The organism is Metabacillus schmidteae (assembly GCF_903166545.1).
GTDB lineage: Bacteria > Bacillota > Bacilli > Bacillales > Bacillaceae > Metabacillus > Metabacillus schmidteae.
Genome location: NZ_CAESCH010000001.1, coordinates 427501 through 485171, shown reverse-complemented (window position 1 = coordinate 485171; position 57671 = coordinate 427501). Strand labels below are relative to the sequence as shown.

Annotated in this window: 69 protein-coding genes, 2 rRNA genes and 2 other annotated features (2 of these 73 only partly in view); of the genes, 1 reads left to right on the top strand and 70 read right to left on the bottom strand. The window is 38.5% G+C overall.

The annotated features are described in order from the left end of the window. Positions 1-150, top strand: the 3' end of a protein-coding gene (locus HWV59_RS02360; RefSeq protein WP_328824168.1) for a site-specific integrase. It extends 333 nt beyond the left edge of the window; the window shows 150 of its 483 coding nt (coding positions 334-483); its start codon lies off the left edge, out of view; the stop codon is at positions 148-150. A 100-nt stretch (positions 151-250) separates the two neighbouring features. Here the strand turns inward: HWV59_RS02360 and rpsI are convergent, their stop codons facing one another. The 70 genes from rpsI to HWV59_RS02010 all read right to left on the bottom strand — a co-directional run. Next, positions 251-643: a 30S ribosomal protein S9 gene (gene rpsI / locus HWV59_RS02355; protein ID WP_078433120.1), complete on the bottom strand. Its 393-nt coding sequence runs from the start codon at positions 641-643 to the stop codon at positions 251-253. A 21-nt stretch (positions 644-664) separates the two neighbouring features. Further along, the gene (rplM, locus tag HWV59_RS02350; protein WP_078433119.1) at positions 665-1102 is read right to left on the bottom strand and encodes a 50S ribosomal protein L13; all 438 of its coding nucleotides are present in this window, start codon (positions 1100-1102) and stop codon (positions 665-667) included. A gap of 153 nt (positions 1103-1255) precedes the next feature. Beyond that, positions 1256-1996, bottom strand: coding sequence for a tRNA pseudouridine(38-40) synthase TruA (truA, locus tag HWV59_RS02345; protein WP_102232761.1), 741 nt, complete (start codon positions 1994-1996; stop codon positions 1256-1258). Between the two features lie 10 nt (positions 1997-2006). Further along, a complete protein-coding gene (locus HWV59_RS02340) occupies positions 2007-2804 on the bottom strand; it encodes an energy-coupling factor transporter transmembrane component T family protein (protein ID WP_102232762.1) in 798 nt (265 codons plus the stop codon). Continuing rightward, on the bottom strand, positions 2801-3667 hold the full coding sequence (locus HWV59_RS02335; RefSeq protein ID WP_102232763.1) for an energy-coupling factor ABC transporter ATP-binding protein: 867 nt from the start codon (positions 3665-3667) through the stop codon (positions 2801-2803). Before HWV59_RS02335 ends, HWV59_RS02340 begins: the two co-directional genes overlap by 4 nt. Continuing rightward, positions 3643-4482, bottom strand: coding sequence for an energy-coupling factor ABC transporter ATP-binding protein (locus tag HWV59_RS02330; RefSeq protein WP_102232764.1), 840 nt, complete (start codon positions 4480-4482; stop codon positions 3643-3645). The genes HWV59_RS02335 and HWV59_RS02330 overlap by 25 nt, the downstream gene beginning before the upstream one ends. A 368-nt stretch (positions 4483-4850) precedes the next feature. Beyond that, positions 4851-5246, bottom strand: a complete 396-nt coding sequence (gene rplQ, locus HWV59_RS02325) for a 50S ribosomal protein L17 (protein WP_026561245.1) — start codon at positions 5244-5246, stop codon at positions 4851-4853. Positions 5247-5357: 111 nt separating this feature from the next. Further along, positions 5358-6302: a DNA-directed RNA polymerase subunit alpha gene (locus HWV59_RS02320; protein ID WP_098798304.1), complete on the bottom strand. Its 945-nt coding sequence runs from the start codon at positions 6300-6302 to the stop codon at positions 5358-5360. Positions 6303-6483: 181 nt separating this feature from the next. Next, positions 6484-6873 (bottom strand): 30S ribosomal protein S11, encoded by a 390-nt coding sequence (rpsK, locus tag HWV59_RS02315; protein ID WP_102232765.1) that lies wholly within the window; start codon positions 6871-6873, stop codon positions 6484-6486. Between the two features lie 22 nt (positions 6874-6895). After that, complete coding sequence (gene rpsM / locus HWV59_RS02310) at positions 6896-7261, bottom strand: 30S ribosomal protein S13 (RefSeq protein ID WP_026561242.1); 366 nt, start codon at positions 7259-7261, stop codon at positions 6896-6898. 22 nt (positions 7262-7283) lie between these two features. Continuing rightward, complete coding sequence (gene rpmJ / locus HWV59_RS02305; protein WP_003156543.1) at positions 7284-7397, bottom strand: 50S ribosomal protein L36; 114 nt, start codon at positions 7395-7397, stop codon at positions 7284-7286. A gap of 36 nt (positions 7398-7433) precedes the next feature. After that, positions 7434-7652 (bottom strand): translation initiation factor IF-1, encoded by a 219-nt coding sequence (gene infA / locus HWV59_RS02300; RefSeq protein ID WP_003348578.1) that lies wholly within the window; start codon positions 7650-7652, stop codon positions 7434-7436. Positions 7653-7941: 289 nt separating this feature from the next. Beyond that, entirely contained in the window at positions 7942-8688 is a 747-nt protein-coding gene (gene map, locus HWV59_RS02295; protein ID WP_102232766.1) for a type I methionyl aminopeptidase, read from the bottom strand. Then, complete coding sequence (locus HWV59_RS02290; RefSeq protein ID WP_102232767.1) at positions 8685-9338, bottom strand: adenylate kinase; 654 nt, start codon at positions 9336-9338, stop codon at positions 8685-8687. Before HWV59_RS02290 ends, map begins: the two co-directional genes overlap by 4 nt. A 58-nt stretch (positions 9339-9396) precedes the next feature. After that, positions 9397-10689, bottom strand: coding sequence for a preprotein translocase subunit SecY (secY, locus tag HWV59_RS02285; RefSeq protein WP_102232768.1), 1293 nt, complete (start codon positions 10687-10689; stop codon positions 9397-9399). Continuing rightward, a complete protein-coding gene (gene rplO / locus HWV59_RS02280) occupies positions 10689-11129 on the bottom strand; it encodes a 50S ribosomal protein L15 (RefSeq protein WP_102232769.1) in 441 nt (146 codons plus the stop codon). The genes secY and rplO overlap by 1 nt, the downstream gene beginning before the upstream one ends. 31 nt (positions 11130-11160) lie before the next feature. Continuing rightward, positions 11161-11343 carry a 50S ribosomal protein L30 gene (rpmD, locus tag HWV59_RS02275; RefSeq protein WP_026561237.1) on the bottom strand — a complete coding sequence of 61 codons (183 nt, stop codon included), beginning with the start codon at positions 11341-11343 and terminating at the stop codon, positions 11161-11163. A gap of 13 nt (positions 11344-11356) precedes the next feature. Further along, complete coding sequence (rpsE, locus tag HWV59_RS02270) at positions 11357-11857, bottom strand: 30S ribosomal protein S5 (protein ID WP_102232770.1); 501 nt, start codon at positions 11855-11857, stop codon at positions 11357-11359. 23 nt (positions 11858-11880) lie between these two features. Continuing rightward, a complete protein-coding gene (rplR, locus tag HWV59_RS02265; RefSeq protein WP_026561235.1) occupies positions 11881-12243 on the bottom strand; it encodes a 50S ribosomal protein L18 in 363 nt (120 codons plus the stop codon). A gap of 33 nt (positions 12244-12276) precedes the next feature. Beyond that, a complete protein-coding gene (gene rplF, locus HWV59_RS02260; RefSeq protein ID WP_102232771.1) occupies positions 12277-12816 on the bottom strand; it encodes a 50S ribosomal protein L6 in 540 nt (179 codons plus the stop codon). Between the two features lie 30 nt (positions 12817-12846). Then, positions 12847-13245, bottom strand: a complete 399-nt coding sequence (gene rpsH / locus HWV59_RS02255; protein ID WP_026561233.1) for a 30S ribosomal protein S8 — start codon at positions 13243-13245, stop codon at positions 12847-12849. Between the two features lie 31 nt (positions 13246-13276). After that, complete coding sequence (rpsN, locus tag HWV59_RS02250; protein ID WP_010285078.1) at positions 13277-13462, bottom strand: 30S ribosomal protein S14; 186 nt, start codon at positions 13460-13462, stop codon at positions 13277-13279. 24 nt (positions 13463-13486) lie between these two features. Next, positions 13487-14026, bottom strand: a complete 540-nt coding sequence (gene rplE, locus HWV59_RS02245) for a 50S ribosomal protein L5 (RefSeq protein WP_026561232.1) — start codon at positions 14024-14026, stop codon at positions 13487-13489. Positions 14027-14050: 24 nt separating this feature from the next. After that, positions 14051-14362: a 50S ribosomal protein L24 gene (gene rplX, locus HWV59_RS02240; protein ID WP_078433106.1), complete on the bottom strand. Its 312-nt coding sequence runs from the start codon at positions 14360-14362 to the stop codon at positions 14051-14053. 37 nt (positions 14363-14399) lie between these two features. Further along, positions 14400-14768: a 50S ribosomal protein L14 gene (rplN, locus tag HWV59_RS02235; RefSeq protein WP_026561230.1), complete on the bottom strand. Its 369-nt coding sequence runs from the start codon at positions 14766-14768 to the stop codon at positions 14400-14402. A gap of 39 nt (positions 14769-14807) precedes the next feature. Further along, positions 14808-15071 (bottom strand): 30S ribosomal protein S17, encoded by a 264-nt coding sequence (rpsQ, locus tag HWV59_RS02230; protein ID WP_026561229.1) that lies wholly within the window; start codon positions 15069-15071, stop codon positions 14808-14810. A gap of 20 nt (positions 15072-15091) precedes the next feature. After that, entirely contained in the window at positions 15092-15295 is a 204-nt protein-coding gene (rpmC, locus tag HWV59_RS02225; RefSeq protein ID WP_078433105.1) for a 50S ribosomal protein L29, read from the bottom strand. Then, positions 15285-15719 (bottom strand): 50S ribosomal protein L16, encoded by a 435-nt coding sequence (gene rplP / locus HWV59_RS02220; protein ID WP_026561227.1) that lies wholly within the window; start codon positions 15717-15719, stop codon positions 15285-15287. The genes rpmC and rplP overlap by 11 nt, the downstream gene beginning before the upstream one ends. A gap of 2 nt (positions 15720-15721) precedes the next feature. Continuing rightward, on the bottom strand, positions 15722-16378 hold the full coding sequence (gene rpsC, locus HWV59_RS02215) for a 30S ribosomal protein S3 (RefSeq protein ID WP_078433104.1): 657 nt from the start codon (positions 16376-16378) through the stop codon (positions 15722-15724). A 3-nt stretch (positions 16379-16381) separates the two neighbouring features. After that, positions 16382-16726, bottom strand: coding sequence for a 50S ribosomal protein L22 (gene rplV / locus HWV59_RS02210; RefSeq protein ID WP_072581456.1), 345 nt, complete (start codon positions 16724-16726; stop codon positions 16382-16384). A 17-nt stretch (positions 16727-16743) separates the two neighbouring features. Further along, positions 16744-17022: a 30S ribosomal protein S19 gene (gene rpsS / locus HWV59_RS02205; protein WP_098798321.1), complete on the bottom strand. Its 279-nt coding sequence runs from the start codon at positions 17020-17022 to the stop codon at positions 16744-16746. A 57-nt stretch (positions 17023-17079) separates the two neighbouring features. Next, positions 17080-17910 carry a 50S ribosomal protein L2 gene (gene rplB / locus HWV59_RS02200; protein ID WP_102232772.1) on the bottom strand — a complete coding sequence of 277 codons (831 nt, stop codon included), beginning with the start codon at positions 17908-17910 and terminating at the stop codon, positions 17080-17082. Between the two features lie 28 nt (positions 17911-17938). Then, positions 17939-18226: a 50S ribosomal protein L23 gene (gene rplW, locus HWV59_RS02195; RefSeq protein WP_102232773.1), complete on the bottom strand. Its 288-nt coding sequence runs from the start codon at positions 18224-18226 to the stop codon at positions 17939-17941. Next, positions 18226-18849, bottom strand: a complete 624-nt coding sequence (rplD, locus tag HWV59_RS02190; RefSeq protein ID WP_102232774.1) for a 50S ribosomal protein L4 — start codon at positions 18847-18849, stop codon at positions 18226-18228. Before rplD ends, rplW begins: the two co-directional genes overlap by 1 nt. A 27-nt stretch (positions 18850-18876) precedes the next feature. Next, positions 18877-19506, bottom strand: a complete 630-nt coding sequence (gene rplC / locus HWV59_RS02185) for a 50S ribosomal protein L3 (protein ID WP_102232775.1) — start codon at positions 19504-19506, stop codon at positions 18877-18879. 42 nt (positions 19507-19548) lie between these two features. After that, positions 19549-19857 (bottom strand): 30S ribosomal protein S10, encoded by a 309-nt coding sequence (gene rpsJ / locus HWV59_RS02180; RefSeq protein WP_026561219.1) that lies wholly within the window; start codon positions 19855-19857, stop codon positions 19549-19551. Between the two features lie 485 nt (positions 19858-20342). Next, complete coding sequence (gene tuf / locus HWV59_RS02175) at positions 20343-21533, bottom strand: elongation factor Tu (RefSeq protein WP_102232776.1); 1191 nt, start codon at positions 21531-21533, stop codon at positions 20343-20345. A 114-nt stretch (positions 21534-21647) separates the two neighbouring features. Next, positions 21648-23726 carry an elongation factor G gene (fusA, locus tag HWV59_RS02170; RefSeq protein WP_102232777.1) on the bottom strand — a complete coding sequence of 693 codons (2079 nt, stop codon included), beginning with the start codon at positions 23724-23726 and terminating at the stop codon, positions 21648-21650. A 53-nt stretch (positions 23727-23779) separates the two neighbouring features. Further along, positions 23780-24250, bottom strand: a complete 471-nt coding sequence (gene rpsG / locus HWV59_RS02165; protein WP_026561216.1) for a 30S ribosomal protein S7 — start codon at positions 24248-24250, stop codon at positions 23780-23782. A gap of 46 nt (positions 24251-24296) precedes the next feature. Next, the gene (gene rpsL, locus HWV59_RS02160; RefSeq protein ID WP_026561215.1) at positions 24297-24719 is read right to left on the bottom strand and encodes a 30S ribosomal protein S12; all 423 of its coding nucleotides are present in this window, start codon (positions 24717-24719) and stop codon (positions 24297-24299) included. A gap of 101 nt (positions 24720-24820) precedes the next feature. After that, a complete protein-coding gene (locus tag HWV59_RS02155; protein ID WP_102232778.1) occupies positions 24821-25069 on the bottom strand; it encodes a 50S ribosomal protein L7ae-like protein in 249 nt (82 codons plus the stop codon). Positions 25070-25243: 174 nt separating this feature from the next. Then, positions 25244-28843: a DNA-directed RNA polymerase subunit beta' gene (gene rpoC / locus HWV59_RS02150; RefSeq protein WP_102232779.1), complete on the bottom strand. Its 3600-nt coding sequence runs from the start codon at positions 28841-28843 to the stop codon at positions 25244-25246. A 174-nt stretch (positions 28844-29017) separates the two neighbouring features. Beyond that, positions 29018-32596 (bottom strand): DNA-directed RNA polymerase subunit beta, encoded by a 3579-nt coding sequence (gene rpoB, locus HWV59_RS02145; protein ID WP_102232780.1) that lies wholly within the window; start codon positions 32594-32596, stop codon positions 29018-29020. A 356-nt stretch (positions 32597-32952) separates the two neighbouring features. Further along, entirely contained in the window at positions 32953-33555 is a 603-nt protein-coding gene (locus HWV59_RS02140; protein ID WP_102232781.1) for a class I SAM-dependent methyltransferase, read from the bottom strand. Between the two features lie 119 nt (positions 33556-33674). Further along, a complete protein-coding gene (gene rplL, locus HWV59_RS02135; RefSeq protein WP_078433096.1) occupies positions 33675-34034 on the bottom strand; it encodes a 50S ribosomal protein L7/L12 in 360 nt (119 codons plus the stop codon). Positions 34035-34098: 64 nt separating this feature from the next. After that, complete coding sequence (gene rplJ, locus HWV59_RS02130; protein ID WP_102232782.1) at positions 34099-34599, bottom strand: 50S ribosomal protein L10; 501 nt, start codon at positions 34597-34599, stop codon at positions 34099-34101. A gap of 45 nt (positions 34600-34644) precedes the next feature. Then, positions 34645-34785 (bottom strand) — a sequence feature (ribosomal protein L10 leader region). 49 nt (positions 34786-34834) lie between these two features. Then, positions 34835-35533: a 50S ribosomal protein L1 gene (gene rplA, locus HWV59_RS02125; RefSeq protein ID WP_102232783.1), complete on the bottom strand. Its 699-nt coding sequence runs from the start codon at positions 35531-35533 to the stop codon at positions 34835-34837. 112 nt (positions 35534-35645) lie between these two features. After that, positions 35646-36071: a 50S ribosomal protein L11 gene (gene rplK, locus HWV59_RS02120; RefSeq protein WP_142385668.1), complete on the bottom strand. Its 426-nt coding sequence runs from the start codon at positions 36069-36071 to the stop codon at positions 35646-35648. 226 nt (positions 36072-36297) lie between these two features. Next, positions 36298-36831 (bottom strand): transcription termination/antitermination protein NusG, encoded by a 534-nt coding sequence (gene nusG / locus HWV59_RS02115; RefSeq protein WP_102232785.1) that lies wholly within the window; start codon positions 36829-36831, stop codon positions 36298-36300. Between the two features lie 299 nt (positions 36832-37130). Continuing rightward, positions 37131-37313 carry a preprotein translocase subunit SecE gene (gene secE, locus HWV59_RS02110; RefSeq protein ID WP_102232786.1) on the bottom strand — a complete coding sequence of 61 codons (183 nt, stop codon included), beginning with the start codon at positions 37311-37313 and terminating at the stop codon, positions 37131-37133. 53 nt (positions 37314-37366) lie between these two features. Next, complete coding sequence (gene rpmG / locus HWV59_RS02105) at positions 37367-37516, bottom strand: 50S ribosomal protein L33 (RefSeq protein ID WP_102232787.1); 150 nt, start codon at positions 37514-37516, stop codon at positions 37367-37369. 91 nt (positions 37517-37607) lie between these two features. Continuing rightward, entirely contained in the window at positions 37608-38264 is a 657-nt protein-coding gene (gene sigH / locus HWV59_RS02100; protein ID WP_102232788.1) for an RNA polymerase sporulation sigma factor SigH, read from the bottom strand. Between the two features lie 167 nt (positions 38265-38431). Beyond that, complete coding sequence (locus HWV59_RS02095) at positions 38432-38941, bottom strand: NYN domain-containing protein (protein WP_102232789.1); 510 nt, start codon at positions 38939-38941, stop codon at positions 38432-38434. A 7-nt stretch (positions 38942-38948) separates the two neighbouring features. After that, positions 38949-39692, bottom strand: coding sequence for a 23S rRNA (guanosine(2251)-2'-O)-methyltransferase RlmB (gene rlmB, locus HWV59_RS02090; RefSeq protein ID WP_102232790.1), 744 nt, complete (start codon positions 39690-39692; stop codon positions 38949-38951). Continuing rightward, complete coding sequence (locus HWV59_RS02085) at positions 39689-40114, bottom strand: Mini-ribonuclease 3 (protein WP_102232791.1); 426 nt, start codon at positions 40112-40114, stop codon at positions 39689-39691. The genes rlmB and HWV59_RS02085 overlap by 4 nt, the downstream gene beginning before the upstream one ends. Before the next feature lie 424 nt (positions 40115-40538). Next, complete coding sequence (gene cysS / locus HWV59_RS02080; protein WP_102232792.1) at positions 40539-41936, bottom strand: cysteine--tRNA ligase; 1398 nt, start codon at positions 41934-41936, stop codon at positions 40539-40541. Then, on the bottom strand, positions 41887-42573 hold the full coding sequence (gene cysE, locus HWV59_RS02075; protein WP_102232804.1) for a serine O-acetyltransferase: 687 nt from the start codon (positions 42571-42573) through the stop codon (positions 41887-41889). The genes cysS and cysE overlap by 50 nt, the downstream gene beginning before the upstream one ends. Positions 42574-42656: 83 nt before the next feature. Continuing rightward, positions 42657-42895, bottom strand: a binding site (T-box leader). A gap of 38 nt (positions 42896-42933) precedes the next feature. Next, entirely contained in the window at positions 42934-44391 is a 1458-nt protein-coding gene (gene gltX / locus HWV59_RS02070; protein WP_102232793.1) for a glutamate--tRNA ligase, read from the bottom strand. A 152-nt stretch (positions 44392-44543) separates the two neighbouring features. Next, a complete protein-coding gene (ispF, locus tag HWV59_RS02065; protein WP_102232794.1) occupies positions 44544-45023 on the bottom strand; it encodes a 2-C-methyl-D-erythritol 2,4-cyclodiphosphate synthase in 480 nt (159 codons plus the stop codon). Further along, the gene (ispD, locus tag HWV59_RS02060) at positions 45017-45709 is read right to left on the bottom strand and encodes a 2-C-methyl-D-erythritol 4-phosphate cytidylyltransferase (RefSeq protein WP_102232795.1); all 693 of its coding nucleotides are present in this window, start codon (positions 45707-45709) and stop codon (positions 45017-45019) included. Before ispD ends, ispF begins: the two co-directional genes overlap by 7 nt. 232 nt (positions 45710-45941) lie before the next feature. Next, a complete protein-coding gene (locus tag HWV59_RS02055; RefSeq protein WP_102232796.1) occupies positions 45942-47039 on the bottom strand; it encodes a PIN/TRAM domain-containing protein in 1098 nt (365 codons plus the stop codon). A 188-nt stretch (positions 47040-47227) separates the two neighbouring features. Next, the gene (gene disA / locus HWV59_RS02050; protein WP_102232797.1) at positions 47228-48307 is read right to left on the bottom strand and encodes a DNA integrity scanning diadenylate cyclase DisA; all 1080 of its coding nucleotides are present in this window, start codon (positions 48305-48307) and stop codon (positions 47228-47230) included. Next, on the bottom strand, positions 48308-49684 hold the full coding sequence (gene radA / locus HWV59_RS02045) for a DNA repair protein RadA (protein WP_102232798.1): 1377 nt from the start codon (positions 49682-49684) through the stop codon (positions 48308-48310). Positions 49685-49882: 198 nt separating this feature from the next. Next, on the bottom strand, positions 49883-52330 hold the full coding sequence (gene clpC / locus HWV59_RS02040) for an ATP-dependent protease ATP-binding subunit ClpC (protein WP_102232799.1): 2448 nt from the start codon (positions 52328-52330) through the stop codon (positions 49883-49885). Further along, positions 52327-53424 (bottom strand): protein arginine kinase, encoded by a 1098-nt coding sequence (locus tag HWV59_RS02035; protein ID WP_102232800.1) that lies wholly within the window; start codon positions 53422-53424, stop codon positions 52327-52329. The genes clpC and HWV59_RS02035 overlap by 4 nt, the downstream gene beginning before the upstream one ends. Positions 53425-53426: 2 nt before the next feature. Further along, complete coding sequence (locus HWV59_RS02030; RefSeq protein WP_175637991.1) at positions 53427-53978, bottom strand: UvrB/UvrC motif-containing protein; 552 nt, start codon at positions 53976-53978, stop codon at positions 53427-53429. A gap of 15 nt (positions 53979-53993) precedes the next feature. Continuing rightward, positions 53994-54455, bottom strand: coding sequence for a CtsR family transcriptional regulator (locus HWV59_RS02025; RefSeq protein WP_102232802.1), 462 nt, complete (start codon positions 54453-54455; stop codon positions 53994-53996). A gap of 125 nt (positions 54456-54580) precedes the next feature. Then, positions 54581-55273 (bottom strand): MgtC/SapB family protein, encoded by a 693-nt coding sequence (locus tag HWV59_RS02020; RefSeq protein WP_175637990.1) that lies wholly within the window; start codon positions 55271-55273, stop codon positions 54581-54583. 928 nt (positions 55274-56201) lie between these two features. Then, a 5S ribosomal RNA gene (gene rrf / locus HWV59_RS02015) occupies positions 56202-56317 on the bottom strand. A gap of 77 nt (positions 56318-56394) precedes the next feature. After that, positions 56395-57671, bottom strand: a 23S ribosomal RNA gene (locus HWV59_RS02010) (it continues 1652 nt past the right edge of the window).

Here is a 57671-nt window from a genome sequence, read left to right as displayed (position 1 = left end):
TTGTTGTTTGCAGCCGGTGCTTCCATTAAAGATGTACAAACCCAGCTCGGTCATACGGATATTAAAACCACTATGGATATTTATACTCATGTGACCGATGAAGCGAAGGAAAAAACAGCGGAGAAGTTCCAGAAGTACATGAGATTTTAGCTCGGGGTATTCAAAGGGTATTCACTTCCATCTTCGGCCATGAAAAAACCCTCCTTGCTCCATATGGGCAAAGAGGGTAAACATTGATATACCAAGTATATTAACGTTTTGAGAACTGAGGTGCACGACGAGCGCCTTTAAGACCGTATTTTTTACGTTCTTTCATACGAGCGTCACGTGTTAATAGACCAGCACGCTTAAGTGATGCACGGTATTCTGGATCTGCTTCTAATAAAGCACGAGAGATACCATGACGGATAGCGCCTGCTTGACCTGCATATCCACCACCTGAAACATTTACAAGTACATCATAGCTACCTGCAGTTTCAGTTAAGTTTAATGGTTGTTTAATATCTTCGATAAGTGCTGCTGATGGGATATATTCTTTAATATCACGACTATTTACAACAATACGACCTTCGCCTGGAACTAAACGTACACGTGCTACTGAGCTTTTACGACGGCCTGTACCGTAATATTGAACCTGTGCCAAATTAATAACCTCCTCTTATAATTATCCGCGAAGTTCGTAAACTTCTGGTTGTTGTGCTTGGTGTGGATGTTCGCTACCAGCATATACATGTAATTTTTTAGCCATTTGACGACCTAAAGAACCTTTTGGAAGCATACCTTTGATTGCTAATTCAAGCATTTTCTCAGGGTAGTTCGTGCGCATTTCTAATGCAGTTCTTGATTTTAATCCGCCAGGGAATTGGCTATGACGGTAATAAATTTTATCAGTTAATTTTTTACCAGTTAATTCAATTTTCTCAGCGTTGATTAGAATTACATGATCTCCAGTGTCAACGTGTGGTGTGTAAGTTGGTTTGTGCTTACCACGTAGAATAGATGCAACTTCACTTGCAAGGCGACCTAAAGTTTTGCCTTCAGCATCTACTACGTACCATTTACGTTCGATATTTGCAGCGTTTGCCATAAACGTTGTACGCATATGTGTTTTCCTCCTAATGATTAAAATAAAGATGGTTCCTATTCTATTTCATAACACGATAAGTTTCCGGGGCTTATTCGTGGGGTTGAAATACATACCATTAGATATGATATACCCTATGGGACCTAATGTCAAGAGAATGTTACACCTGGTTTAGTTGTCATAATAAACTTTCCATAAATATAATCCATGTCCAGGTGCTGTTTTACCGCTTAAGCTTCTATCTTTACCTTCAAGTATTGCAGGTATTTGATCAGGTGTTTTTTTTCCTTGCCCTATTTCTAATAATGTTCCCATTAAAATTCGAACCATATTATACAGGAAACCATTACCTGTAAAACAAAAAATAAGATCTGTTTCCTCTTCTATTATGTCTATTGAATAAATGGTTCTAACTTTATCTACCACCTCGGTTTTTGCTACACAAAAACTAGTAAAATCATGTGTACCACAAAGGTGATGACAGGCTTTTCTCATCATTTCCACATCTAATTTGTACGGAAAATGATAAGAATAGTCTCTTTTAAACACATCGGGCATTTTTTGCGTTGATAGTTTATAACGGTATTCTTTCTTTCTTACATCATATCGTGAATGAAAGTGATCTGCTACATACTCAGCCTCTAAAATAACGATATCATTTGGTAATAGGCTATTTAGGGCATATGGCCACTTTTCAGGAGGAATCATTAGGTTGGTGTCAAAGTGAATAACCTGACCTACAGCATGTACATACGCATCCGTTCTGCCAGATGCATGTATTTTGATTGGTTGGCCCTTATGAAGCTTTGTAAGAACCGCTTCAATTTCACTTTGCACTGTTCTTTTATTCGGTTGTACCTGATAGCCGCTAAAACGTGTACCATCGTAAGATACAATACATTTAACCCTCATTTTCCTACTCCTACGTACGCAAATATAGTAATGCAAGCCCTAGTATGGCTAGTAATACAAGATATGCTGTGTCTGTGAGACTCCAGTGTAATTGTCGAAGCTTTGTTCTACCTTCCCCACCTCTATATCCTCGCGCCTCCATCGCTGTAGCGAGCTCTTCTGCACGTTTAAACGCACTAATAAAAAGTGGGACAAGCAATGGTACGATTGCCTTAAATCTGTCCTTTATAGGACCTCCTGTAAAGTCTACGCCCCTAGCCATTTGTGCCTTTAGGATTTTATCTGTCTCTTCCATTAAAGTTGGAATAAATCTTAATGAAATGGACATCATTAAAGCAAGCTCATGTACTGGTAATCTAACTTTTTTTAGAGGACCTAATAAACTCTCCATCCCATCCGTAATTTCAATAGGTGTAGTAGTTAACGTTAGAATCGTCGTAATTAAAATAAGAAAGAGAAAACGAAGAGATATATAAATTCCTTGGAACAATCCCTCTTCATAAATTTTCAAAAATCCCAGATCCAGTAAAACACTTCCTTCCTTTGTGACAAAAAGATGAAGAAAGAAAGTAAAGAGAATAATCCACAAAACAGGTTTAAGCCCTTTAATTAAAAATCGAACCGGTAACTTTGTCATAAATACGATAGCTAATGTGTAAATACCTAATAATAAATACGTAAAAAGATTATTAGCTAAAAAGACGATAAAAACAAAAGCAAAAATCATCAATAATTTTGCCCGTGGATCCATTCGATGAACAGGAGAGTCACCTGGTACATACTTCCCAATTATCATACTATTCATCATAGATGGCCCACCTCTTTCATAAGAGCTCTTATTTGTTCAACAGCCTCATCGAGAGTAAGGGGGATTTCATCAAAAGCTAACCCTTTATTCTTTAACTTTTGTTGGAATTTCACTGTCTCAGGTAAATCCAGGCCAAAAGATGCAAGTTTATCTCCTTGGCTAAAGATCTCTCTAGGGGTACCCTTCATAGCAATTGTACCTTTATGCATCACAATCATTTCATCAGCATATTTAGCAGCATCCTCCATACTATGTGTAACAAGTATGATAGTGAGGTTTCTCTCTTCTTTGAGACGGTAAAATAAATCCATCATCTCTTTGCGGCCTTTTGGATCTAATCCTGCTGTCGGCTCATCCAATACAAGCACTTCAGGACCCATTGCTAATACTCCAGCAATAGCTACTCTTCTCATTTGGCCACCACTTAAGTCAAAAGGTGATTTCTGAAGTATTGATTCTGGTAAACCAACAAGTTGTAAAGACTCTCTGGCTCTTTCAAATGCATTCTTCTCATTGACCCCAAAGTTCATTGGTCCAAACGCAATATCCTTCTCAACTGTTTCTTCAAATAGCTGATGTTCCGGAAATTGAAAGACAATTCCTACTAGTCTTCTCACTTCTTTTAAATTCCTTTGTTTTTTACCTGCCTCAATAACGTGGTCTCCAAGTTGAATAGATCCTTCTGTTGGCTTTAACAAACCATTTAAATGTTGAAGTATTGTTGACTTACCAGAACCAGTGTGCCCAATAATTGATACATAAGAACCCTGTTTTATTGATAAGTTCACATCATAAAGGGCTAATTTTTCAAATGGTGTACGAGCTTGATATCGATGCTCTACATTTTTGAATGTAATGTCCATAGCTCATCCACCAGCCCTTCCTCAGTTAAGTGATGCTTATTTATAGGAATACCTGCTTCTCTTAGTCGTTTGCTTAATTGTAGTGGAAATGGTAAATCTAAGCCGATCTTTACCAACTGATCATCTAATTTAAAAATCTCCTTAGGAGTACCTTCTGCAAACTTTTTACCACCATTCATGACAATAATTCGATCAGCCTTTGAAGCTTCTTCTAGATCATGGGTGATAGAAATCACGGTTAATTCACTTTGTTCATTAAGTTCACGCACTGTTTGAATAACTTCTTCTCTTCCGATTGGATCTAACATTGAAGTAGCTTCATCCAAGATGATAATATCAGGTTGAACTGCAATAACACTAGCAATTGCTACACGTTGCTTTTGCCCCCCTGAAAGGTGATGTGGCTCATGGTCAAGAAATTGATCCATTCTTACCTTCTTCGTAGCCCAGTCAATTCTTTTCACCATTTCTTCTCTTTTTATCCCATTATTCTCAAGACCGAATGCTACATCATCTTTTACAGTTGATCCAACGAATTGGTTATCCGGATTCTGAAATACCATTCCCACGTGTTTACGGACATCCCAAACCGTGTCTTTCGTTAATTCAATTCCGCAAACCGTAATTTTCCCTTCGTCAGGAATGTACAGTCCATTTAAGATTCTAGCTAATGTGGATTTTCCAGACCCATTATGTCCAACGATTGCAAGCCATTCTCCCTTGTTTACTCGTATAGAAACATCATCTAATGCAGGAGGGGTTGACTGATCATAATGAAATGTAATGTTTTCCACACTGATGATTTTCTCGCTCATTTCTCGTCTCTCCTAATCTTTCTTGCTAATAACAAAAGCGCAAGCGCCTTGATCAGCCTGGGGCAAATAAGACACAAATGAATAGAAGACGCTCTTTGTCTTCAATTCATTTGTAACTGGACCCTAGAGGGCTAGGCGCTGGCAGTTATAATACGCGACGTCTTGTCGTACTGACTGCACTTGAACGTCCTGTGCTTCGGAACTTAATGTCGTGCGATTATGCACAGTTTATGAAGTTTATAATTTTCTAAACAAGAACTAAAGCGCCTTGGTCTGCCTTTTACTTATAAGCATTTCAATCTATATAATCATATAAAAAAAGGGCATTGATCCAGTTATGAAACTGTCACGCCCTTGTGATACATATATTAAACTAATTCAATGATGACCATTGGAGCACCGTCTCCGCGACGAGGTCCAAGTTTCATAATACGAGTGTAACCACCTTGGCGGTCTTCGTAACGTGGAGCGATATCACTGAAAAGTTTTTCTAAAGCATATTTAGGTTTATCCTTAGTTTTACCTTCTTCAGTTGTAACAGATACAACCTCAGCAACTTCGTTACGTACATATGATGCAGCTAAACGACGTGCATGAAGATCTCCGCGCTTACCTAGTGTAATCATCTTTTCAACAGTTGAACGTAATTCCTTCGCACGAGCTTCAGTAGTTTCGATACGCTCACTGATGATTAGATCAGTAGTTAGGTCACGAAGCATTGCTTTACGACCTGCACTAGTACGGCCTAATTTTCTGTATGACATGAGATGTCCCCTCCTTCATTAAATAATGAATGTTATTTCATGGATTTATAGGCTGAAAGCTATTCTTTAATGATAGCATACGAAAACGCTAGTTTTGTTACAAACTAGTCATCAGTCGTCTTTTCGAAGACCTAAACCTAGTTCTTCTAATTTCGCCTTAACTTCTTCTAAAGATTTACGACCTAGATTACGAACCTTCATCATATCTTCTTCTGTTTTATGAGCAAGCTCTTGTACGGTATTAATACCAGCACGTTTTAGACAGTTGTAAGAACGGACAGAAAGGTCTAACTCTTCAATCGTCATCTCTAGAACTTTTTCTTTCTGATCCTCTTCTTTTTCCACCATAATTTCTGCATTTTGAGCTTCATCCGTAAGCCCTACAAAAATATTTAAGTGTTCAGTAAGGATCTTTGAACCAAGAGCAATCGCCTCTTTTGGTCCGGTACTACCATCTGTCCAAACATCAAGTGTTAGCTTATCATAGTTAGCTACTTGACCTACACGAGTTTTTTCCACTTGGTAAGAAACACGAGCAACTGGAGTGAAAATCGAATCGATTGGAATTACACCAATTGGTTGATCTTCTCTTTTGTTTGAATCAGCTGGAGTGTAACCACGTCCACGCTTAGCTGTAAGCCTCATTCTGAAGCTCGCATCTGAAGCAAGAGTAGCAATATGAAGATCTGGATTCAGAATTTCTACATCACTATCATGAGTAATATCTGATGCAGTTACACTACCTTCGCCTTGAACATCAATTTCTAGCGTCTTTTCTTCATCTGAATAGATTTTAAGAGCAAGCTTTTTAATGTTTAAGATAATCGAAGTAACATCTTCAACAACACCTTCGATCGTTGAAAACTCATGAAGTACGCCATCTATTTGGATCGATGTTACAGCGGCACCAGGGAGTGAGGATAAAAGAATACGACGTAAGGAGTTACCCAAAGTTGTACCATATCCACGCTCAAGTGGCTCGACGACGAATTTACCATATTTGGCATCATCGCTGATTTCAACCGTTTCGATTTTTGGTTTTTCAATTTCTATCATCTATAAACCCTCCTTCAAAACGTCGAAACCCCGGCTAGACAAAACAGACCATAATGCGTCTAACCGAAATTCCCCATTCAAAAGTTCCCGAATGTGCACAACAACAAAGTGAATTCTGCTAGAACTTATATACTGTATCATAACCCATTATAGACAGGGATACAAAATCTATACAGAAAATTTACACACGACGACGTTTTGGTGGACGGCATCCATTATGTGGAACAGGAGTTACGTCTCTAATTGCAGTTACTTCAAGACCTGCAGCTTGAAGTGAACGGATTGCAGCTTCACGTCCTGCACCTGGTCCTTTAACAGTAACTTCAAGAGTTTTCATCCCATGCTCCTGTGATGCTTTTGCAGCAGTTTCTGCAGCCATTTGTGCAGCGAAAGGAGTAGATTTACGTGAACCTCTAAAACCTAACGCACCAGCACTTGACCATGAAATTGCATTACCATGAGTGTCAGTAATTGTCACGATCGTGTTATTGAAAGTTGAACGAATATGAGCAACTCCACTCTCAATATTCTTTTTCACACGACGTTTACGAGTATTCGTTTTACGTGCCATTATTGGTTAACCTCCTTTTACCTTATTTTTTCTTGTTTGCTACAGTACGACGTGGTCCTTTACGTGTACGAGCATTGTTTTTCGTGTTTTGACCGCGAACTGGTAAGCCACGACGGTGACGGATACCACGGAATGAACCGATCTCGATTAGACGTTTAATGTTAAGAGATACTTCACGACGAAGGTCACCTTCAACTTTTAACTTATCGATTACATCACGGATTTTTCCTAACTCTTCTTCCGTTAAATCACGTACACGAGTATCTTCAGAAACACCAGCTTCAGCTAGAACTTTCTGAGCAGTAGAGCGTCCGATTCCGAAAATATATGTTAATGAAATCACAACACGTTTGTCGCGAGGAATATCAACACCTGCAATACGAGCCATTATGCTTGCACCTCCTTATATATTAACCTTGTTTTTGCTTATGTTTAGGATTCTCACAAATAACCATGACTTTACCTTTTCTGCGAATGACTTTACATTTTTCACATATTGGTTTAACAGATGGTCTGACTTTCATGATTTTAATACCTCCTTAGTAGTACGGAGTGCTAAATTATTTAAAACGGTACGTAATTCTGCCACGAGTTAAATCATATGGAGATAATTCTACCGTAACTTTGTCTCCTGGTAAAATACGAATGAAATGCATGCGAATCTTTCCGGATACATGCGCTAATACCGTATGACCGTTCTCTAGTTCTACCTTAAACATTGCATTTGGTAATGTTTCAACAACAGTTCCTTCAACTTCAATTACATCATCTTTTGCCATTGAACTGTTCTCCCTTCTTCAAATCAGTAACTTGCTCATCGACAAACTTCCATTTGTCACACGACATGTTTCCATTATACTGTCTGAACTTCTGGAGATACGCTAATTAGTAATTCTTGATGATAGACATCTCTTTAATCAGAGAGAGAAACTTACGTTTTTCTCCGTCAACAAAACGAATTCCGTCTCAATCGGCGTATAATCAATAGCTCATCCTGTCGGTGCTAGACAAGCACATATACACCAGGAAGGGAAGTTCCGATCAACAATAGAAATGTCTCATCTTCATTTACTCTATTGTCAGAATCTCAAAGCCATCTTCAGTGATGGCAATTGTATGCTCAAAGTGCGCACAATACTTTCCATCAACTGTAACAACAGTCCAATCATCTGCCAACGTTTTAACATAGCGGGTACCTGAATTAACCATAGGTTCAATCGCTAATACCATACCTGGCTTTAATCTAGGTCCTTTATTTGGCGGACCATAATGCGGAATTTGTGGATCTTCGTGTAAATCCTGCCCAACTCCATGGCCAACATACTCTCGAACAACCGAAAAATCATGTTGTTCAACATAAGTTTGAATTGCATGAGAGATATTGGACAATCTCACTCCTGCCTTTGCTTCCTCCAAGCCCTTAAATAAAGATTGCTCTGTTACATCTAACAGTTTTTGAGCTTCATCGGAAATTTCACCAACAGCGTATGTCCAAGCAGAATCACCATGATATCCATTGTATTTCGCACCAATGTCGATACTAATGATATCCCCTTCATTCAATACACGGTCACCCGGTATCCCGTGAACCAGTTCTTCATTTACTGAAGCACATATACTTCCGCGGAAACCATTATACCCTTTAAAAGAAGGAATTGCATCATTTGCGCGAATAAACTTTTCGGCAATTGCATCCAATTCTTTAGTAGTAATTCCCGGTTTAATATGTTTTTTTAACTCTTTATGAGTTAAAGCAACAATCCGGCCAGCCTCTCGCATTATATCAAGTTCACGCTGAGTCTTACAAATGATCATGCACCTAGTCCTCCAACCAGATGATCAACATCATTAAATACCTTATCAATATCTTGCTCACCATCTATATTTCTTAGATAACCTTTTTCGTTATAAAAGTCTAATAGAGGTTGAGTTTGTTGAAGGTTAACTTCTAAACGATTTGCAACCGTTTCTTCGTTATCATCTGCACGTTGGTATAGTTCGCCACCACATTTATCACACTTGCCTTCAGCAGCAGGCGGATTAAATACTAGATGGTAAGTTGCACCACACTGTTTACAGATTCGACGACCTGTTAGACGCTCCATTAAGATATCTTTGTTTACTTCAATATTTATAACGTAATCAATCTGTTTGTTAAGCTCTGATAGAATTCCCTCAAGCGCATCTGCTTGAGCTACTGTTCTAGGGAAACCATCTAAAAGAAAACCTTTTTGACAATCATTCTTGCCTAATCGCTCGCGAACAATACCAATTGTAACTTCATCCGGTACTAATTCACCTTTGTCGATAAAAGATTTTGCTTGTAGACCTAGTTCTGTTTCTTCTTTCATAGCAGCTCTGAACATATCCCCTGTCGAGATATGAGGGATATTGTATTTCTCTACAATACGTTCAGCTTGAGTACCCTTACCAGCACCTGGAAGACCCATCAATACTAGATTCATTTGTATTCCCCCCTCAGTCTCTATTTAGAGGGAATGGGAAGCATTTCCCATATCCTCATTATTTAATAAAGCCTTTATAATGACGTTTCACTAACTGACTTTCAAGCTGTTTCATCGTTTCAAGAGCAACCCCTACAACGATGAGTAAACTTGTTCCACCAATCTGTGCAGATTGAGGCAGATCAGCAAATTTAATAAAGAAAACAGGAAGAACAGCTATAGCTGCTAAGAAAAGAGATCCAACAAAAGTTAAACGATATAATACCTTTGTAACATATTCCTGCGTGCTTTTTCCCGGACGGATTCCAGGAATATAACCGCCTTGTTTCTTCAAGTTTTCAGCCATTTGTTCAGGGTTAACTTGAACAAATGTGTAGAAGTATGTGAAAGCAAGTATTAAAGCGATGTAGATAATCATACCTACAGGCTGAGTGTAGTCAAAGTATTTCTGAATCCAATCCGTCACGTCGTTCGGACCGAAAAAAGATGCAATTGTTGGTGGTGTAATGATAAACGATACTGCAAAGATGACAGGTATTACACCAGCAGGATTTACTTTTAATGGGAGATGAGTTGTATGTCCTCCACCCATGTTTTTGTTAGCAGATCCTTTTGCATATTGAATTGGTATTTTACGAAGTGCTTGTTGAATAAAGATGACTCCAACCACAACAGCTAATATTGCTAATAGTAGAATGGCAACCGTTACGATATTGATGAATAATTGGTCACCTGCATTTTCAAATTGTTGTGCATAAATTTGGTTAACAGTTGAGGGGATTCCCGCAGCAATCCCGGCAAAAATGATAATGGAAATTCCATTACCAACACCTTTAGAAGTGATTTGTTCTCCCAACCACATCAAGAAGGCTGTACCAGCAGTTAAGACAATCGCAATTAATAAGTATGTTCCAATGCCTGGATTATCAATTAACATCCCACCTGACTGGGTGTTAAATCCATAGGACATACCTAACGCTTGGATGAAACCTAATATTATCGTAAAGTATCTTGTAAATTGAGCAAGCTTTCGTCGCCCAACGTCACCTTGTTTAGACCATTCAGTAAACTTCGGTACAACATCCATCTGTAAAAGTTGAACGATGATCGAAGCTGTGATGTACGGCATTATCCCCATTGCTAGAATAGAGAAATTGAATAGTGCACCACCACCGAAGGTGTTTAGAATTCCGAATACATTCAGTTCATCCTGAGCCCTTAATACATCAGCATTAACATTTGGCACAGGTATGAACGTTCCAATACGAAATACAACTAACATTAAAAGGGTGAATATGATCTTTCTTCTAATATCACCCACGCGCATAAAATTGGAGATTGTTTTAAACATTAGATCACCTCAGCTGTACCGCCAGCAGATTCAATAGCTTCTTTAGCAGAAGCAGAGAACTTGTTAGCTTTTACAGTAAGTTTTTTCTCTAACTGACCGTTACCAAGGATTTTAACACCAGATTTAGCATTACTTACAACACCTGTTTCAAGTAAGAATTCTGGAGTAACCTCTGTGCCATCTTCAAATCGGTTTAGGACATCAAGGTTTACAATTGCATAATCCTTGCGGTTAATGTTCGTAAATCCACGTTTAGGTAAGCGTTGGAACAAAGGAGTTTGACCACCTTCGAATCCTGGACGAACTCCACCACCAGAACGAGCATTTTGTCCTTTATGACCTTTACCAGCTGTTTTACCATTACCAGAACCAATACCACGACCTACACGATTACGTGTTTTGCGTGAACCTTCTGCTGGTTTCAACTCATGAAGTTTCATCGGGACACCTCCTTATATATTTATGTTTCAATTATTGTTCTTTAACTGTAACTAAGTGAGCAACTTTATTAATCATACCGCGAATCGCAGGATTATCTTCTTGGACTACAGTTTGATGTAGCTTTTTAAGTCCAAGTGTTTTAACAGTAATACGTTGGTCTTCAGGACGACCAATCACACTGCGAGTGAGGGTAATTTCTAACTTATTCGCCATTTTAGTTCCCTCCTTATCCTAACAGTTCTTCTACCGTTTTTCCACGTAACTTCGCAACTTCTTCAGCACTCTTAAGTTCTTTCAATCCAGAAATAGTTGCACGAATCATGTTAATTGGAGTGTTTGAACCTAAAGATTTTGAAAGAATATCAGCTACACCAGCTAACTCAAGTACCGCACGAACAGGTCCTCCTGCGATAACTCCAGTACCTTCAGATGCAGGTTTTAAAAGGATGTTTCCAGCACCAAACTGTCCGATAATTTGGTGAGGAATCGTTGTACCTACCATAGGTACCTCGATTAAGTTTTTCTTAGCATCCTCAATTGCTTTACGAATCGCTTCTGGTACCTCTTGAGCTTTACCAGTACCGAAACCTACATGACCGTTTTTATCACCTACAACAACAAGTGCTGCAAAGCGGAAACGACGACCACCTTTAACAACTTTAGCAACGCGGTTTACCGTAACTACGCGTTCTTCAAGCTCTAATTTGTTTGGATCAATACGACGCATTCTTTATGTCCCTCCTTTTGCGATTAAAATTCAAGTCCAGCCTCGCGAGCAGCTTCAGCTAGAGCTTTAACACGACCATGGTATAAATAACCCCCGCGATCAAATACAACTGTTTTAACGCCTTTTTCGATAGCACGTTTAGCTACTAATTCTCCAACCTTTTGAGCAGCATCAACATTGCTTTTAGAATCTAAATTAAGATCTTTATCTAAAGTAGACGCACTTACTAAAGTAACAGAATTCGAATCATCAATTACTTGAGCGTAAATGTGTTGGTTAGAACGATATACGTTTAAACGAGGACGAACAGCAGTGCCTTCTAATTTAGCACGAACACGAGCATGTCTCTTTTTACGTACAACATTTTTATCAGCTTTAGTAATCATTTAGGTCACTCCTTTCTTATCATCTAGGCGATATTACTTCGCAGTTTTACCTTCTTTACGACGCACATGTTCGCCTTCATAGCGAATACCTTTACCTTTATAAGGCTCTGGTGGACGAACGTCACGAATGTTAGCTGCAATTGCACCAACACGTTCTTTATCAGTTCCTTTTACAAGAACTTTTGTTTGTGATGGTACTTCGATTTCAATACCGGATTCAGGTGTGATTTCAACAGGGTGTGAGTAACCAACGTTAAGAACTAATTTGCTACCAGACTTAGAAGCACGGTAACCGACACCGATAAGTTCTAAACCTCTTTCAAATCCTTTAGAAACACCTTCAACCATGTTACCTAATAGACTACGAGTTGTTCCGTGTAATGCACGGTGCTCCTTCGCATCTGAAGGACGAGCAACTGTTAATACATTATCTTCAATAACGATTTTCATATCAGGGTTGAATGTACGAGTTAATTCACCTTTAGGCCCTTTAACTGTTACAGTATTATCCTCAGCGATGTTAATTGTAACACCAGCAGGGATTTCAAGTAATTTCTTACCAATACGAGACATTCATTACACCTCCATTCTTTTTTAAACTTATTACCAAACGTATGCTAATACTTCTCCACCAGTTTGTTTTGCACGAGCCTCTTTGTCAGTCAAAACTCCTTGAGAAGTTGAAACGATCGCAATACCTAATCCGTTAAGTACACGTGGTACTTCTCCAGTTTTAGCATATACACGTAAACCTGGTTTACTGATTCTTTTAAGACCAGTGATTACACGCTCATTGTTTGCACCGTATTTTAAGAAAATACGAATGATACCTTGTTTGTTATCTTCTACATATTCAACATCACGTACGAAACCTTCACGTTTAAGAATTTCTGCAATTTCCTTCTTGATTGTAGATGCAGGAAACTCAAGTTTTTCGTGACGTACCATGTTCGCATTACGAATGCGAGTAAGCATATCTGCAATAGGATCTGTCATAACCATTACTAAATAACCTCCTTCCCGTTTTACGGTTTTACCAGCTAGCTTTTTTCACGCCTGGAATTTGACCTTTATAAGCAAGTTCACGGAAACAAATACGGCAAAGCTTAAATTTGCGTAGTACTGAGTGTGGACGTCCGCAACGTTCGCAGCGAGTGTACTCTTGTACTTTAAACTTTTGCGTGCGTTTTTGCTTAGCAATCATTGATTTTTTAGCCACAATTTCGCCTCCCTTTACTAGCGATTATTTTTGGAACGGCATGCCGAACGATGTTAATAGTTCGCGTGCTTCTTCATCAGTATTCGCAGTAGTTACGATAACGATATCCATACCGCGAACTTTGTTTACTTTATCATAATCAATCTCAGGGAAGATTAATTGCTCTTTCACACCTAGAGTGTAGTTTCCACGGCCATCAAAAGATTTCTTTGATACCCCACGGAAGTCACGTACACGTGGTAATGAAACAGAGATTAATTTATCTAAGAATTGGTACATACGCTCACCGCGAAGTGTAACTTTTGCACCGATTGGCATACCTTCACGAAGACGGAAGCCCGCGATTGATTTTTTCGCTTTTGTTACAACAGGTTTTTGACCAGTGATTTGAGTTAACTCTTCAACAGCTACATCTAAAGCTTTTGAGTTTGAAACTGCATCACCAACACCCATGTTGATAACAATTTTCTCTAGTTTTGGAGCTTGCATTACTGATTTGTATGAGAACTTCTTCATTAATGAAGGAGTGATTTCACTTTGATACTTTTCTTTAAGGCGGTTCATCTATATACCTCCCTTCCTGATTTACTATTTATCTAAAGTTTCACCAGATTTTTTTGCTACACGTACCTTTTTACCGTCTACCACTTTAAAACCAACACGAGTCGGTTCACCAGATTTAGGATCAAGTGGCATAACATTTGATACATGGATAGGTGCCTCTTGGTTTAAGATACCACCTTGTGGGTTAGCTTGAGATGGCTTAGCGTGTTTTTTCACGATATTAATACCTTCTACAAGTACACGATCTTTTTTAGGATAAGAAGCAAGAACAACACCTTGTTTACCTTTATCCTTACCAGAGATAACCATTACTTTATCACCTTTTTTAACATGCATCCTCGTTGCACCTCCTTAGTAAGGCAATCGAAATTTATTATAGAACTTCTGGAGCTAAAGAAACGATTTTCATAAAGTTGTTTTCGCGTAATTCACGAGCAACCGGTCCGAAAATACGAGTACCACGAGGGCCTTTGTCATCACGAATGATAACACATGCATTTTCGTCAAATTTGATGTAAGAACCATCTGAACGACGAGCACCGCTCTTCGTACGGACGATTACAGCTTTAACAACATCACCTTTTTTGACAACGCCACCTGGTGTTGCTTGTTTTACCGTACAAACAATTACATCACCGATATTAGCAGTTTTACGACCAGAACCACCTAATACTTTGATTGTTAATACTTCACGAGCACCAGAGTTGTCAGCAACTTTTAAACGAGATTCTTGTTGGATCACTTATGTTACCTCCCTTCGGAATTAACTATCCGAACAATATTAAATAATGATAGCTTCTTGTACAACTTCTACTAAACGGAAACGTTTTGTAGCTGATAATGGACGAGTTTCCATAATCTTTACGATGTCACCTGTTTTAGCTTGGTTGTTTTCATCATGAGCTTTTAATTTCTTAGAGTATTTTACACGTTTACCGTATAGTGGATGTGTTTTGTATGTTTCAACAAGTACTGTGATAGTTTTATCCATTTTGTCAGAAACAACACGACCAGTATACACTTTACGTTGGTTACGTTCACTCATTCTGTAAACCTCCTCTCTTATTAACGATTATTAGCAGCGAGCTCTCTTTCACGGATAACAGTTTTCATACGAGCGATCGATTTACGAACTTCACGGATGCGAGCAGTATTTTCTAATTGTCCTGTCGCTAATTGAAAGCGAAGGTTAAATAGCTCTTCTTTAAGAGATTTTACTTTTTGTTCAATTTCAGCAGTGGTTAGGTCACGAATATCATTAGCTTTCATTTGATTCACCACCAATTTCTTCACGTTTTACGAACTTCGTTTTGATCGGCAATTTATGAGAAGCTAAACGTAATGCTTCACGTGCTACCTCTTCAGAAACACCTGAGATTTCAAACATTACTTTACCTGGTTTTACAACTGCTACCCAACCTTCTGGAGCACCTTTACCAGATCCCATACGAACCTCTAAAGGTTTTGCTGTATAAGGCTTAGAAGGGAAGATTTTAATCCAAACTTTTCCGCCACGTTTCATGTAACGAGTCATCGCGATACGAGCTGCTTCAATTTGGCGGTTTGTGATCCATGAAGCTTCTAAAGCTTGAATCCCGAACTCACCGAAATGTACTTCAGTACCGCCTTTAGCGCGACCGCGCATTTTCCCACGGTGCTCTCTGCGATATTTTACGCGTTTTGGCAATAACATAATTAATTTCCTCCTTCCTCTTTTTTCTTCTTAGTAGGAAGAACCTCTCCACGATAGATCCAAACTTTTACGCCTAATTTACCGTAAGTTGTATCAGCTTCAGCTGTTCCATAATCGATATCAGCACGAAGTGTGTGTAGTGGAACTGTTCCTTCGCTATAATGCTCTGCACGCGCAATATCTGCTCCGCCTAGACGACCAGACACTTGAGTTTTGATACCTTGTGCACCAGCACGCATAGCACGTTGGATTGTTTGTTTTTGAGCACGACGGAAAGAAATACGGTTTTCCAATTGACGTGCAATATTTTCAGCAACTAATTTTGCATCTAAATCAGCTTTTTTGATTTCTAAAATGTTAATGTGAACTCGTTTACCAGTTAATTGGTTAAGAGCTTTACGTAGAGCTTCAACTTCCGTACCACCTTTACCGATTACCATACCAGGTTTAGCAGTGTGGATTGTAATGTTTACACGGTTAGCCGCACGCTCGATTTCGATTTTAGAAACAGATGCATCACTAAGACGTTTAGTAACATATTCACGAATTTTGATATCTTCATGTAAAAGAGTTGAGTAGTCTTTTCCTGCGAACCATTTTGACTCCCAATCACGAATAACTCCAATACGAAGACCGACTGGATTTACCTTTTGACCCACGGATTATCCCTCCTTCTTTTCTGTTAAGATGATTGTGATGTGGCTTGTGCGCTTGTTAATAGCACTTGCACGACCCATAGCGCGTGGACGGAAACGTTTAAGAGTTGGACCTTCGTTTGCATAAGCTTCAGATACAACTAAGCTATTGATGTCCATTTCATAGTTATGCTCAGCGTTTGCCACTGCTGATTTTAATACTTTCTCTATGATTGGAGAAGCAGCCTTTGGTGTGTGATTTAAAATCGCCACTGCTTCACCTACTTGCTTACCTCGAATAAGATCTAGAACTAAACGAGCTTTACGAGGAGCAATACGAACTGTTCTTGCGACAGCTTTAGATTGTTGCATTTAAATGCCTCCTCTCATTAACGTCTTGTTTTTTTGTCATCACTAGCATGACCTTTGTAAGTACGAGTAGGTGCGAATTCACCTAGTTTATGACCTACCATGTCTTCAGTTACATAAACAGGAACATGTTTACGTCCATCATAAACAGCGATAGTGTGACCAATGAATTGTGGGAAAATTGTAGAACGACGAGACCAAGTTTTAATAACTTGCTTTTTCTCAGTTTCATTTAACTTTTCAACTTTGTTAATTAAATGATCATCAACGAATGGTCCTTTTTTTAAGCTACGGCCCATGATTGTACCTCCCTTCGCGATCGTGCTACGGTTCGAATGAACCGTAGTTCAATCACGTTATTTTTTACGACGACGCACGATAAACTTATCTGATTTGTTTTTCTTCTTACGAGTTTTGGCTCCAAGAGTTGGTTTACCCCATGGAGACATTGGTGATTTACGTCCGATTGGAGCGCGTCCTTCACCACCACCGTGTGGGTGATCATTAGGGTTCATTACAGATCCACGAACAGTTGGGCGTTTACCTAACCAACGAGAACGACCTGCTTTACCAATATTGATAAGTTCATGTTGTTCATTACCAACTTGACCTACTGTAGCACGGCAAGTAGCAAGAATCATACGAACTTCACCAGAGTTCAAACGGATAAGAACATATTTACCTTCTTTACCTAATACTTGAGCAGAAGTACCTGCAGAACGAACTAATTGACCACCTTTACCAGGCTTTAATTCGATGTTGTGTACAACAGTACCTACAGGAATGTTTTGTAATGGAAGTGCATTACCTACTTTGATATCTGCTTCAGGACCTGACATAACTTCAAGACCTACTTGAAGATTTTTAGGTGCAAGAATGTATCTTTTTTCACCATCAACATAGTTGATAAGTGCGATGTTTGCAGAACGATTTGGATCGTACTCGATTGTAGCAACGCGTCCTGGTATACCATCTTTGTCGCGTTTAAAATCGATCACACGATATTGGCGTTTGTGTCCACCACCTTGGTGACGAACTGTTAATTTACCTTGGTTATTACGTCCACCTTTTTTATGAAGAGGTGCAAGTAACGATTTTTCTGGTTGATCTGTCGTAATTTCAGCAAAGTCAGATGCTGTCATACCACGACGACCGTTTGAGGTTGGTTTATATTTTTTAATCGCCATATCGATATCCCTCCTTTTCTATTAAAAATTATACTTCGAATAATTCGATTTCTTTGCTATCAGCTGTAAGCTTGATGATCGCTTTACGACGACGGTTAGTTAAACCGCTGTAACGACCAACGCGTTTGAATTTACCTTTATAGTTCATGATGTTTACTTTTTCAACTTTTACACCAAAGATTGATTCGATCGCATCTTTAACTTCAGTTTTATTAGCCTTAACATCAACTTCAAACGTGTATTTTTTCTCTGACATAAGATCAGTTGAACGTTCAGTGATTACGGGGCGCTTAATAATATCACGAGGATCTTTCATTATGCAAGCACCTCCTCTACTTTTTGCACCGCTGCTTTCGTCATAATTAGTTTATCATGGTTTAGTACATCAAGTACGTTAACACCATTAGCAGTAACAACTGTTACTCCTGGGATATTACGTGCTGATAATGCAACATTTTCGTTGTTGTCAGCTGTAACAATTAACGCTTTTTTCTCAACAGAAAGACCTTTTAATACAGAAGCCATTTCTTTTGTTTTTGGTGCGTTAAGTGCTAAGTCTTCTAATACAACGATGCTGTTGTCAACTACTTTAGATGATAAAGCTGATTTGATAGCTAAACGGCGAACTTTTTTAGGTAACTTATAAGCGTATGAACGTGGAGTTGGGCCAAATACGATACCACCACCGCGCCATTGTGGAGAACGAATAGATCCTTGACGAGCACGACCAGTACCCTTTTGACGCCAAGGTTTACGACCTCCGCCTGCTACTTCAGAACGATTTTTTACTTTGTGAGTTCCTTGACGTAAGGAAGCTCTTTGCATGATAACCGCTTCAAATAATACATGCTGATTAGGTTCAATACCAAATACAGAATCATTAAGTTCGATTTCTCCAACATTAGATCCAGATTGGTTTAATAATGCTACTTTCGGCATTACCCAATTCCTCCTTTCCTAGTGAAATTATTTAGATTTAACTGCACTTTTCACAGTAATTAGGGCTTTTTTAGGTCCTGGAACATTACCTTTGATTAATAATAGATTGCGTTCTGCATCTACTTTAACGATCTCTAAGTTTTGAACAGTGATTCGTTCTCCACCCATACGACCAGGTAATAATTTGTTTTTGAATACACGGTTTGGTGCTACAGGTCCCATTGAACCCGGGCGACGATGGTAACGAGAACCGTGAGACATAGGTCCACGAGATTGTCCGTGGCGCTTGATTGCACCTTGGAAACCTTTCCCTTTAGAAATTCCTGTTACATCTACAGTTTCACCTGCTGTGAAAATATCAACTTTGACTTCTTGACCAACTTCGATTTGCTCTAAGCTTGCTTCACGAAGTTCTTTAACGAAGCGCTTAGGTGCAGTATTTGCTTTCGCAACATGTCCTTTTTCAGGTTTGTTAGAAAGCTTTTCACGTTTGTCTTCAAAACCTAATTGAACAGCATTATACCCATCAGTTTCAACAGTTTTCTTTTGAAGAACAACGTTTGGAGCAGCTTCGATAACAGTTACCGGAATTAGATCACCATTTTCTGCAAACACTTGCGTCATACCAATTTTTCTTCCTAAGATTCCTTTGGTCATGAGTCACACCTCCTAATAATCTTTTCTAATTTATTTCAAGAATTATAATTTGATTTCAATGTCAACACCAGACGGTAAGTCTAAACGCATTAATGCATCAACAGTTTGTGGTGTTGGGCTGATGATATCAATTAAACGCTTATGCGTACGCATTTCGAATTGCTCACGAGAATCTTTGTACTTATGAACCGCACGTAGGATTGTGTACACTGATCTTTCAGTCGGTAATGGAATCGGACCAGATACATTTGCACCAGAACGTTTTGCAGTTTCAACAATTTTCTCAGCAGACTGATCAAGAATTCTGTGATCATATGCTTTTAAACGAATACGGATCTTTTGTTTTGCCATTATTTTCCCTCCTTTTCGCCTACTTTTAAAATAGACATTTTCTCCGCAAGAATTTTCCCTACACACGCCATGGCAAAGCGGCCGTGTGTATCGGCAACCTCCTGCTTCATCGCAGTCAAAGACCAACATTGTCTATTATACATAAAACTTATAATAGATGCAAGAATAAATTTATAAATCTTGGTTTCTTAAGCACTTTTCATATTATACATAGATTTATGATGAAGATCAAGGATTTCACGATTGGTTTAATCTGTAAGAATTAATGATCACTTCATACTTTTTATTTATGACTTTTTATATATAAATTAAACATATTATATAGAAGAAAAGAGCAGACAATATTAACATGCAATATACAACACATGAACAAAAGCGCAACCGCCTCCTCTATCAACCTAGAGTACATAGAGATTTAACAAATTTATAAATTACTAAACACAAAAAAAGACGAGCTAGGAAGCTCGTCTTTACTATTTTAATAATTACTCAACGATTGTAGCAACAACGCCTGCGCCTACAGTACGTCCACCTTCACGGATTGAGAATTTAGTTCCTTCTTCAATCGCGATTGGAGCGATAAGTTCAACAGACATTTCTACGTTATCTCCAGGCATAACCATTTCTACGCCTTCAGGAAGATTACAAATACCAGTTACATCAGTTGTACGGAAGTAGAACTGAGGACGGTAGTTAGTGAAGAATGGAGTGTGACGTCCACCTTCTTCTTTTGATAAAACGTAAACTTCTGCTTTGAATTTAGTGTGTGGAGTGATTGTACCTGGCTTAGCAAGTACTTGTCCACGTTGGATATCGTCACGAGCAACCCCACGAAGAAGTGCACCGATGTTGTCACCAGCTTCAGCATAATCAAGAAGTTTACGGAACATTTCAACACCTGTTACAGTAGTTGATTTTGGCTCTTCAGTTAAACCGATGATATCAATTACGTCACCAACTTTAACTTGTCCACGCTCAACACGACCTGTAGCAACAGTTCCACGACCAGTGATTGAGAATACATCCTCAACTGGCATCATGAATGGTTTTTCAGTGTCACGCTCTGGAGTTGGGATGTATTCATCAACAGCATTCATAAGCTCGATGATTTTTTCTTCCCACTCAGCTTCTCCTTCAAGAGCTTTAAGAGCAGAACCTTTGATTACAGGAACATCATCGCCTGGGAAATCGTACTCAGAAAGTAAGTCACGAACTTCCATTTCAACTAGTTCTAATAATTCTTCGTCATCAACCATGTCACATTTGTTTAAGAATACAACAAGGTATGGTACACCTACTTGACGAGATAATAGGATGTGCTCACGAGTTTGTGGCATTGGGCCGTCAGCAGCAGATACTACTAGGATCCCACCATCCATTTGAGCAGCACCAGTGATCATGTTTTTAACATAGTCAGCGTGTCCTGGGCAGTCAACGTGTGCATAGTGACGAGTGTCAGTTTCATACTCAACGTGTGCAGTTGAGATTGTGATTCCACGCTCACGCTCTTCTGGAGCAGCGTCGATCATATCATATGCCATAGCTGCACCTTTACCACTGCGCTTAGCAAGTACAGTTGTGATAGCAGCTGTTAAAGTTGTTTTACCATGGTCAACGTGTCCGATTGTACCGATATTAGCATGCGTTTTGGAACGGTCGAATTTTTCTTTAGCCATTCTAAAAATCCTCCTTAGAGATTATATTTTTTAGGATATATGTAACAGAAAGTGAATTCATCACTCTCTGTTCTCACATAAGTAGTTATACTTCATAAAAGGGGTAAAAATCAATTACTCACCTTTATTTTTTTTGATAATTTCTTCTGAAACTGATTTTGGTACTTCTTCATAGTGATCAAAGTGCATAGTGAAAACACCGCGACCTTGAGTACTTGAACGTAATGCCGTAGCATAACCAAACATTTCAGAAAGAGGAATCATTGCACGTACAACTTGTGCATTACCACGAGCTTCCATACCTTCAACGCGTCCACGACGAGCTGTTACTTGACCCATGATATCACCCATGTATTCTTCAGGCACTACTACTTCAACTTTCATAACAGGCTCTAAAATTACCGGGCTACATTTTGATACAGCGTTTTTAAGAGCTAATGAAGCCGCAACTTTAAACGCCATCTCACTTGAGTCAACATCATGGTAAGAACCATCAACTAATGCAGCTTTAACATCAACTAATGGATAACCAGCTAATACACCGTTTTGCATTGCATCTTCAAGACCAGCTTGAACAGCAGGTACATATTCACGAGGTACTACCCCACCAACGATTTTGTTTTCAAACTCAAAACCTTTACCTTCTTCATTAGGTTCAAACTCGATCCATACGTGTCCGAATTGTCCACGACCACCAGATTGACGAGCGAATTTACCTTCGACTTTAGCGCCTTGGCGGAATGTTTCACGATATGCAACCTGTGGAGCACCAACATTTGCTTCTACTTTGAATTCACGTTTCATACGATCAACAAGAATATCTAAGTGAAGCTCACCCATACCAGCAATAATTGTTTGACCAGTTTCTGCATCAGTATGTGCTCTGAAAGTTGGATCTTCTTCTTGAAGTTTTTGTAAAGCAGTTGTCATTTTATCTTGGTCTGCTTTAGATTTTGGTTCAACAGATAGTTGGATAACTGGCTCTGGGAACTCCATTGACTCTAGAATAACAAGATTTTTGTCATCACATAGAGTATCACCAGTAGTTGTATCTTTCAAACCAACAGCTGCTGCGATATCCCCAGCATAAACTTGGGAGATTTCTTCACGGCTGTTTGCGTGCATCTGAAGGATACGACCTACACGCTCACGTTTACCTTTAGTAGAGTTTTGGATATAAGATCCAGAACTTAGAGTACCAGAGTAAACACGGAAGAATGTAAGTTTACCAACATAAGGGTCTGTCATTACTTTAAATGCTAATGCAGCAAAAGGACCTTCATCGCTAGATTCACGAGTTACTTCTTCATCTGTATCAGGAAGAGTACCTTTAATTGCAGGTACATCTAATGGAGATGGAAGGTAGTCGATTACAGCATCTAGCATTTTTTGAACACCTTTGTTTTTGAAAGCAGATCCACAGATTACTGGATAAAAATCAACATTTACAGTACCTTTACGAATGGCAGCTTTAAGCTCTTCGTTAGAGATTTCTTCACCACCAAGGTATCTTTCCATTAATTCTTCATCAAGTTCAGCAACTGCTTCAACTAAGCTTTCACGGTACTCGTTTGCTTGATCTTGGTATTCTTCAGGAATTTCTCCAACTTGGATATCAGTTCCTAAATCATTACCATAGAACGTAGCGTTCATTTCAACTAAGTCAATGATACCTGCGAATTGATCTTCCGCACCAATTGGTAACTGGATTGGGTGAGCATTCGCTTGAAGGCGTTCATGCAAAGTTTTAACAGAATATAAGAAGTCCGCACCGATTTTGTCCATTTTATTTACGAACACAACACGTGGTACTCCATAAGTTGTAGCTTGACGCCAAACCGTTTCTGTTTGAGGCTCAACACCAGATTGAGCATCAAGTACTGCAACAGCACCATCAAGTACACGAAGTGAACGTTCAACTTCAACTGTGAAGTCTACGTGTCCTGGAGTATCGATGATGTTTACACGGTGGCCTTTCCACTGTGCAGTTGTTGCAGCAGATGTGATCGTGATTCCACGTTCTTGTTCTTGCTCCATCCAGTCCATCTGTGATGCACCTTCATGAGTTTCACCAATTTTATGAATACGACCAGTGTAATAAAGAACACGCTCAGTAGTTGTTGTTTTACCAGCATCAATATGAGCCATGATTCCGATATTACGAGTATTTGCTAAGGAGAACTCTCTTGCCATTGGGTAATTTCTCCTTCCTTATAGGAAAATTTAGTGTATTTAAAGTGTATTGATTACCAACGATAGTGAGCAAATGCTTTATTTGCTTCAGCCATTTTATGAGTATCTTCACGTTTCTTAACTGCTGCACCAGTATTGTTAGCAGCGTCAAGAATTTCGTTAGCTAAACGCTCTTCCATCGTTTTTTCTCCACGAAGACGAGCGTAGTTTACTAACCAACGTAAACCTAAAGTAGTACGACGATCTGGACGTACTTCTACAGGTACTTGGTAGTTAGCACCACCAACACGACGAGCTTTAACTTCAAGAACTGGCATGATGTTTTTAAGTGCTTGTTCAAACACTTCCATTGCATCATTACCTGAACGTTCTTTAATTAAATCGAAAGCATTGTAAAGTACAGATTGTGCTTTACCTCTTTTTCCGTCGATCATAATTCTGTTTACTAAACGTGTAACAAGCTTTGAATTGTAAAGTGGATCTGGTAATACGTCTCTTTTTGTTACAGGACCTTTACGTGGCATGTTATGTCCTCCTTTCATTTTTGGTTTTTATTTTAATTTTTGTTCATTATTTTTTTGCTGCTTTAGGACGTTTAGTACCGTATTTAGAACGGCCTTGCATACGACCATCAACACCAGCAGTATCTAACGCACCACGAACGATGTGATAACGTACCCCCGGTAAGTCTTTTACACGTCCACCACGGATAAGAACAACGCTGTGTTCTTGTAGGTTGTGACCAATACCAGGAATGTATGCTGTAACTTCGATTCCGTTAGTTAAACGAACACGAGCATATTTACGAAGCGCTGAGTTTGGTTTCTTTGGCGTCATCGTACCTACACGAGTACATACACCACGTTTTTGAGGTGAAGATACGTTAGTTTGCTCTTTTTTGAAGCTGTTGTAACCTTTGTTTAATGCAGGTGATTTTGATTTCTCAATTTTGCTTACGCGACCTTTACGCACTAATTGATTAATAGTAGGCATTTTTGTTTTCCTCCCTTCTTTATTTAATACCACACATCCAGGTGGTTCATATTTAGGCAAAAACAAAGTTTCTGCAATAATTAATCTTGCAAAAACACTTTTTACCGGATTATAGCTACAGCCGCAGCTCCTACTTCTATTCCACAAGCTTTCCCAAGCTTTTTCATAGATTCAACTTTAATTAAGGGTACTTGCTGCTGTACTGCTGTTTGAATGACCTTGTGAAGAACATGATCATCAGCATCCTCAGCAATTACAATTTCCTTAACATGATTGTTTAAGAGAGCTTTAACTGATTGCTTAGTACCAACAATGATTTCATTTGCCTGTGATACTTTATCATAAGACATAATCAAATATCCTCCAAAGCAACAGGTTTAAGATCGAGCACCTTGAATATAGTAACATTGTAATTGATAGATGTCAACACGGTTTAAAAAAACTTTATTCAGCTTTTTCTAAGTACTTCGTCTATCAACTATACAGCTCATTGAGGAAAAACCTCAATGAGCTGAATTTATATTTTAGTCTACAGAAACAACTTCCTCAGTTTGTTCAACTTTTGCAATTGGTTCTGCTTGACGATATCTCGGCATACCGGTACCCGCAGGAACTAGCTTACCGATGATAACATTTTCTTTCAGACCTAGTAATTCATCACGTTTTCCTTTAATTGCTGCATCTGTAAGAACACGAGTTGTTTCTTGGAATGATGCTGCAGATAGGAAGGAATCTGTTTCCAGAGATGCTTTTGTAATACCAAGTAATACAGGACGACCTGTTGCAGGGCGTTTACCATCTAACAACACTTGTTTATTCGCATCAGTAAACTGATGAACATCCAATAAAGTACCTGGTAATACATCTGTATCACCTGCATCCATAACACGAACTTTACGAAGCATTTGTCGTACCATAACTTCTACGTGCTTATCGCCGATTTCTACCCCTTGCATACGGTATACTTTTTGCACTTCACGTAATAGGTATTGTTGAACTGCTTGTAAATCCTTCACTTTTAATAGTTCTTTAGGATCAATAGAACCTTCTGTTAAGACCTGACCACTCTCGATTTTATCACCTTGAGTAACTTTTAGTCTTGCATTATAAGGAGCTGTATAAGAACGAGATTCTACTTCACCTTGAATGACAATCTCCTGCTGCTTATCGCGTACTTCGTTGATTTCAGCTACAACACCATTAATTTCAGAAATGATCGCTTGACCTTTAGGATTTCTAGCTTCAAATAACTCTTGGATACGAGGTAAACCTTGAGTGATATCGTCTCCGGCAACCCCACCTGTATGGAATGTACGCATTGTTAACTGTGTACCTGGTTCACCGATAGATTGAGCAGCAATGATACCAACAGCTTCCCCAACTTCTACTTCGCTACCAGTTGCAAGGTTTCTACCGTAACATTTCTTACATACACCATGTCTTGTGTTACATGTAAACGCTGAACGAATCCATACTTTATCAATACCTGCGTCGATAATCTCAACAGCGATATCTTCTGTAATTAATTCATTTTCATCTACGATTACTGCACCTGTTTCAGGATGTTTAACAGCTTTACGGCAATAACGTCCGATAAGACGCTCATCAAGCTTTTCAATGATTTCTGTGCCTTCTCTGATTGCCTCTGCCAATATACCGCGATCTGTTCCACAATCATCATCACGGATGATAACATCTTGTGCAACGTCAACAAGTCGACGTGTTAGGTAACCTGAGTCAGCTGTTTTAAGAGCTGTATCTGCAAGACCTTTACGTGCACCGTGAGTTGAGATGAAGTACTCTAATACAGTTAAGCCTTCACGGAAACTAGATTTAATCGGTAACTCAATAATACGTCCAGCCGGGTTGGCCATCAGACCACGCATACCAGCCAGCTGAGTAAAGTTAGATGCGTTACCACGGGCACCTGAATCACTCATCATGAAGATTGGGTTACGTTTATCAAGGGATGCCATCAGCTTTCCTTGAATTGTATCCTTAGCAGCACTCCAGATTGAGATAACACGTTCATAGCGTTCGTCTTCAGTAATTAAACCTCTTCGGAACTGCTTTAACACATTATCAACTTTTGCTTGTGCTTCACTAATGATTTCCTGCTTTTCTTTTAAAACGATGATATCAGATACACCAACGGTAATACCTGCTTTTGTTGAATATCTAAAACCAAGATTTTTCATGCGGTCAAGCATTTTTGAAGTCTCAGTAATATGGAACTTTTTAAAGATCTCAGCAATAATCTTACCTAGAATACCTTTTTTGAAAGGCGCTATCTCTTCTAGATCAGAAACATGCTCTTTCACATTAACAGTCGGATCAACAAAATACTTTTCAGGAGTTTTCTCCTCAATGTTTTGCTTAGTTGGCTCATTCATGTAAGGGAATGATTCAGGTAAGATTTCGTTGAAAATCAACTTACCAACTGTTGTAACAAGAAGCATTTTATTTTGTTCTTCTGTAAATGCTTGCTTGTTTAATGAAGATGCATGAACAGCTACACGTGTATGCAAGTGTACATATCCGTTCTGATAAGCAAGTAATGCTTCATCTGTATCTTTAAAGATCATTCCTTCACCAATTGCACCAGCACGCTCAAGAGTTAGGTAATAGTTACCTAAAACCATATCCTGGGAAGGTGTAACAACCGGTTTTCCATCCTTAGGGTTAAGGATGTTTTGTGCTGCCAGCATTAAAATACGTGCTTCAGCTTGAGCTTCTGCAGATAGTGGAACGTGAACAGCCATTTGGTCACCATCAAAGTCTGCATTATAAGCAGTACATACTAGAGGGTGAAGACGAATTGCACGACCTTCTACAAGTGTAGGCTCGAAAGCTTGGATTCCTAATCTATGAAGAGTAGGTGCACGGTTAAGCAATACCGGATGCTCTTTAATAACAGATTCTAATACATCCCATACTTCCGGTTGAACTCTCTCGATTTTTCGTTTTGCACTCTTAATGTTATGCGCTAAACCTTTTTCGACAAGTTCCTTCATAACGAATGGCTTAAATAGTTCAAGAGCCATTTCTTTTGGTAAACCACATTGGTACATTTTCAAGTTTGGACCAACGACGATAACCGAACGTCCTGAATAGTCAACACGTTTACCTAATAGGTTTTGACGGAAACGTCCTTGTTTTCCTTTAAGCATGTGTGAAAGTGATTTTAATGGACGGTTCCCTGGACCTGTTACAGGACGGCCACGACGACCATTATCAATCAATGCATCTACTGCTTCCTGAAGCATACGCTTTTCGTTTTGAACAATTATGCTAGGAGCCCCAAGATCTAATAAACGTTTCAAACGGTTATTACGGTTAATAACACGTCTATATAAATCGTTCAGATCGGATGTTGCAAAACGTCCACCATCAAGCTGTACCATTGGACGTAGTTCTGGTGGTATAACAGGCAGGACATCAAGGATCATCCATGATGGATCATTCCCTGAGTTACGGAACGCTTCAAGAACTTCTAATCGCTTAATAGCACGTGTTCTACGTTGTCCTTGTGCTGTTTTAAGTTCTTCTTTTAACGTATCAACCTCTTTATCAAGGTCGATATCTGATAAAAGCTTTTTAATAGCTTCAGCACCCATTGATGCTTGGAATGTGTTACCGTACTTCTCACGGTAAGCTCTAAATTCCTTTTCAGATAGAAGTTGTTTCTTCTCTAACGGAGTATCTCCTGTATCTGTTGTCACATACGAAGCAAAATAAATAACTTCTTCTAGAGCACGTGGAGACATATCTAACACTAATCCCATACGGCTAGGAATACCTTTAAAATACCAAATGTGGGATACAGGTGCTGCAAGTTCAATGTGTCCCATTCTTTCACGACGGACTTTAGCACGAGTTACTTCTACTCCACAGCGATCACAAACTACACCTTTGTAACGAACTCTTTTATATTTACCGCAATGACATTCCCAATCTTTTGTTGGCCCAAAAATACGTTCGCAAAATAGACCATCTTTCTCTGGCTTTAATGTACGGTAATTGATTGTTTCTGGTTTCTTAACTTCACCAAAGGACCAAGAACGAATCTTGTCAGGTGAAGCCAAGCCGATGCTCATATATTCAAAATTATTTACATCTATCAAGGGGCCTACCTCCCTTTTCGTCTTCAGGTTATACCCTAATTTAAGTGCTATTTATTAAATTTTAGAATTGTTTTAAAAACGAAAAAAGTATGTACCTAAGGATGAAATTTCATGAACGGAGAGATCATACTCCCCGTTCATTCAATTCCTCCTTGTTAGGTCACTATCACAAAGTTACTCTTTCGCTACAGTATCTTTTTCTAATTCTTCAAGCTCCGGCTCTGGCTCAATTGTTTCATTGACGGAAAGACCTTCTGCTTGTTGTGTATCATCTTCGTCATCTAGGTCTCTCATCTCAATTTCCTGCTCATCACTTGAGAGCATTTTAACATCCATACCTAAACTTTGAAGTTCTTTAATTAATACTTTGAACGACTCTGGAACACCTGGTTCCGGTACATTCTCACCTTTTACAATGGCTTCATATGTCTTCACACGACCAACAACATCATCAGATTTAACAGTCAAGATTTCTTGTAATGTATATGCAGCACCATATGCTTCAAGTGCCCATACCTCCATTTCACCGAAACGCTGACCACCAAACTGTGCTTTACCACCTAAAGGTTGTTGTGTAACTAGTGAGTATGGTCCAGTTGAACGAGCATGTAATTTATCATCAACCATGTGAGCTAGCTTGATCATGTACATGATTCCTACAGAAACACGGTTATCAAACGGTTCACCTGTACGTCCATCATAAAGAACTGTTTTTGCATCTCGTGCCATTCCAGCTTCTTCTAATGTTGACCACACATCTTCTTCACGTGCACCATCAAATACTGGTGATGCAACATGAATGCCTAATCTGCGTGCAGCCATACCTAAGTGCAACTCTAATACCTGACCGATATTCATACGAGAAGGTACCCCTAATGGATTTAACATGATATCCACAGGTGTTCCATCTGGTAAATATGGCATATCTTCTTCAGGAAGAATTCGTGAGATAACCCCTTTGTTACCATGTCGTCCCGCCATCTTATCTCCTTCAGAGATTTTACGCTTCTGAACGATATATACACGAACTAATTGGTTAACACCTGGTGGTAACTCATCACCATCTTCACGGTTAAATACTTTAACGTCTAGGATGATTCCTTCTCCACCATGTGGTACACGTAATGAAGTATCACGTACTTCACGAGCCTTTTCCCCGAAGATTGCATGTAAAAGTCTTTCTTCTGCAGTTAGCTCTGTAACTCCTTTAGGAGTAACCTTTCCTACTAGCAGATCTCCGTCTTTTACTTCTGCACCGATACGAATAATTCCACGCTCATCTAAGTTTCTTAGTGCATCTTCCCCAACGTTAGGGATATCGCGTGTAATTTCTTCAGGTCCTAGTTTTGTGTCACGAGACTCTGACTCATACTCTTCAATGTGTATTGAAGTGTAGACATCATCTTTTACAAGTCTTTCGCTCATAATAATAGCATCCTCGTAGTTATAACCATCCCATGTCATGAAGGCAACCATTACGTTTCTTCCTAATGCAAGTTCACCTTTTTCCATAGACGGACCGTCTGCAAGGATTTCACCTTTCACAACTTCATCACCTTCACTAACGATCGGGCGTTGGTTGTAACAAGTACCTTGGTTCGAACGAATAAACTTCAACATGCTATATTTATCTAAATTACCTTTAACCTTTTGACCATCCACTTCTTCATAACGACGAACCCATACATTTTTCGCTTCTACACGCTCTACAATACCTGGATATTTACAGATTACAGCAGCACCTGAGTCTTTACCAGAAACGTATTCCATTCCTGTTCCAACGAGTGGAGCTTCAGGATTCATTAATGGTACAGCTTGACGTTGCATGTTCGCTCCCATTAATGCACGGTTTGAGTCATCATTTTCTAAGAATGGTATACAAGCTGTTGCAGCAGAAACAACTTGCTTAGGAGATACATCCATATAGTCGATACGATCTTTATTAACAACCGTATTTTCCCCGCGGAAACGAGCAACAATATCATCATCAATAAATGATCCATCATCTGCTAGTCTTGCGTTCGCTTGGGCAACAACATAGTTATCTTCCTCATCAGCAGTTAAGTAATCGATTCTGGCTGTTACTTTTCCTGTTTCAGGGTCAACTCTACGATATGGAGTTTCAATGAAACCGAAACGATTAACTTTCGCATATGAAGAAAGTGAGTTGATTAATCCAATGTTCGGACCCTCCGGTGTCTCAATCGGGCACATACGGCCATAGTGAGAATAGTGAACGTCACGAACTTCGAAACCTGCACGTTCACGAGTCAAACCACCCGGTCCAAGTGCTGATAAACGACGTTTATGAGTTAACTCAGCTAAAGGATTTGTTTGATCCATGAACTGAGATAATTGTGAGCTTCCAAAGAACTCTTTAATAGACGCAATAACTGGGCGAATATTAATTAATTGCTGTGGTGTAATTGTGTTCGTATCTTGAATAGACATTCTTTCACGAACAACACGTTCCATTCTGGATAAACCAATTCTAAATTGGTTTTGTAATAGCTCACCAACAGAACGTAATCTACGATTCCCTAGGTGATCGATGTCATCCGTATCGCCTACACCATGTAACAGGTTAAAGAAGTAGCTAATAGAAGCTAAAATATCAGCAACCGTGATGTTTTTTACAGCCTCTTCTACATAAGCATTACCTAATACATTAATGACTTTTTCACCATCAGGGTCGTTTGGTGCATAAATCTTGATAGATTGGATTGTTACATCTTCTTCAACAACCCCACCAGAAGGTTGCTCTTTCTTGAATCCAACACCACTCTCGAGGTTTGGAATAATACGATCGAGCGTTCTTCTATCAATCATCGTACCTTTTTCCGCAATAATTTCACCTGTTTCAGGATCAACAAGCGTTTCGGCTAACCTTTGGTTGAAAAGACGATTCTTAATATGAAGCTTTTTATTAATTTTATATCTACCAACATTCGCTAGGTCATAGCGTTTTGGATCAAAAAATCTGGAGTCTAATAAACTCTTGGCATTATCCACAGTAGGTGGCTCACCAGGACGAAGACGCTCATAGATTTCAAGCAATGCCTTCTCTGTACTTTCCGTATTATCTTTATCAAGAGTGTTACGTAAGTACTCATTTTCACCTAGTAAGTCGGTGATTTCTTGATCAGAGCCAAACCCAAGAGCACGTAACAAGACTGTTACTGGTAATTTACGTGTACGATCAATACGTACATAAACCACATCTTTAGCATCTGTTTCGTATTCTAACCAAGCTCCACGGTTTGGGATAACAGTTGCAGTAAAGCCCTTTTTACCATTCTTATCTACTTTACCGCTGTAATAAACACTTGGTGAACGGACTAACTGAGACACGATAACGCGCTCTGCTCCATTAATCACAAATGTACCTGTTTCTGTCATGAGAGGAAAATCTCCCATAAAGACATCCTGATCTTTTACTTCACCAGTTTCCTTGTTAATCAAACGCACCTTCACACGTAATGGCGCTGAATAGGTAACATCGCGTTCTTTTGATTCCTCTACAGGATACTTAGGATCTCCCAAGCTATAATCAATAAACTCTAGCGAGAGGTTACCAGTGAAATCCTCAATAGGAGAAATATCCTGGAACATTTCTCTCAAGCCCTCATCAAGAAACCACTGATAGGAAGATGTTTGAATCTCTATAAGATTCGGTAATTCTAACACTTCACTAATGCGTGCATAACTTCTACGTTGGCGGTGTCGTCCATACTGAACTAGTTGACCTGTCAACTCATTCACCCCTCAAATCAAGCGTAATATGGTTTTGCGTCGTACCATTATGTATACCTTTTTTTTAGACAGACGAATAAGAGAACTCACGTAAGATCATTCTCTTTAAACATAATATCTTAATATACTACCAATAAAATATCTGAAATAAAAACATAGGAAATTCTAGTACAGACGCAAGGAAAAAACAAAAAATAAAAAGGGTTTCTAGTAAGAAAACCACAATTTAAACGTACTTTTGATTTTATAAGTATTTCCAAAAAGCTACCTTTTATACATCATTTTCCTCAAAAAATAGATAGTTATGGAAATTATATATTGGCATTTTATAATACTAACACAACAAAAATTTAGAGTCAACATTTTTTAGCTTTAATGATATAATAACCCTTCTTCTTTTCTACTGTATCAACTTCTCCAAACATTTCTTTAAGCTTTTCAATAGCTGAAGGAGCTCCCTGCTTCTTTTGTATCACAACCCATAACTCTCCTCCATCAGATAAATGTGAATAGCTTTTTTCGAAAATTTGATGAACAACTTTTTTTCCCGCACGGATTGGAGGATTTGTTAAAATAGCCGCATACGCTTGTTCATCTTGTATGTTTTCGAATAAATCACTTTGAAGGATCGTTACATTCTCTACCTTATTTAATTTTGCATTATCTTTCGCTAATTCTACCGCACGCTCATTAATATCAACCATATCTACATGTCTGTTAAAATGTTTCGCCACCGAAAGACCGATTGGACCATATCCACATCCAACATCTAAAAAGTCTCCTTCGATCTCAGGAAGTTCAAATGATTCTATTAAAAGACGGGAACCAAAATCTACTTCATTTTTCGAAAACACCCCGCGATCACTTTGAAATGTAAAGAGGTGACCTTTTAACGAAAACGACCAAGTCTTTCGTTCACTTTGAACTGTAGGCTTTTCTGAATAATAATGATCACTCATGCTAGTTCCTCCTCTTTCAGAAGTATAGGATTTGCATAATAACGTCATTTTATACAACGTTTTTTACGATATATAAAAAGCCCGCCTATGATGGCGAGCTTTCTATACATTTATATTAATTACTTAACTTCTACAGAAGCTCCAACTTCTTCAAGTTTAGCTTTTAATTCTTCAGCTTCTTCTTTAGAAACGCCTTCTTTAAGAGCTTTTGGAGCGTTGTCTACTAATTCTTTAGCTTCTTTTAAGCCTAAGCCAGTAGCTTCACGTACAACTTTGATAACCTTGATTTTTTGTCCGCCAGCACTTGCAAGTACTACGTCAAATTCAGTTTGTTCTGCAGCAGCTTCGCCACCAGCAGCAGCAACAGCTACAGGAGCTGCAGCAGTTACACCAAACTCTTCTTCGATTGCTTTAACTAAGTCGTTTAATTCTAAAACAGTCATATTTTTAACTGCTTCAATGATTTGTTCTTGAGTCATTATAATTTCCTCCTTGTTTTTCCAATTAATAGTTTATTGTCATGCACATAAAAGTTCGTTCGAATTAAGCACCTTGTTCTTCTTTTTGATCTGCAACTGCTTTAGTAGCAAGAGCAAAGTTACGGATAGGAGCTTGAAGAACGCTAAGCAACATAGAAAGTAAGCCTTCACGTGATGGAAGTTCAGCAAGAGCTTTAACTTCTTCAACAGACGCTACATTACCTTCAATAACACCAGCTTTAATTTCAAGAGCCTCATGCTTCTTAGCAAAATCGTTGATGATTTTTGCTGGAGCAACAACATCGTCATTACTGAAAGCAATCGCATTAGGTCCAGTTAAAACATCGTTAAGACCAGCAAGCTCAGCTTGCTCAACAGCACGGCGAGTCATTGTGTTTTTGTAAACTTTGAAGTCAATACCTGCATCACGTAATTGTTTACGTAATTCAGTTACTTCACTAACAGTTAGTCCACGGTAATCTACAACGATTGTAGACTTACTATCACGGAACTTAGTAGAAATCTCATCTACGATCTGTTTCTTTTGTTCGATAATTGCGCTCATTGTTACACCTCCTGTAGATTCATGTAACACTAGTACCGTTCGGTGATGGTCATTGAAAAACCTCCACGATAGACATGGAGGTTTTGTATATACAATAAGCAAGAACATGCTTTATTCGTAAATACACCTCGGTAGGATATTTAAGCTAATTGCACCTACTGTCTACGGTATAGCGATATTCATTTAAAACAACATTGATTATTATATATAAACTTCTTTAAGAAGTCAATAGTTATTATTTTACAGCGAAGCTTGAAGAATCTACTTTTACACCAGGTCCCATAGTAGAAGTAGCATTTACGCTCTTCATGTAAGTTCCTTTAGCTGCAGATGGTTTAGCTTTTAGTAAAGTTTCATATACAGTTGTAAAGTTCTCAACTAATTTACTATCTTCAAATGAAACTTTTCCGATAGGTACATGGATGATACCAGCTTTATCAAGACGGTATTCAACTTTACCAGCTTTGATTTCGTTAACAGCTTTTGTTACATCAAATGTAACTGTACCAGTTTTAGGGTTTGGCATTAAACCTTTTGGTCCTAATACACGACCTAATTTACCAACCTCACCCATCATGTCAGGTGTAGCAACAATTACGTCAAAATCAAACCAACCTTGTTGGATTTTGTTGATGTAATCAGCATCCCCTACATAATCAGCACCAGCTGCTTCAGCTTCTTTCGCTTTTTCACCTTTAGCAAAAACTAATACACGTTGAGTTTTACCAGTACCATTTGGAAGTACTACTGCTCCACGGATTTGTTGATCAGCTTTCTTAGGGTCTACTCCTAAACGGAAAGCAACTTCAACAGTTGCATCAAATTTCGCTACGCTAGTCTTTTTAACTAGTTCGATTGCTTCTTGAACAGCATAGAATTTAGAACGGTCTACAAGTTTAGCAGCTTCTAAAAACTTTTTACCTTTTTTAGCCATTTTTATTTCCTCCTTAGTGGTTTTAGCGGAATAACCTCCCACGAATAAAGGTTGCGAACTTGTTTTTAAGCAAACTCGCAACCCCCCTAAAACATTCGAGACTAACTAAATATTAGTCTTCGATAACGATACCCATACTACGTGCAGTACCTTCAACCATACGCATTGCCGCTTCAACGCTAGCTGCGTTTAAGTCAGGCATTTTTGTTTCAGCGATTTCACGTACCTTGTCACGTTTAACAGTCGCTACTTTATTACGGTTTGGTTCACCAGAACCAGACTCAATTCCAGCTGCTTTCTTAAGCAATACAGCAGCAGGTGGAGTTTTCGTAATAAATGTAAATGAACGGTCCTCGAATACCGTGATTTCAACTGGAATGATTAAACCAGCTTGATCAGCTGTACGAGCGTTAAACTCTTTACAGAATCCCATGATATTAACACCAGCTTGACCTAATGCAGGACCAACTGGTGGCGCTGGATTAGCTTTAGCTGCAGGAATTTGCAATTTTACAATTTTAATTACTTTTTTAGCCACGAGACACACCTCCTTAAGTCCGTGATGTGGTAAATGGGTCATTAACCCTCCCACTCATCTAACCATTTATTGATAATGGTAAAATTAGGGCAACTCAAGTAGAGTTTACCTACCCTTATACATTCAGAAATGAATATTTCTGATCAAAACTACATCTCAAATCTTTGAGACATACTGACCTATGAAATATTACCACTTTTCGTAAATGATTTCAAGTTTTTTCAGATTATAATTTAGCAACTTGTGCAAAATCCAATTCTACCGGTGTTTCACGACCAAACATATTAACAAGAACTTTTAACTTATTCTTGTCATGGTCAATTTCTTCAATAGAACCTGTAAAGTTAGCAAACGGACCTTCTGTTACTTTAACTGTTTCATTTACCTCAAAATCAATTTCTACACGACGCTCATCCATACCCATGCGTTTTAAGATGAAAGTCACTTCATCAGGTAATAAAGGAGTCGGTTTTGATCCATGTCCGGCAGAACCAACAAATCCTGTTACACCTGGTGTGTTTCTGACAACATACCAGGAATCATCAGTCATAACAATTTCAACCAGCACATAACCAGGGAATACCTTTTTCTTTACAACTTTTTTCTTGCCGTCCTTAATATCTGTTTCTTCCTCTTCGGGCACAACAACGCGGAAGATTTTATCTTCCATACCCATTGATTCAACACGCTTTTCAAGATTTGCTTTTACTTTATTTTCATACCCTGAATAAGTGTGCACTACATACCAATTCTTTTCCATAGCATCAGGACAACTTGTCCTTCCCTCCCCACAATTAGGTTAATCAACAATCTATTTCGTTCTGCTTTAGTTTAAAAGCGCAAGCGCCTTGATCAGCCTCGAGCCATAAATCAAATTGGCATAAAATGGCCTTCAATTCCAATTTGATTAGACTCTAAAGGTACTAAGAGCTGGAGCTAGATCCATGCGCTTATACAAAGTTAAACCAATATATTATTTTTTATACAATGAAAAAACCCGTTTAACGGGTTTTGCAGACAAAATGTAATATTTTCTATTATAGCACGATTTTCCATTTGTTATTCAAAAAACAAACGAATTAAAGAAGAAATACCTAGGTCAATAACCGCAAAGAACACTGCTACAAACGTCACAGTTGAAACAACCGTAATTGTATATTTTGTTAGCTCTTTACCTTTAGGCCAACTAACCTTTTTCATTTCACGAGTAACATCTCGGAAAAAATTAATTAAACGTTGCATTGAGCTACCTCCAGGAGTAATAGGAAAACTTCGTGTAAGAAATAATATAAGGGCTATTTTGTTTCACGGTGGTTTGTATGCGAATTACATACCTTGCAAAACTTTTTGACGTCTAATCGGTCATTTGAACTAGATGTGTTTTTCATCGTGGTATAATTTCGACTTCCACACGTTGTGCATGCCATAATGATCTTCTTTCGCATGTCGTCACCTACCGCAACTTTATATTCTATAAAACTGTATCATAGTAAATTTTTTTCGTCAATAAACGATACAATCTACCTATCTTCTAGTTTACAAACTAATCTCTCTCAGTTCTATGTAGCGCTCCAGCTTTCTTTTTACTCTTTGCAGTGCATTATCTATTGATTTCACATGACGATTCAATTCTTCTGAAATTTCATGATAAGATCTGCCATCCAAGTAAAGGGCCAAGACTTTACGCTCGAGATCACTTAACAATTCTTCCATCTTTCCCTCAATATCATCAAATTCTTCCTGATTTATAATGAGCTCTTCTGGATCCATTACTTTTGCACCAGTAATAACATCCATAAGCGTCCGGTCGGACTCTTCGTCGTATATAGGCTTGTCCAATGAAACATAGGAATTTAGAGGAATGTGTTTTTGGCGAGTTGCAGTTTTGATTGCGGTAATAATTTGCCTAGTGATACATAGCTCGGCAAATGCTTTAAATGAAGAGAGCTTGTCCTCCTTGAAGTCACGAATTGCTTTGTATAAACCAATCATGCCTTCCTGGATAATATCCTCCCGATCTGCTCCAATAAGGAAGTATGATCTTGCCTTCGCTCGAACAAAGTTACGGTACTTTGTAATTAAGAAGTCGAGAGCCTCACTTTCCCCCTCGTGAACAAGTTCAACTAATTGTTCATCTTCCAATAATTCTAATTCTTCCTTGTTGACTTTATCCTTGTTGATTGGTGAATTCAAGCCGATCCCCCCGACTGCACGCAAGATAACAATATTATACTTTATTCATTTTGTAAGCGTCAACCAAGATTAAACGCAAGTGCCGGATAGCTCTGTTAAGTATAAAGCTTATGGTAGGGTGTAGTATCATTGACCAATTTACACAAATTTAATAATTTCTTAACTATCTATAAATCGCCCCTGCGCCACTTCTCCAGCTTTTCCATTACATCTTCAGGAATGGCAATTTTTGATGATGGCCGCTTCTGCTCAATTTTCTTCACTTTATGCTGAATTCTGCTTTCGATTGAATTCATCTCATTTAGAAGTTCTCTTGCAGATTTCCTCAATGCTCCCTGACCAAATATTGCCCATTGTTCTGTGAAATCTGATGTTGCCACATGTACTTGTGTCTTGATATTACTTAATGAAATAGCCAGTTTTTCGATTCTCTCATCCGCTGTTTCATTTTCACGGGTGAAAATCACTTCTACCCTGTGGTTTTTTAGCTTTTTCTCGATTCCTTTTACCATATGGGCATCAAAAACGATCATAACTCTAAAGCCGGTATATGCTTGGTACTCAGCCATTTTTTCGATCAAAAGATCGCGTGCTTCAGCCAAACCATTTTTTTTAAGCTTTTGTAAGTTCGGCCACGCACCAATAATGTTATATCCATCCACTAAAAGGATATCCATTTCACAACTACTCCCCTAAAGGATATCGCTTTCTATATACCTCATACATTAAAAGGCTTGCTGCAACTGATGCATTTAATGACGTAACATGACCAACCATCGGCATCTTGACAAGAAAATCACATTTTTCTTTGATTAACCGACCAATTCCCTTTCCTTCACTACCTATAACCAAAGCTAAGGACATTTTACCATCAAGATTTCGATAATCATCTGCACCTTTCGCATCTGTGCCAACTATCCATACGCCCTTTTCCTTTAACTCATCAATGGTTCTTGCCATGTTTGTTACTCTTGCGACAGGTATATGTTCTATTGCTCCTGTTGATGATTTCGCAACTGTTGCTGTAAGTCCAACAGCTCTTCGCTTAGGGATAACAATTCCATGTGCACCAACAGCATCTGCCGTTCTCATAATAGATCCTAAGTTATGCGGATCTTCTATTTCATCTAAAAGCAATAAAAATGGTGATTCTCCGCGCTGTTCTGCTACGTTTAATATATCATCCACATGAACATATTCATAAGCTGCAACCTGTGCAACAACACCTTGGTGATTTCCTTCAACCATCTGGTCAATTTTCTTTTTGGGGACAAAATTAATCGTAATGCCTCTTTCTTTGGCTAGCTTTGTAATCTGCTGAGCTTGTCCTTTTAAAGAGTTTTCAGCCACCCATATCTTATTTATATCTCGCGGAGATTTTAGCACTTCAATAACAGGGTTGCGGCCTATAATGAAATCTTCACTCATGATAACCCCTCCTTTTCACCATCAAAAAATTCAAAGGATCGCTCAATCAATTCCTCAAGACGTTCATGCTTTTTCTCTAAATATAAGTAGCCAATGAGTGCTTCAAAGGATGTACTATATCGATAGGTTTGAACATTTGTATTTTTAGGAATTGTTCCCGATTTTGCATTTCTCCCACGCCTTAAAACACCTTGTTCTTCTTCAGAAAAAATTTCCTGAGAATAAAAATGGTGCAAAACACTTGCCTGTGCCTTCGCCGACACAAACCTCTTTGCTTGATTATGTAGCTGGTTTGGGCGAATAGTTCCCTTTGATAAAAGATAATGCCTCACATAAATCTCAAAAACAGCATCACCAATATAGGCCAAAGCCAAGCTATTTAAATGTTTAGAATCTTTAATTGCCTTTACATCTAAAAACATGTTGGTCCTCTTTTCTACAAATCATGGCAGTTATAAAAGCGCAAGCGCCTTGGTCATCACCGTACAAACTGGAGGAGCATCGACTGAGATAAAGTGAGACTTCCATTAGAATTTTCCTTCTAATGGATAGCGAGACTTACCCGAGACATTTACGGGCAGTACCTCACTCTTCTCTCCCAATAATTTTTACTGCCCATTAATGTGGGGCAAAGGAAACACGGTAAGCGGAAGCGAACCGATGTTGACTTATCGTAGGGAGATGATCTGAAGTTTGATAGGCGATAGGCGCTGGAGCTAGACACCAAAACTAAGTGCAAAAGTTTATACTTCTGTTAGTAAATCTAAGTGCAAGCGCGTCAGTTATTACTTTTACTCTGCCACTTTCCTCACTATTATCTTTATTCCCTATTGTTTCATACTCTAATCAATTACGCTTCCATCTCGTTCCTTGAGGAGTGTCCTCCAGGATAATATTCAAATCTTTTAATTTATCACGTATTTCATCAGCTAAGGCAAAATTACGGTCTTTTCTAGCTTGAATGCGTTGTTCAATCATGATCTCAATTTCTTCATCCAACAGGTCTGTTGAACCAAACGTTACTCCTAGAACATTTCCGAGCTCATCAAATTGATCAAGGAAAGCTTGGATAACCTCTTCTGAAGTATTTTGCTCTTGCATGTAATAATTTGCTTGCTTTGACAAATCGAATAAAATAGAAATCGCATTTGCCGTATTAAAATCATCATCCATTTCTTTAACAAATTGCTCTTGGTATGAATTGATTTTATCGAACCACTCCTGGTCATTTTCCGTAAGGTTATTGCTGCTATTTTTACGATGTTTAAGATTGCCATACGATGTTGATAATCTTTCAAAAGCATTTTTTGTACTTTCAAGTAACTCTTGAGAGAAATTAATTGGGTGTCTGTAGTGTACAGATAGCATAAAGAAACGAACAATTTGCGGATCAATTTCCTTAATAATATCGTGCACTAATACAAAGTTACCCAATGACTTAGACATCTTTTCGTTGTTAATATTGATATAGCCATTATGCAGCCAGTACTTCGCAAATGTTTTTCCCGTTACTGCTTCAGACTGGGCAATTTCATTTTCATGATGCGGGAAAGTTAAGTCCTGACCACCTGCATGAATGTCGATTGTATCCCCTAAATATTTCTTTGCCATGGCCGAGCACTCAATATGCCAACCAGGTCTTCCATGTCCCCAAGGACTTTCCCAGGAAATTTCTCCTTCTTTTGCTGTTTTCCAGAGAACAAAATCAAGTGCATCTTGTTTTTTATCGCCAACTTCAATTCGATTTCCCAGACGTAGCTCCTCAATTGATTGATGAGAAAGCTTTCCATACTCTTTAAACTCTCGTGTTTTATAATAAACATCTCCGCCTGCTTCATAGGCAAATCCTTTATCGATTAGCACTTGAATGAACTCAATAATAATATCAATGTTCTCTGTTACGCGTGGATGAATTGTTGCACGTTTGCAGCCTAACGCTGAAACATCCTCATAATAGGCATCAATAAATCGGTCTGCAATGGTAGGTACATCTTCTCCAAGCTCGTTTGCTGCTTTTATTAATTTATCATCTACATCTGTAAAGTTCGAAATAAACGTTACATCATAGCCGCGATATTCCAAATATCTTCTAACCGTATCATAGACAATTGCCGGTCTCGCATTTCCTATGTGAATATAGTTATAAACCGTCGGGCCGCAAACATACATCTTCACTTTTCCTGCTTCGAGAGGCTCAAATGTTTCTTTTTGTCTCGTTAGCGTATTGTACAACTTTATTGTCATGTTCATTCGTTCCTTTCTTATATTGTTGTACTTCATATCTTAAATTAGCTAATTCAGTTTCTAATTCTTTAAATCGGTCAGCCACTGGATCCGGAAGATCACAATGGTTTAAATCTTGACCTACTCTTCTGCCATTCTGAATGACTACTTTTCCGGGTATCCCTACAACAGTGGAATCGTCCGGGACATCTTTTAGCACAACAGATCCTGCTCCTATTTTAGAGTATGCCCCTACTGTGATAGACCCTAACACTTTGGCTCCTGTTGCAATTAAAGCATGATCTTTAATTGTTGGATGTCTCTTTCCTTTTTCTTTACCAGTACCACCTAAGGTAACACCCTGAAAAACTGTAACGTTATCACCTATTTCACATGTTTCACCGATAACGACACCCATTCCATGGTCGATAAAGAAACGACGTCCAATTCTTGCTGCAGGATGAATTTCTACTCCAGTAAAAAATCTACTTATTTGAGACACCGCTCTCGCTAGGAAGAAGAACTTCTTTTTATATAAAGCATGAGCGATACGATGACTCCAAATAGCATGGAGCCCTGAATAAGTTAAGATAACTTCAAAATAACTTCTTGCTGCAGGATCTTGCTCGAAAACAATATCAACGTCTTCCTTCATCATTTTAAACACTTATTTTACCCCCAATCCCCATCTTGTTTAACGAATTTGCCTCTTTTACATATAAAAAAACGCCTCTGTACAATGACAGAGACGCTTTGATGCGCGGTTCCACTCTGTTTAGGCAAAAGAAAACTTCCTTCTTACCTCAACTCCAGCTCTGTAACGTAGAGCGATACGCTTTTACTTACTGATCATGAAAAAAGACGTTTAGTAAAAGACTCTAAGGTGCATTTCAAGAATTATTTCTCTTAAGCCCCTTTCAGCCGTGGGGGCTCTCTCTAAAAAGGAAATAAATCTCTACTCTCCTTATCAACGCTTTAAATATAGTTAACCCTACTATATTACATTTTTATCTAAATGTTAACTAATAATATTTTTCAATCTTGTTAGGACAGTATCTTCCCCTAATACTGCAATAGATTTTGGCAAATCAGGTCCGTGGGTTTGCCCTGTTGTTGCAACACGAATCGGCATAAATAAATTTTTACCTTTTTGACCTGTCGCTTTCTGTACTGCCTTAATTAATCCTTTTATTGTCTCGGCAGTAAAATCCTCTGCATGCTTAATTTCATGCTGAAATGCTTTTAAAACTTCAGGAACTTGTTCCCCTTCAAGAACTTCTTTAGCTTCCTCATTATAGCTAATTTCTTCTTTGAAAAATAGTTCGGTTAATTGAACTATTTCTGCTCCATAGTTTAATTGATCTTGATATAGAGCGATCAGCTGATTTGTTCTTTCTTTTTCTTCATTGCTCATATCCTCAGAAACTTTACCAGCCTTTACTAAGTGTGGTAGTGTCAGTGGAATAAGTTTCTCCACTTCAAGTTGTTTAATATATTGATTATTCATCCAAGCAAGCTTCTGCGTATCGAATACAGCAGGGGATTTTGATAAACGATTTGCATCAAAAATCTCAATAAGCTGATTCTTAGTATACACTTCTTCTTCTCCAACTGGTGACCAGCCTAGTAAAGAAATAAAATTAAATAATGCTTCTGGCAGATAGCCAAGTTCTTCATACTGTTCAATGAACTGAATAATGGACTCGTCGCGCTTACTTAATTTTTTGCGGCTTTCATTCACGATCAAAGTCATATGACCAAAAATAGGGATATCCCAGCCGAAAGCCTCATAAATCATCATTTGCTTTGGCGTATTTGATATATGATCCTCTCCTCTAAGAACATGGGAAATTTTCATAAGATGATCGTCAACTGCTACAGCAAAGTTATAAGTTGGTGTTCCATCTTTTTTGACAATAACAAAGTCACCCATTCCTTCTGATTCAAAGGAAATGTCTCCTTTGACCATATCATAAAAACGGTATTCCTTATTGGCTGGTACTCTAAAACGTATACTTGCCTTTAAACCTTTTGCTTCCAATTCCTTTTGCTCTTCAGCTGTTAAGTTTGCATGCTTGCCGGAATACATAGGTGTTTCGCCACGTGCAATTTGTTCTTCACGTTCTTTTTCCAATTCTTCCTCTGTGCAATAACATTTATAGGCCAAGCCCTTTTCTAGAAGCTCTTCATAATATTTTTTATAAATATCATTTCTTTCTGATTGGCGATATGGACCGTACTCTCCACCTACATCAACACTTTCATCCCAATCAATTCCAAGCCATCTTAAGTACTTTAGTTGGCTTTCCTCACCACCAGCGATATTACGTTTTTTATCCGTATCTTCAATTCTAATAATGAATTTTCCGCCTTGGTTTTTTGCAAATAAATAATTAAATAAAGCTGTTCTTGCGTTACCAATATGTAAATGTCCTGTAGGACTAGGTGCATATCGTACTCTTACTTCATTTGTCATTTTTCTACCTCCGTTACTAATTATATGTAGACAGTTGTCCGCAAGTTTTTGGAATAGTTCCTTTATGTAAAATGGTTTATCATTTAAATCATGGTTAGGTCAGAATTTATTTTATCACCAAAGGTCCTAAGACACAAAGAGAATTACAATGTTTATGAGCGTTTCTGTAACAGCACTGTTGCTTGTGAGGCAATACCTTCTTGTCTACCAGTAAAACCTAACTTCTCTGTTGTTGTAGCTTTAACATTCACCTGTGAAATATCAGCTTCCAACAGTTCAGCAATACGTGATCTCATTTGGTCAATATAGGGAGCCATCTTTGGCTTTTGTGCAATAATTGTACAATCAATATTTCCTAATTCATATCCTCGGTTTTTCACAAGATTCCAAACATGTGTTAACAATTTGGCTGAATCAGCATCTTTAAAAGCTGGATCTGTATCAGGGAAATGCTTTCCTATATCTCCCTCTGCAATCGCTCCTAAACAGGCATCTGCCACTGTATGTAATAATACATCAGCATCTGAATGACCTAATAATCCTTGTTCATAGGGAATTTCAATTCCTCCAATAATTAAAGGGCGGCCTTCCACCAATTGATGTACATCAAAACCTTGTCCTATTCTTAACATCTTTTTTCCTCATTTCTCGTTAAAATAGCCTCCGCGATATAGAGGTCTTCTGGTGTTGTGATTTTTATATTTGTATAATCTCCTGCTACAATTGATACCGGTTGTCCCACTCTTTCCAACAAACTTGCATCATCTGTGCCTAAATATCCTTCAATTCTTGCCTTTTCATGGGCTTCTAAAAGCAACTTTAATTTAAAGGCTTGCGGTGTTTGAACAGACCATAGAGTTGATCTCTCAACAGTTTCAGTGACAATTCCCTCTTCAACCTTTTTAATGGTATCCTTTACAGGGACAGCAAGAATGGAAGCTCCTGTTTCATCAGCTTTTGTAACCAAACGCTCGATACTTTCTTGCGTAATAAACGGTCTTGCTCCATCATGGACAAGCACAAGCTCCTCATTCTCCACTGCTCTAACCCCATTATAAACACTATCCTGCCTCTCTTTACCGCCAAATACAAGTTGCTTAACTTTCTGTAGCCGATAGATCTCAATCAGATGTTGAAAATCAGCTTTCTCCGCTTCATTAATGACCAAAATAATGCCTGAACATTGATCATGTTCTTCAAATACTCTTAAAGTGTGGATAATAATAGGTATCTCATTCAATTTAATGAATTGTTTATTTTTCCCAGCCTTCATTCGCTTTCCCTGTCCTGCAGCAGGTATAATTACTTGATATTCCATGAAGTTACTCCCCTAAATTTAAGTATAACAACATTAGAAAAACTTGGCTTATGGCCAAGCAATAATGGCCAAAGCCTAAGTTTTTCTTATACGATCATCCATAAAAATTTTATACTTTCTGATAGTATCATAAAAGATTACACTCTATATGTAAAACAAAGGGCCAGTTTCCGCTTTTTCCCGGAACCTGACCCCTTTCTTTTATATACATAAGAATGTTTTTCTAATAAGTTTACAAAGCTTTTTCTAAAAGTTTAGGCTTTGCAAAAATCATTCTTCCTGCTGAAGTTTGAAGAACACTCGTTACTAATACATCAATATGCTTTCCGATATAATTTCGACCTTCCTCAACAACTATCATCGTACCATCATCTAAATACGCAACACCCTGATTATGCTCTTTACCATCTTTGATAACCTGAACATTCATTTCTTCTCCAGGCAATACAACCGGTTTAACAGCATTTGCCAAATCATTAATATTTAATACAGCCACTTTTTGAAGTTCACATACTTTATTTAAGTTAAAATCATTGGTTACCACAACACCAGATGTAAGCTTTGCTAATTTAACCAGTTTACTATCCACTTCTTGAATTTCTTCAAAATCACCTTCATAAATTTCTACATTTATTGAAAGCTCTTTTTGAATTCTATTCAGAATATCCAGTCCTCTTCTTCCGCGATTTCTCTTTAATACATCAGATGAATCGGCAATATGCTGAAGTTCCTCCAGAACAAATTGAGGAATAACAATCGTTCCTTCTAAGAATCCTGTTTGGCAAATATCCGCAATTCTTCCATCAATGATGACACTTGTGTCCAAGATTTTTAACTTTTTATCCTCAATTTCAGCTTCTTCTTCTGACACACCTTTTTTCTTTCCAATACGATTTGGGACAGAAAATAAATTAATAAGTTCGTCTCTTTTCTTAAAACCAACCTGGAATCCTAAATAACCCAATAGTAGCGTTAAAAAGATTGGAATAATGGTGTTAAATACTTGGTATTGGATATCTTTTAAAGGAATAACAATAAGAAAAGCAACTATAAGACCGAAGATTAATCCTAAACTACCAAACAAAACATCTGTTACAGGTGCCTTGACAACAGCCTCTTCCAATACTTTAATCCAGTTTACAACATAATCTACTAACCAAAATGTTGCGATAAAAAATATAATTGCACCTATTACTGCTAATGTATACGGCGTATTAATAAAAGGTATGTCCTGCATATTCATTAATTCAAGTAGTTCGGGTATAAAAAGAATGCCCAGCATCCCACCGATAACTAGAAAAAGCAATTGGATTATGCGTTTAATTAACATACCTTCACCTCCCTTTGAGTTATTACTACTTTATCCTAATTCTGAAGCTTGTGAAATAGTTATCTTAATTTGTAAATAGATTGAAACAAGCTTGTAATGTACTAAAGAATTTAACAATAAAAACAATTTTAATATACCCTATTTTTCATAAATTAAAACACATTTAATAAAACTTTCATTAAATCTTCTTATATATGTCGATCAATGAGGAGTTGATCTTGTAATCTTTTTAAACCCTCTTTAATTTTTTTTGCCCTTACCTCACCTATCCCTTCCACTTCATCCAACTGTTCTACGGATGCGCGCATAATAAGTTTCAAATTTTTATATGTTGTCACTAAATTTTCAATAATGATGGCGGGAAGTCGTGGGATTTTATTTAAAATACGATAACCTCTTGAAATAACAGGTCCATCTACATTCGTAAAAGAAGAATAACCTAATAGTTTAAAAAGAACTGCATCTTCTAAAAGCTCAAAACTTGATAGGTCTTGCAGTTGCTGGATAACCGGGAAAGGATCAACAGATTTATCTTGGGCATAATCCTTAATTAACAGTGCTGCTTCTTCTTCCACACCTGTAAGAAGTTCTGCTAACTGTAGCCTAATCAAATGACCCTCTGCTCCAAGCTCATTTACGTAGTCATTGATTTCATCCTTAATTCTTAAAACCATCTCAAAACGATGAAGGACTTGAAGTACTTCTTTAAAGGTAACGAGTTCTTCCAACTCTAATGCACCTAATGTTAAAATCGATTGGTCCAGTACTAATTTATATTTTTCCAATGTTTGAATAGCCTGATTAGCTTTTGTTAAGATAACACCTATATCACGCAAGGCATATCTTAGCTCACCATGATATAACGTAATGACATTCCTTCTTTGAGAAATAGCAATAACTAAATTTCCGGTCTGTTTCGCGACACGCTCTGCTGTTCTGTGCCTCATTCCAGTTTCTGAGGAATAAATTGAGGAGTCAGGGACCAGTTGTGCATTTGCATACATAATTTTGTTTCCAGAGTCACTTAAAATAATGGCTCCATCCATTTTTGCCAGCTCATACAAATGAGCCGACGAAAATGCACATCCGATTGCAAATCCGCCATCAATAATCTTTTTAACCTTTTCGTTATGGCCAACAACAATTAAACCACCTGTTTTTGCACGGAGAACATTTTCAATCCCTTCTCTTATGGGTGTCCCGGGTGCAACAAACTGTAGAATTTCGTTTAAGGTCTTTTCACCTGACTTACTCTCTACCTCTGTCATTTACGATCCTCCTAACGTTTTTTGGAGAGCCTCCGCTACATTTTTTACTCCTATTATTTCAATATCTTCTGGTGGGTTCCATCCCCCTATATTTGCGTGTGGTATGACTGCTCGCTTAAAGCCCAGCTTAGCTGCCTCGATCACTCTTTGTTCAATCCTTGACACTCTTCGAACTTCTCCTGTTAAACCTACCTCACCAATTATAACGTCCGTCGGTTTAGGGGGGGCATCTTTAAAGCTTGAGGCGATACTTACCGCCACAGCTAAATCAATAGCAGGTTCATCCAGTTTTACACCACCTGCTACTTTCAAGTATGCATCTTGATTTTGCAATAAAAGACCTACACGTTTTTCTAAAACAGCCATTAATAGCGGCACTCGATTGTGATCTATACCTGTGGCCATCCTGCGTGGATTTCCAAAACTCGTCGGGGATATAAGTGCTTGAATTTCAACTAAAACAGACCTTGTACCTTCCATAGAGGCAACTACAGTTGAGCCTGCAGCTCCCTTTGAACGCTCTTCTAGAAATATCTCCGATGGATTTAGAACCTCTTCTAAACCAGCTTCCTTCATCTCAAAAATGCCCATTTCATTTGTCGAGCCAAAACGGTTTTTTACAGCACGCAGAATTCGGTATGTATGATGTCGCTCTCCCTCAAAATAAAGGACTGTATCAACCATATGTTCAAGTAGTCTAGGTCCGGCTATGGAACCCTCTTTTGTAACATGACCAACAATGAAAATTGCAATACCTTTTGTTTTAGCAATTCTCATCAATTCTGCAGTTGATTCTCTAACTTGAGATACACTACCTGGTGCTGAGCTTATTTCACTATGATAGACAGTTTGTATTGAATCTACTACAACAAAGGAAGGGTTCGTATCTTCAATAGCTTTTGAAATAAAACTTAAATCTGTTTCTGATAAAACTAATAATTTGTTTGACTTTACACCTAAACGATCCGCTCTTAATTTTGTTTGCTTTACCGATTCCTCACCTGAAATATATAAAACATCATTTCCGTTATCCGCCAGCTGGGAGGATACTTGTAGTAACAATGTTGATTTTCCAATTCCAGGGTCTCCACCAATAAGTACTAAAGATCCTTTTACAATTCCGCTACCTAATACACGGTTAAATTCTTTTAAATTTGTATATATTCTAGGTTCTTGGGTTGTTTCGATGGTTGTTATAGGGGAGGGTTTTTGTACAGTTTGGTTAGAATGAGCAAACACTGCTCTTCGTGGTGATGCAGATTTTAATACTTCTTCTGTCATCTTGTTCCACTCACCACACCCTGGGCATTTTCCCATCCATTTGGGCGATTCATACCCACAGGACTGACAAATAAATTTCACCTTTGATTTAGCCATTCATATATTCCTCTCTTATTAGGTTAGCTAGTAGACGAGCCAATTATGATATGAAATAAAAACAATTCAATTGGGGATAAATTGTGCATGTCAGACTATTGTTCTTAAGATTTTATCACATGCATTGAATATGTAAGTGGAATTTGATTTATTAAAAAGAAAGTGAGGCACACAACATAAAGTGTGCCTCAACCTTTTTTAATTTGCCTTTACTTCTTCTTTTTCATCTGTTTTGACAACAAATTCGCCATTCTCAACATCTAAAATGATTTTTTGACCTTTATTAATTGCTCCTTTTAATAGCTCTTCAGAAAGACGGTCTTCAACATTTTTCTGTATAGAACGACGTAATGGTCTTGCTCCGTACTCTAGATCAATACCTTCGTCTGCAATCTTTTCCTTAGCAGCTTCAGTTAGCTCTAGAGACAGATCTTGCTCTTTTAATCGTTTTGTTAATTGATCGGACATTAATGATACGATTTCTTTTAAATGTTTCTTCTCTAAAGAATGGAACACGATAATTTCATCGATACGGTTAATAAATTCCGGTCTGAATGCACGTTTCAGTTCATTCATGACTTTACCCTTCATATCTTTGTAATTTTGTGTTTCATCCTGTACATTGAATCCTACGTATTTATTTCGTTTTAACTCACTAGCTCCAACATTTGATGTCATAATTAAAATTGTGTTTCTAAAGTCTACTGTACGTCCTTTAGAATCAGTTAGTCGCCCATCTTCCAACACTTGAAGCAAGATATTAAATACATCAGGATGTGCCTTTTCAATTTCATCTAAAAGCACTACAGAATATGGTTTTCTTCTTACTTTCTCAGTTAACTGACCACCTTCATCATATCCAACATATCCTGGAGGTGAACCAACTAGACGAGATGTAGAGTGCTTCTCCATATATTCTGACATATCAATCCGAATCATTGCATCTTCATCACCGAAGATAGATTCAGCTAATGCTCTGGCAAGCTCAGTTTTTCCGACACCTGTAGGTCCTAAGAAAATAAAGGAACCAATCGGACGTTTAGGATCTTTTAATCCGGCACGAGCACGTCGAACTGCTTTTGCGACAGCCACGACGGCTTCTTCCTGACCAACTACTCTGGAATGAAGAATGCTTTCCATGTTAAGAAGTTTATCTGTTTCGGTTTGAGCTAATTTCGATACAGGAACACCCGTCCAGCTCGAAACAACCATTGCAATATCTTCAACCGTAACTTCAGTGTTTTCTTGTCCTTGCTTTTCTTTCCACGTTTTCTTTGTTTCCTCTAATTGCTCGCGCAAACGTTGTTCTGTATCACGTAAAGATGCTGCTTTTTCAAATTCTTGACTTTGAACTGAAGCATCTTTCTCCTTGCGAATTTCTTCAAGCTTCAATTCGAGCTCTTTTAAATTTGGAGGTGTAGTAAAAGATCGTAAACGTACTTTTGAGCCTGCTTCGTCAATTAAATCAATTGCTTTATCTGGTAGAAAGCGGTCAGAAATATAGCGGTCAGATAACTTTACAGCTGCATCGATTGCCTCATCCGTAATAGAAACTCTGTGATGTGCCTCATAGCGGTCACGTAATCCTTTTAAAATCTGAATACTTTCATCAACAGTTGGCTCATCTACTTGTATTGGTTGGAACCTACGCTCCAATGCTGCATCTTTTTCGATATATTTTCTATATTCATCAAGTGTAGTTGCCCCGATACACTGCAACTCACCTCTTGCTAATGATGGTTTTAAAATATTTGAGGCATCAATTGCACCTTCAGCGCCACCAGCACCAATTAATGTGTGTAATTCATCAATAAACAGAATAATATTCCCTGCCTGGCGAATTTCGTCCATTACTTTTTTAAGACGGTCTTCAAACTCACCACGGTACTTTGTACCAGCAACAACAGTTCCCATGTCTAATGTCATAACACGTTTATCTCTTAAAATTTCCGGTACTTCGTTTTGTACAATCTGTTGAGCTAAACCTTCGGCAATAGCTGTTTTACCTACACCAGGCTCCCCAATTAGTACCGGGTTATTCTTAGTACGTCTGCTTAATACTTCAATTACACGTTGAATTTCTTTACTTCTACCAATTACAGGATCTAAGCTACCTTCTCTAGCAATAGCTGTTAAATCTCTAGCTAAGCTGTCCAGGGTTGGTGTATTAGCATTTGTAATACCTCCGCCCTGGTGATTTGCTGACGATTCATTGCTTCCTAGTAATTGAAGAACCTGTTGTCTTGCTTTATTTAGACTTACTCCTAAATTATTAAGTACTCTTGCTGCTACTCCTTCACCTTCACGGATAAGACCAAGCAGAATATGTTCTGTTCCTACATAAGAATGACCTAGCTTTCTAGCTTCATCCATTGATAGTTCAATAACTTTTTTTGCTCTTGGTGTATAGTGGATTGTTTGGGATGCATCTTGACCTCTTCCGATTAAGCCCTCTACCTCTTTTTGAATCTTATCAGGTCCTAGCCCTAACGCTAACAACGCTTTAGCTGCAATGCCTTCTCCTTCGCTAACAAGACCTAATAGAATATGCTCTGTTCCAATATTATTATGGCCTAAACGAACTGCTTCTTCTTGTGCTAGTGCTAATACCTTTTGAGCACGCTCTGTAAATCTTCCAAACATCATGATTCATCATCCTCCATCCGTTTATTACGATCCATTTCTAGATTTAGACGCTCCCTAATTAGTGCTGCCCGTCGAATATCTCTTTCGTTAGGACGTAATGGTCCACCAAAATACTGCTGTAAAAACCCTGGTTGAGTTAAAATCATAAGTTCGTTGAGAATTGTCCTGGATACGTCTTTTATAATACCTAAATCAATTCCCAGACGAACATCGGATAAACACTTTGCCGTCTCATTTGATTCAATAATGCGGCTGTATGCTAAGGTTCCAAAGGAACGATAAACCCGATCCTCAAGTTGAATATGCGAAGATTGATAAAGGGCTTCGCGGGTTGATCTCTCTTGGTCAATCAATTGTTGAACAACACTAATCAAATCATCTACAATGTCTTTTTCAGATTTACCTAATGTAATTTGATTAGAGATTTGAAAGAGATTCCCTATAGCTTCGCTACCTTCACCATAAATTCCTCTAACAACTAATCCTAATTGATTAATTGCCGGAATAATTCGGTTAATTTTTTGAGTGAGGACCAATGCAGGTAAGTGCATCATCACTGAGGCTCTAAGCCCTGTTCCTACGTTTGTAGGACAACTTGTTAAATAACCTCTTTGTTCATCAAATGCATAATCCACTTCATTTTCAATCCAATCATCCAATTGGTTGGCCATATTCAATGCTTCTCCAAGCTGAAATCCTGGAAACAAACACTGAATACGAATATGGTCTTCTTCATTTAGCATAATACTAACTTCTTCATTATCCGAAAGTAAGCACCCTCCATAAATGGAATGGTCAGCAAGATTAGGACTAATTAAATGCTTTTCTACTAACACCCTCTTTTGAATTGGTTGCAGATCATTCATCTTTAGAAGCTCCAACTGACCAATATTTTGGAATGTTTTATTTGCATATGTGTTTTCAAAGAAATTTAGAACATCTTGTAACTCTTCATTTGTAGAAAGTGTTGGAAATTTATACTTTTCGATATTTCGAGCTAAACGAATACGACTGCTCAACACAATATCTGAATCAGGACCTTCTTGGTTCATCCAAGCACTCATTGCTTTATTCATAAAGTTTTGGAGTGACATGCTTATGATCCCTCCTCATTGGAGCTGCTTATTTTCTTTTCAAGCATCCTAATTTCATCCCGGACTTTAGCGGCCTGTTCAAACTCTTCCTGATCAATATAACTATGAATTTGACTCTTTAATTGTTCAATCTTTTTCCTAACATGAAGATTGCCGCCAATTCTTTTAGGTATTTTCCCTGAATGAACTGTATTTCCCCCATGTACCCGTCTAAGAATTGGTGTTATATAATCCTTAAATGTAGAATAGCAGTTAGCACAGCCAAATCTTCCAACCTTTTTAAACTGATGAAAAGTCATCTTACAACGATCACATTGCAGGACTTCTTCTGTTTTAAAAACACTTTTCTCTTCCGACTTTGCAAGGCCATGATCCATATTTAGCAGGCCTGTTAAAAGGTTATTTAGTGAAAAACCTGTATTTGAATTAAACATAAAAAGCTCACTATTTTCTTTTGCACAATGCTCACAAATATGAACTTCTGTTTTTTCACCATTGATCACTTTTGTAAAGTGAAACGTTGCCGGCCTTTCATTACATTCCTGGCAAATCATCCGTCTCCCCTACTTTCACTTATATTTCAATGAAGTTAACATGGCTTTAACCATTCTTGCCCTCAATTCATCCCGATGGGGAAGCTCAATATATAAAACGGAACGGTCAATAACACTTAACATAAGCTTTGCTTCACGTGCAGAAATAACTTCCTCTGTAACTAATCTGCCAATAATATCCTCAGCAGCAACCTGTGATAGTCGTTGGCTAATTAAACGTAATATCTGTTCCAGCAGATGTGCTTGGTTATCAGCGCGAACTTTAATAATTCGGATATAACCTCCCCCACCACGTTTACTCTCAACCACGTAACCTCGTTCAATTGTAAATCTTGTATTAATAACATAGTTTATCTGTGAAGGCACACATTGAAATCGATCCGCAATTTCACTGCGCTTTATTTCAACAATTTCTCTTCCACTACTGTCCAGTACACTTTTTAAGTACTGTTCAATAATGTCTGAAATATTTCTCACCCAACCTCCCCCTCCCTGACTTTGACTATATTTGACTTTAATCTAAATATAAAACGAACAGAAAAATTTTTCAACTCTTCTGTTTCATTTTAAATATTGCCAAATTTGAAGCTTGTAAAACCTCTTTAATAAATTTTTTCCACTTCACTTATTTCTATAAGAACCTCTTCAAGTATTCCGTGTTGAGTTAAATCAACATCTATATCAAACTGATAATAAAAGGTGACTTTACCGTCTCTTTCTTTCTTACATGAAGTCATAACAACTTTATTTGTTTTAATCTTATAGGATAATAATTTTTCAATCACCTCATCTACCGAAGATCGAGTTGATTGAACGACGACTTTCATTTTTCTTCTCGTTTTTTTCACTTCCATATACTCTTCAAGTTTATTTAGGAAGATTAAACACATTAGGACAATTATTGTAGTAAACGATGCTAATATATACATTCCAGAGCCAATGATTAATCCTAACCCTGCAACAATCCAAATAGAAGCGGCGGTTGTGAGACCCCTGACTGTAGCTCCTTTAACTAATATTGTTCCTCCACCAAGAAATCCAATTCCACTTATAACGTAGGAAGGAATTCTTGAAGGATCAAATTGACTATTAATCGTAAGATAATCCTCAAAACCATAAAGGGATAGAATCATCATCAAACACGAACCAATTCCAACTAATAAATGAGTTCTAAAGCCAGCAGGATGACTTTTAAATTCACGCTCTAACCCAATAATCCCACACAATATCGCTGCAATTAAGATTCGGAAAAACATCGTATATGTATCATCATCAATATATCCCAACAACTCCATATGCATTTCTCCTAGTTAGTTAAACATTGTATTTTATTATATATATACGCGATTGTGTCCCATCAAACACAAATATTCAAATTTTTTTATTTAAATACTAAATCACATAAGAACTTTTTTATTTTACGATAACAAAGAAGTGTTAGAGAATATGATTCATCAGCTGAATTCCATATTATAAAGATCAAATTGAACTACTGATCTGTTACTTCTCTTCCTTGGCGATGTCCTACTCTCTGGGGGATCTCCCCAACTGCCATCGGCGCTGAGACCTTAATATCCGTGGTCGGATTTCAGTTTGCGATTAGCGGCGAATCTCCGCGTCAGCTTGTTCGTTCAGTGTCATGTGCCTGTGTGCGTAGACACTAACATAGGGTTAAATTAATTTATTTTCGATGATGTGTATTTATCTTCGATTACTTCATTTTATCTTCGATTTTCAGCAATTTATCTTCGATTATTTTAATTTATCTACTATTCTACAAATTTCACCAAAAATCCACAGTATATTTTGTTTCTACCTCTTTACGATAAAACCTTCGGTTTTTCTACAATCATTTAATTCATGCAAAAAAGACCAGTATCTCTACTGATCTTTTCCCTCTTCTTACTTGGTGATGTCCTACTCTCACAGGGGGAAACCCCCAACTACCATCGGCGCTGAGAGCTTAACTTCCGTGTTCGGATTTCGGCTTGCGATAAGCGGCGAATCTCCGCGTCAGCTTGTTCGTTCAGATCCTCATGTGCCAACTGCGCACATTCCGGTCTTCTCTCTCGGCACTTCCTTGATCTTCTTGCTTCTCCCAAGCCTCAGGCTAGTAAGTTTACTTTGTCTCTACCTCTTTACAGACTAAACCTTCGGTTTATATTATTTTTTAAATTCATATAAAAAAAGACCAGTATCTCTACTGATCTTTTTCCTCTTCTTACTTGGCAACGTCCTACTCTCACAGGGGGAAACCCCCAACTACCATCGGCGCTGAAGAGCTTAACTTCCGTGTTCGGCATGGGAACGGGTGTGACCTCTTCGCCATCATCACCAAATAATATAAGTTTGAAGGCATATTCCTTCAAAACTAGATAACGATTCACAATTCAATTCACTAAGCTTACGCTTTTATTAGGTTAAGTCCTCGATCGATTAGTATCAGTCAGCTCCACACGTCACCGCGCTTCCACCTCTGACCTATCAACCTGATCATCTTTCAGGGATCTTACTCACTAGTGTGATGGGAAATCTCATCTTGAGGGGGGCTTCATGCTTAGATGCTTTCAGCACTTATCCCTTCCGCACATAGCTACCCAGCTATGCCTTTGGCAAGACAACTGGTACACCAGCGGTGCGTCCATCCCGGTCCTCTCGTACTAAGGACAGCTCCTCTCAAATTTCCTACGCCCACGACGGATAGGGACCGAACTGTCTCACGACGTTCTGAACCCAGCTCGCGTACCGCTTTAATGGGCGAACAGCCCAACCCTTGGGACCGACTACAGCCCCAGGATGCGATGAGCCGACATCGAGGTGCCAAACCTCCCCGTCGATGTGGACTCTTGGGGGAGATAAGCCTGTTATCCCCGGGGTAGCTTTTATCCGTTGAGCGATGGCCCTTCCATGCGGAACCACCGGATCACTAAGCCCGACTTTCGTCCCTGCTCGACTTGTAGGTCTCGCAGTCAAGCTCCCTTGTGCCTTTACACTCTACGAATGATTTCCAACCATTCTGAGGGAACCTTTGGGCGCCTCCGTTACATTTTAGGAGGCGACCGCCCCAGTCAAACTGCCCACCTGACACTGTCTCCCAGCCCGATCAGGGCTGTGGGTTAGAATTTCAATACAGCCAGGGTAGTATCCCACCGACGCCTCCACCGAAGCTAGCGCTCCGGCTTCTCAGGCTCCTACCTATCCTGTACAAGCTGTACCAAAATTCAATATCAGGCTACAGTAAAGCTCCACGGGGTCTTTCCGTCCTGTCGCGGGTAACCTGCATCTTCACAGGTACTATAATTTCACCGAGTCTCTCGTTGAGACAGTGCCCAGATCGTTACGCCTTTCGTGCGGGTCGGAACTTACCCGACAAGGAATTTCGCTACCTTAGGACCGTTATAGTTACGGCCGCCGTTTACTGGGGCTTCGGTTCAAAGCTTCGCTTGCGCTAACCTCTCCCCTTAACCTTCCAGCACCGGGCAGGCGTCAGCCCCTATACTTCGCCTTGCGGCTTCGCAGAGACCTGTGTTTTTGCTAAACAGTCGCCTGGGCCTATTCACTGCGGCTTTTCCGGGCTATTCACCCTAAAAAGCACCCCTTCTCCCGAAGTTACGGGGTCATTTTGCCGAGTTCCTTAACGAGAGTTCTCTCGCTCACCTTAGGATTCTCTCCTCGCCTACCTGTGTCGGTTTG

What these genes read in the sequence shown, in the direction of transcription:
- rplM (WP_078433119.1), bottom strand. Translation starts at nt 1,102, where the DNA reads ATGCGTACAACGTTTATGGCAAACGCTGCAAATATCGAACGTAAATGG.
- truA (WP_102232761.1), bottom strand. Translation starts at nt 1,996, where the DNA reads ATGAGGGTTAAATGTATTGTATCTTACGATGGTACACGTTTTAGCGGC.
- HWV59_RS02340 (WP_102232762.1), bottom strand. Translation starts at nt 2,804, where the DNA reads ATGATGAATAGTATGATAATTGGGAAGTATGTACCAGGTGACTCTCCT.
- HWV59_RS02335 (WP_102232763.1), bottom strand. Translation starts at nt 3,667, where the DNA reads ATGGACATTACATTCAAAAATGTAGAGCATCGATATCAAGCTCGTACA.
- HWV59_RS02330 (WP_102232764.1), bottom strand. Translation starts at nt 4,482, where the DNA reads ATGAGCGAGAAAATCATCAGTGTGGAAAACATTACATTTCATTATGAT.
- rplQ (WP_026561245.1), bottom strand. Translation starts at nt 5,246, where the DNA reads ATGTCATACAGAAAATTAGGCCGTACTAGTGCAGGTCGTAAAGCAATG.
- HWV59_RS02320 (WP_098798304.1), bottom strand. Translation starts at nt 6,302, where the DNA reads ATGATAGAAATTGAAAAACCAAAAATCGAAACGGTTGAAATCAGCGAT.
- rpsK (WP_102232765.1), bottom strand. Translation starts at nt 6,873, where the DNA reads ATGGCACGTAAAACGAATACTCGTAAACGTCGTGTGAAAAAGAATATT.
- rpsM (WP_026561242.1), bottom strand. Translation starts at nt 7,261, where the DNA reads ATGGCTCGTATTGCAGGTGTTGATATTCCTCGCGACAAACGTGTTGTG.
- rpmJ (WP_003156543.1), bottom strand. Translation starts at nt 7,397, where the DNA reads ATGAAAGTCAGACCATCTGTTAAACCAATATGTGAAAAATGTAAAGTC.
- infA (WP_003348578.1), bottom strand. Translation starts at nt 7,652, where the DNA reads ATGGCAAAAGATGATGTAATTGAAGTTGAAGGAACTGTTGTTGAAACA.
- map (WP_102232766.1), bottom strand. Translation starts at nt 8,688, where the DNA reads ATGATCATTTGTAAGACTCAGCGTGAACTTGATATAATGCGAGAGGCT.
- HWV59_RS02290 (WP_102232767.1), bottom strand. Translation starts at nt 9,338, where the DNA reads ATGAATCTAGTATTGATGGGTCTTCCAGGTGCTGGTAAGGGTACTCAA.
- secY (WP_102232768.1), bottom strand. Translation starts at nt 10,689, where the DNA reads ATGTTTAAAACAATCTCCAATTTTATGCGCGTGGGTGATATTAGAAGA.
- rplO (WP_102232769.1), bottom strand. Translation starts at nt 11,129, where the DNA reads ATGAAACTTCATGAGTTGAAACCAGCAGAAGGTTCACGCAAAACACGT.
- rpmD (WP_026561237.1), bottom strand. Translation starts at nt 11,343, where the DNA reads ATGGCGAATAAGTTAGAAATTACCCTCACTCGCAGTGTGATTGGTCGT.
- rpsE (WP_102232770.1), bottom strand. Translation starts at nt 11,857, where the DNA reads ATGCGTCGTATTGATCCAAACAAATTAGAGCTTGAAGAACGCGTAGTT.
- rplR (WP_026561235.1), bottom strand. Translation starts at nt 12,243, where the DNA reads ATGATTACTAAAGCTGATAAAAATGTTGTACGTAAAAAGAGACATGCT.
- rplF (WP_102232771.1), bottom strand. Translation starts at nt 12,816, where the DNA reads ATGTCTCGTATTGGTAAGAAATTACTTGAAATCCCTGCTGGTGTTACA.
- rpsH (WP_026561233.1), bottom strand. Translation starts at nt 13,245, where the DNA reads ATGGTTATGACAGATCCTATTGCAGATATGCTTACTCGCATTCGTAAT.
- rplE (WP_026561232.1), bottom strand. Translation starts at nt 14,026, where the DNA reads ATGAACCGCCTTAAAGAAAAGTATCAAAGTGAAATCACTCCTTCATTA.
- rplX (WP_078433106.1), bottom strand. Translation starts at nt 14,362, where the DNA reads ATGCATGTTAAAAAAGGTGATAAAGTAATGGTTATCTCTGGTAAGGAT.
- rpsQ (WP_026561229.1), bottom strand. Translation starts at nt 15,071, where the DNA reads ATGAGTGAACGTAACCAACGTAAAGTGTATACTGGTCGTGTTGTTTCT.
- rpmC (WP_078433105.1), bottom strand. Translation starts at nt 15,295, where the DNA reads ATGAAAGCTAATGATATTCGTGACCTAACCACTGCTGAAATTGAACAA.
- rplP (WP_026561227.1), bottom strand. Translation starts at nt 15,719, where the DNA reads ATGTTATTGCCAAAACGCGTAAAATATCGCAGAGAGCACCGTGGGAAA.
- rplV (WP_072581456.1), bottom strand. Translation starts at nt 16,726, where the DNA reads ATGCAACAATCTAAAGCTGTCGCAAGAACAGTTCGTATTGCTCCTCGT.
- rpsS (WP_098798321.1), bottom strand. Translation starts at nt 17,022, where the DNA reads ATGGGCCGTAGCTTAAAAAAAGGACCATTCGTTGATGATCATTTAATT.
- rplB (WP_102232772.1), bottom strand. Translation starts at nt 17,910, where the DNA reads ATGGCGATTAAAAAATATAAACCAACCTCAAACGGTCGTCGTGGTATG.
- rplW (WP_102232773.1), bottom strand. Translation starts at nt 18,226, where the DNA reads ATGAAAGATCCTCGTGATATTATTAAGCGCCCCGTAATCACTGAACGT.
- rplD (WP_102232774.1), bottom strand. Translation starts at nt 18,849, where the DNA reads ATGCCGAAAGTAGCATTATTAAACCAATCTGGATCTAATGTTGGAGAA.
- rplC (WP_102232775.1), bottom strand. Translation starts at nt 19,506, where the DNA reads ATGACCAAAGGAATCTTAGGAAGAAAAATTGGTATGACGCAAGTGTTT.
- rpsJ (WP_026561219.1), bottom strand. Translation starts at nt 19,857, where the DNA reads ATGGCAAAACAAAAGATCCGTATTCGTTTAAAAGCATATGATCACAGA.
- tuf (WP_102232776.1), bottom strand. Translation starts at nt 21,533, where the DNA reads ATGGCTAAAGAAAAATTCGACCGTTCCAAAACGCATGCTAATATCGGT.
- fusA (WP_102232777.1), bottom strand. Translation starts at nt 23,726, where the DNA reads ATGGCAAGAGAGTTCTCCTTAGCAAATACTCGTAATATCGGAATCATG.
- rpsG (WP_026561216.1), bottom strand. Translation starts at nt 24,250, where the DNA reads ATGCCACGTAAAGGTCCTGTAACAAAAAGAGACGTATTACCAGATCCA.
- rpsL (WP_026561215.1), bottom strand. Translation starts at nt 24,719, where the DNA reads ATGCCTACTATTAATCAATTAGTGCGTAAAGGTCGCGTAAGCAAAATT.
- HWV59_RS02155 (WP_102232778.1), bottom strand. Translation starts at nt 25,069, where the DNA reads ATGTCTTATGATAAAGTATCACAGGCAAATGAAATCATTGTTGGTACT.
- HWV59_RS02140 (WP_102232781.1), bottom strand. Translation starts at nt 33,555, where the DNA reads ATGAGTGATCATTATTATTCAGAAAAGCCTACAGTTCAAAGTGAACGA.
- rplL (WP_078433096.1), bottom strand. Translation starts at nt 34,034, where the DNA reads ATGACTCAAGAACAAATCATTGAAGCAGTTAAAAATATGACTGTTTTA.
- rplJ (WP_102232782.1), bottom strand. Translation starts at nt 34,599, where the DNA reads ATGAGCGCAATTATCGAACAAAAGAAACAGATCGTAGATGAGATTTCT.
- rplA (WP_102232783.1), bottom strand. Translation starts at nt 35,533, where the DNA reads ATGGCTAAAAAAGGTAAAAAGTTTTTAGAAGCTGCTAAACTTGTAGAC.
- nusG (WP_102232785.1), bottom strand. Translation starts at nt 36,831, where the DNA reads ATGGAAAAGAATTGGTATGTAGTGCACACTTATTCAGGGTATGAAAAT.
- secE (WP_102232786.1), bottom strand. Translation starts at nt 37,313, where the DNA reads ATGCAACGTTTAATTAATTTTTTCCGAGATGTTACTCGTGAAATGAAA.
- rpmG (WP_102232787.1), bottom strand. Translation starts at nt 37,516, where the DNA reads ATGCGAAAGAAGATCATTATGGCATGCACAACGTGTGGAAGTCGAAAT.
- HWV59_RS02095 (WP_102232789.1), bottom strand. Translation starts at nt 38,941, where the DNA reads ATGGATATCCTTTTAGTGGATGGATATAACATTATTGGTGCGTGGCCG.
- rlmB (WP_102232790.1), bottom strand. Translation starts at nt 39,692, where the DNA reads ATGAGTGAAGATTTCATTATAGGCCGCAACCCTGTTATTGAAGTGCTA.
- HWV59_RS02085 (WP_102232791.1), bottom strand. Translation starts at nt 40,114, where the DNA reads ATGTTTTTAGATGTAAAGGCAATTAAAGATTCTAAACATTTAAATAGC.
- cysS (WP_102232792.1), bottom strand. Translation starts at nt 41,936, where the DNA reads ATGACAATAAAGTTGTACAATACGCTAACGAGACAAAAAGAAACATTT.
- cysE (WP_102232804.1), bottom strand. Translation starts at nt 42,573, where the DNA reads ATGATGAAGGAAGACGTTGATATTGTTTTCGAGCAAGATCCTGCAGCA.
- gltX (WP_102232793.1), bottom strand. Translation starts at nt 44,391, where the DNA reads ATGACAAATGAAGTAAGAGTACGATATGCACCTAGTCCTACAGGACAT.
- ispF (WP_102232794.1), bottom strand. Translation starts at nt 45,023, where the DNA reads ATGTTAAGAATAGGACAAGGTTTTGATGTACATCAATTGGTGGAAGGC.
- ispD (WP_102232795.1), bottom strand. Translation starts at nt 45,709, where the DNA reads ATGGAATATCAAGTAATTATACCTGCTGCAGGACAGGGAAAGCGAATG.
- HWV59_RS02055 (WP_102232796.1), bottom strand. Translation starts at nt 47,039, where the DNA reads ATGTTAATTAAACGCATAATCCAATTGCTTTTTCTAGTTATCGGTGGG.
- disA (WP_102232797.1), bottom strand. Translation starts at nt 48,307, where the DNA reads ATGACAGAGGTAGAGAGTAAGTCAGGTGAAAAGACCTTAAACGAAATT.
- radA (WP_102232798.1), bottom strand. Translation starts at nt 49,684, where the DNA reads ATGGCTAAATCAAAGGTGAAATTTATTTGTCAGTCCTGTGGGTATGAA.
- clpC (WP_102232799.1), bottom strand. Translation starts at nt 52,330, where the DNA reads ATGATGTTTGGAAGATTTACAGAGCGTGCTCAAAAGGTATTAGCACTA.
- HWV59_RS02035 (WP_102232800.1), bottom strand. Translation starts at nt 53,424, where the DNA reads ATGTCACTCCAAAACTTTATGAATAAAGCAATGAGTGCTTGGATGAAC.
- HWV59_RS02030 (WP_175637991.1), bottom strand. Translation starts at nt 53,978, where the DNA reads ATGATTTGCCAGGAATGTAATGAAAGGCCGGCAACGTTTCACTTTACA.
- HWV59_RS02020 (WP_175637990.1), bottom strand. Translation starts at nt 55,273, where the DNA reads ATGGAGTTGTTGGGATATATTGATGATGATACATATACGATGTTTTTC.